Source organism: Verrucomicrobiia bacterium, from assembly GCA_026414565.1.
Lineage (GTDB): Bacteria > Verrucomicrobiota > Verrucomicrobiia > Limisphaerales > Fontisphaeraceae > Fontisphaera.
Map to the genome: position 1 here is coordinate 1 of JAOAIT010000029.1, position 57,671 is coordinate 57,671.

The 57,671-nt window shown below is 62.4% G+C and carries 42 protein-coding genes, 1 tRNA gene, 1 pseudogene and 1 CRISPR repeat array (1 of these 45 running past the window's edge); of the genes and pseudogenes, 16 read left to right on the forward strand and 28 right to left on the reverse strand.

Features of this window, described 5'->3' with window-relative positions; genetic code table 11:
• The 5 genes from N3J91_07370 to N3J91_07390 all read right to left on the reverse strand — a co-directional run.
• The coding region (locus tag N3J91_07370) for a tyrosine-type recombinase/integrase (protein MCX8156249.1) at positions 1–1,271 on the reverse strand (1,271 nt) is incomplete at its 3' end.
• A gap of 100 nt (positions 1,272–1,371) precedes the next feature.
• A tRNA-Thr gene (locus N3J91_07375) sits at positions 1,372–1,446 on the reverse strand.
• Positions 1,447–1,517: 71 nt separating this feature from the next.
• On the reverse strand, positions 1,518–2,300 hold the full coding sequence (locus N3J91_07380; protein MCX8156250.1) for a hypothetical protein: 783 nt from the start codon (positions 2,298–2,300) through the stop codon (positions 1,518–1,520).
• A gap of 16 nt (positions 2,301–2,316) precedes the next feature.
• On the reverse strand, positions 2,317–2,931 hold the full coding sequence (gene thpR / locus N3J91_07385) for an RNA 2',3'-cyclic phosphodiesterase (protein ID MCX8156251.1): 615 nt from the start codon (positions 2,929–2,931) through the stop codon (positions 2,317–2,319).
• Between the two features lie 3 nt (positions 2,932–2,934).
• The gene (locus N3J91_07390; protein MCX8156252.1) at positions 2,935–3,879 is read right to left on the reverse strand and encodes an aldo/keto reductase; all 945 of its coding nucleotides are present in this window, start codon (positions 3,877–3,879) and stop codon (positions 2,935–2,937) included.
• 192 nt (positions 3,880–4,071) lie between these two features.
• Between N3J91_07390 and N3J91_07395 the strand changes: the two genes are divergently transcribed.
• Together N3J91_07395 and N3J91_07400 are read left to right on the forward strand one after the other, a co-directional pair.
• Entirely contained in the window at positions 4,072–7,158 is a 3,087-nt protein-coding gene (locus N3J91_07395) for a non-lysosomal glucosylceramidase (protein MCX8156253.1), read from the forward strand.
• A 125-nt stretch (positions 7,159–7,283) separates the two neighbouring features.
• The gene (locus N3J91_07400; protein ID MCX8156254.1) at positions 7,284–10,067 is read left to right on the forward strand and encodes a DUF5703 domain-containing protein; all 2,784 of its coding nucleotides are present in this window, start codon (positions 7,284–7,286) and stop codon (positions 10,065–10,067) included.
• Positions 10,068–10,142: 75 nt separating this feature from the next.
• Here the strand turns inward: N3J91_07400 and N3J91_07405 are convergent, their stop codons facing one another.
• From N3J91_07405 to N3J91_07425, 5 genes are read right to left on the reverse strand one after another with little or no spacing between them, the layout of a single operon-like run.
• Positions 10,143–11,264 carry an N-acetyltransferase gene (locus N3J91_07405; GenBank protein MCX8156255.1) on the reverse strand — a complete coding sequence of 374 codons (1,122 nt, stop codon included), beginning with the start codon at positions 11,262–11,264 and terminating at the stop codon, positions 10,143–10,145.
• A 48-nt stretch (positions 11,265–11,312) separates the two neighbouring features.
• Positions 11,313–12,503: a DUF4340 domain-containing protein gene (locus tag N3J91_07410; GenBank protein MCX8156256.1), complete on the reverse strand. Its 1,191-nt coding sequence runs from the start codon at positions 12,501–12,503 to the stop codon at positions 11,313–11,315.
• The gene (locus N3J91_07415; GenBank protein ID MCX8156257.1) at positions 12,500–14,395 is read right to left on the reverse strand and encodes a Gldg family protein; all 1,896 of its coding nucleotides are present in this window, start codon (positions 14,393–14,395) and stop codon (positions 12,500–12,502) included. The genes N3J91_07410 and N3J91_07415 overlap by 4 nt, the downstream gene beginning before the upstream one ends.
• 19 nt (positions 14,396–14,414) lie before the next feature.
• Positions 14,415–15,173 (reverse strand): ABC transporter permease, encoded by a 759-nt coding sequence (locus N3J91_07420; protein ID MCX8156258.1) that lies wholly within the window; start codon positions 15,171–15,173, stop codon positions 14,415–14,417.
• A 22-nt stretch (positions 15,174–15,195) separates the two neighbouring features.
• On the reverse strand, positions 15,196–16,173 hold the full coding sequence (locus tag N3J91_07425; GenBank protein MCX8156259.1) for an ATP-binding cassette domain-containing protein: 978 nt from the start codon (positions 16,171–16,173) through the stop codon (positions 15,196–15,198).
• Positions 16,174–16,424: 251 nt separating this feature from the next.
• Between N3J91_07425 and N3J91_07430 the strand changes: the two genes are divergently transcribed.
• On the forward strand, positions 16,425–17,864 hold the full coding sequence (locus N3J91_07430) for a sodium:proton antiporter (GenBank protein MCX8156260.1): 1,440 nt from the start codon (positions 16,425–16,427) through the stop codon (positions 17,862–17,864).
• 96 nt (positions 17,865–17,960) lie between these two features.
• Here N3J91_07430 and N3J91_07435 read toward each other — a convergent pair whose 3' ends face one another.
• The 6 genes from N3J91_07435 to N3J91_07460 all read right to left on the reverse strand — a co-directional run bounded on the left by N3J91_07435 (position 17,961) and on the right by N3J91_07460 (position 23,760).
• Complete coding sequence (locus N3J91_07435; protein ID MCX8156261.1) at positions 17,961–18,224, reverse strand: cation transporter; 264 nt, start codon at positions 18,222–18,224, stop codon at positions 17,961–17,963.
• Between the two features lie 225 nt (positions 18,225–18,449).
• Complete coding sequence (locus N3J91_07440; protein MCX8156262.1) at positions 18,450–19,679, reverse strand: methyltransferase; 1,230 nt, start codon at positions 19,677–19,679, stop codon at positions 18,450–18,452.
• Between the two features lie 72 nt (positions 19,680–19,751).
• Positions 19,752–21,086, reverse strand: a complete 1,335-nt coding sequence (locus N3J91_07445) for a VCBS repeat-containing protein (protein MCX8156263.1) — start codon at positions 21,084–21,086, stop codon at positions 19,752–19,754.
• A 56-nt stretch (positions 21,087–21,142) separates the two neighbouring features.
• Entirely contained in the window at positions 21,143–21,922 is a 780-nt protein-coding gene (gene panB / locus N3J91_07450; GenBank protein ID MCX8156264.1) for a 3-methyl-2-oxobutanoate hydroxymethyltransferase, read from the reverse strand.
• A complete protein-coding gene (gene rfaE1, locus N3J91_07455) occupies positions 21,919–22,947 on the reverse strand; it encodes a D-glycero-beta-D-manno-heptose-7-phosphate kinase (protein ID MCX8156265.1) in 1,029 nt (342 codons plus the stop codon). Before rfaE1 ends, panB begins: the two co-directional genes overlap by 4 nt.
• A gap of 27 nt (positions 22,948–22,974) precedes the next feature.
• Positions 22,975–23,760 carry a thiazole synthase gene (locus N3J91_07460; protein ID MCX8156266.1) on the reverse strand — a complete coding sequence of 262 codons (786 nt, stop codon included), beginning with the start codon at positions 23,758–23,760 and terminating at the stop codon, positions 22,975–22,977.
• A gap of 121 nt (positions 23,761–23,881) precedes the next feature.
• Here N3J91_07460 and N3J91_07465 point away from each other — a divergent pair, with 121 nt between their 5' ends.
• A complete protein-coding gene (locus N3J91_07465; GenBank protein MCX8156267.1) occupies positions 23,882–24,748 on the forward strand; it encodes a hypothetical protein in 867 nt (288 codons plus the stop codon).
• On the opposite strand, the gene N3J91_07470 is transcribed toward N3J91_07465, so the two are convergent.
• The 3 genes from N3J91_07470 to N3J91_07480 form a co-directional block, all read right to left on the reverse strand.
• A complete protein-coding gene (locus N3J91_07470; protein ID MCX8156268.1) occupies positions 24,742–25,176 on the reverse strand; it encodes a cyclic nucleotide-binding domain-containing protein in 435 nt (144 codons plus the stop codon). The two genes, N3J91_07465 and N3J91_07470, sit on opposite strands and share 7 nt — an antisense overlap.
• Before the next feature lie 112 nt (positions 25,177–25,288).
• Positions 25,289–27,508 carry a response regulator gene (locus N3J91_07475; protein ID MCX8156269.1) on the reverse strand — a complete coding sequence of 740 codons (2,220 nt, stop codon included), beginning with the start codon at positions 27,506–27,508 and terminating at the stop codon, positions 25,289–25,291.
• A gap of 123 nt (positions 27,509–27,631) precedes the next feature.
• Positions 27,632–29,782 (reverse strand): CHASE2 domain-containing protein, encoded by a 2,151-nt coding sequence (locus tag N3J91_07480; protein MCX8156270.1) that lies wholly within the window; start codon positions 29,780–29,782, stop codon positions 27,632–27,634.
• A gap of 297 nt (positions 29,783–30,079) precedes the next feature.
• Here N3J91_07480 and N3J91_07485 point away from each other — a divergent pair, with 297 nt between their 5' ends.
• Positions 30,080–30,472: a DUF3568 domain-containing protein gene (locus tag N3J91_07485; GenBank protein ID MCX8156271.1), complete on the forward strand. Its 393-nt coding sequence runs from the start codon at positions 30,080–30,082 to the stop codon at positions 30,470–30,472.
• Here the strand turns inward: N3J91_07485 and N3J91_07490 are convergent.
• Entirely contained in the window at positions 30,465–31,604 is a 1,140-nt protein-coding gene (locus N3J91_07490; protein ID MCX8156272.1) for an ATP-binding protein, read from the reverse strand. The genes N3J91_07485 and N3J91_07490 overlap by 8 nt on opposite strands.
• Position 31,605: 1 nt before the next feature.
• On the reverse strand, positions 31,606–32,943 hold the full coding sequence (locus N3J91_07495; GenBank protein ID MCX8156273.1) for an ATP-binding protein: 1,338 nt from the start codon (positions 32,941–32,943) through the stop codon (positions 31,606–31,608).
• Here N3J91_07495 and N3J91_07500 point away from each other — a divergent pair.
• Positions 32,871–33,029, forward strand: a pseudogene (locus tag N3J91_07500) (response regulator). The gene N3J91_07495 and the pseudogene N3J91_07500 sit on opposite strands and share 73 nt — an antisense overlap.
• Before the next feature lie 587 nt (positions 33,030–33,616).
• Here the strand turns inward: N3J91_07500 and N3J91_07505 are convergent.
• The 6 genes from N3J91_07505 to N3J91_07530 all read right to left on the reverse strand — a co-directional run bounded on the left by N3J91_07505 (position 33,617) and on the right by N3J91_07530 (position 41,364).
• Complete coding sequence (locus tag N3J91_07505; protein MCX8156274.1) at positions 33,617–34,207, reverse strand: hypothetical protein; 591 nt, start codon at positions 34,205–34,207, stop codon at positions 33,617–33,619.
• Positions 34,208–34,326: 119 nt separating this feature from the next.
• A complete protein-coding gene (locus N3J91_07510) occupies positions 34,327–35,292 on the reverse strand; it encodes a hypothetical protein (GenBank protein ID MCX8156275.1) in 966 nt (321 codons plus the stop codon).
• Between the two features lie 55 nt (positions 35,293–35,347).
• Positions 35,348–36,820 carry a hypothetical protein gene (locus N3J91_07515; protein MCX8156276.1) on the reverse strand — a complete coding sequence of 491 codons (1,473 nt, stop codon included), beginning with the start codon at positions 36,818–36,820 and terminating at the stop codon, positions 35,348–35,350.
• A 57-nt stretch (positions 36,821–36,877) separates the two neighbouring features.
• Entirely contained in the window at positions 36,878–39,271 is a 2,394-nt protein-coding gene (locus N3J91_07520; GenBank protein MCX8156277.1) for an MMPL family transporter, read from the reverse strand.
• Positions 39,268–39,759 (reverse strand): hypothetical protein, encoded by a 492-nt coding sequence (locus tag N3J91_07525; GenBank protein ID MCX8156278.1) that lies wholly within the window; start codon positions 39,757–39,759, stop codon positions 39,268–39,270. The genes N3J91_07520 and N3J91_07525 overlap by 4 nt, the downstream gene beginning before the upstream one ends.
• A gap of 45 nt (positions 39,760–39,804) precedes the next feature.
• Positions 39,805–41,364, reverse strand: coding sequence for a GntP family permease (locus tag N3J91_07530; GenBank protein ID MCX8156279.1), 1,560 nt, complete (start codon positions 41,362–41,364; stop codon positions 39,805–39,807).
• A gap of 417 nt (positions 41,365–41,781) precedes the next feature.
• Here N3J91_07530 and cas10 point away from each other — a divergent pair, with 417 nt between their 5' ends.
• From cas10 to N3J91_07575, 9 genes are all read left to right on the forward strand, one after another.
• The gene (cas10, locus tag N3J91_07535; protein MCX8156280.1) at positions 41,782–44,844 is read left to right on the forward strand and encodes a type III-B CRISPR-associated protein Cas10/Cmr2; all 3,063 of its coding nucleotides are present in this window, start codon (positions 41,782–41,784) and stop codon (positions 44,842–44,844) included.
• A gap of 2 nt (positions 44,845–44,846) precedes the next feature.
• Complete coding sequence (locus N3J91_07540; GenBank protein ID MCX8156281.1) at positions 44,847–46,268, forward strand: hypothetical protein; 1,422 nt, start codon at positions 44,847–44,849, stop codon at positions 46,266–46,268.
• Positions 46,269–46,299: 31 nt separating this feature from the next.
• A complete protein-coding gene (gene cmr4, locus N3J91_07545) occupies positions 46,300–47,247 on the forward strand; it encodes a type III-B CRISPR module RAMP protein Cmr4 (GenBank protein ID MCX8156282.1) in 948 nt (315 codons plus the stop codon).
• Positions 47,248–47,295: 48 nt separating this feature from the next.
• On the forward strand, positions 47,296–47,646 hold the full coding sequence (gene cmr5, locus N3J91_07550; GenBank protein ID MCX8156283.1) for a type III-B CRISPR module-associated protein Cmr5: 351 nt from the start codon (positions 47,296–47,298) through the stop codon (positions 47,644–47,646).
• Positions 47,647–47,728: 82 nt separating this feature from the next.
• Complete coding sequence (gene cmr6 / locus N3J91_07555; GenBank protein MCX8156284.1) at positions 47,729–49,180, forward strand: type III-B CRISPR module RAMP protein Cmr6; 1,452 nt, start codon at positions 47,729–47,731, stop codon at positions 49,178–49,180.
• Positions 49,177–50,046: a type III-B CRISPR module RAMP protein Cmr1 gene (cmr1, locus tag N3J91_07560; protein ID MCX8156285.1), complete on the forward strand. Its 870-nt coding sequence runs from the start codon at positions 49,177–49,179 to the stop codon at positions 50,044–50,046. Before cmr6 ends, cmr1 begins: the two co-directional genes overlap by 4 nt.
• A gap of 69 nt (positions 50,047–50,115) precedes the next feature.
• A complete protein-coding gene (locus tag N3J91_07565) occupies positions 50,116–51,945 on the forward strand; it encodes a hypothetical protein (GenBank protein MCX8156286.1) in 1,830 nt (609 codons plus the stop codon).
• Positions 51,942–52,577, forward strand: a complete 636-nt coding sequence (locus tag N3J91_07570; protein MCX8156287.1) for an NUDIX domain-containing protein — start codon at positions 51,942–51,944, stop codon at positions 52,575–52,577. The genes N3J91_07565 and N3J91_07570 overlap by 4 nt, the downstream gene beginning before the upstream one ends.
• Positions 52,574–53,776 (forward strand): hypothetical protein, encoded by a 1,203-nt coding sequence (locus N3J91_07575; protein ID MCX8156288.1) that lies wholly within the window; start codon positions 52,574–52,576, stop codon positions 53,774–53,776. Before N3J91_07570 ends, N3J91_07575 begins: the two co-directional genes overlap by 4 nt.
• A gap of 409 nt (positions 53,777–54,185) precedes the next feature.
• Positions 54,186–55,815: a CRISPR direct-repeat array (repeat unit 37 nt; unit sequence GTCGGGAATGCGGTGAACGCCGAAAGGCAATGGAGAC).
• A gap of 119 nt (positions 55,816–55,934) precedes the next feature.
• Here N3J91_07575 and N3J91_07580 read toward each other — a convergent pair.
• The gene (locus tag N3J91_07580) at positions 55,935–56,684 is read right to left on the reverse strand and encodes a DUF1559 domain-containing protein (protein ID MCX8156289.1); all 750 of its coding nucleotides are present in this window, start codon (positions 56,682–56,684) and stop codon (positions 55,935–55,937) included.
• Positions 56,685–56,812: 128 nt separating this feature from the next.
• Between N3J91_07580 and N3J91_07585 the strand changes: the two genes are divergently transcribed.
• On the forward strand, positions 56,813–57,671 hold the 5' portion of the coding sequence (locus N3J91_07585) for a glycosyltransferase (GenBank protein ID MCX8156290.1). 236 nt of this gene lie beyond the right edge of the window; the window shows 859 of its 1,095 coding nt (coding positions 1–859); it begins with the start codon at positions 56,813–56,815; its stop codon lies beyond the right edge, outside the window.

A 57,671-nucleotide genomic window follows, 5' to 3' on the forward strand; every position in this document is an offset into this window, starting at 1 on the left:
CCAGCGTTGGCGGTTAACGGGGCGGGGACAATGTTGGCGGGGGCCTCGGGCCGCAGCGCAAAATAAGCCTTGGCCTCGCGGGCTTCCACCAGCTCGTGATAATGCTTGAAAATGACGGCGGCGCTGTTGCCCGCCTCCAGGGCCACTTGGGCCACGTTTTGCACGTCGGCCAGGCGGTAGGAAATAAAACTGTGGCGCAGCGCATTGGGTTTCCACTTGACGCCCGCGGCTTTGGCGGTGGCCACTTGCGCGTCATAAAACTGGTCACCGGTGCCCGGCCAGATCGGCCCCGACGGGCGGGCGTGCGGGGCCAGCCACGCCGCCAGGGCCGGAAGCACCGGCACCACGCGGCGGCTGCCGGTCTTGGCCTTGCCCGCCGCCACCTTGATTACGCCGCGGCCCAGGTCAACGTCCTGCCAGTCCAGCCGCAAAATCTCCGCCGTCCGCAGGCCCGCAAACGCCCCCAGGGCCAGCGCAGGCACAAACGCCGCCGGGGCGTGCTGCAACAACCGCGCCAGCTCGCCGGGCCGGAAGATTTGCGTTTCCGCCGGCTTGACTTGGGGCCGCTCCGTTTCCGCCGCCGGATTGCTGCCCTTGGCGATGTAGCCGCGCCGCTCGCAATACGCAAAGAAGCCATGCAAAACGGTGCGGTAATTCTTGCGGGTTTGCTCGCGCACCGGCAGGGCGTCCAGCCAGCGTTGCAGCATGGGGGCCGTCACGCTGGACGTATCCACCTTGAACGCCCCGGCAAAACGCCCCAGGCGGCTGCGCAGATCGGCCACGTGCCGCGGGCTGCGGCCCTTCTCGGCCTTGGTCGTGATGTACTCGTGCACGGCCTGGGCCACCGGCACGGGGGCCATGCGGTCGGGCCGGTGCCGCAGATAAAAGCGCACCGCCTCCATCACGCGGTTGCCCCCCAGCGCCTTGACGGCATCGGCAAAGGTGGCGGCAGCCACTTCCAGAGGGACACCGCTGGGCCGCAATAATTCCACGGCGCGGCCATAGGCGGCGGCATCAGCGGCGGCCAGGGCGGCGGCTTGAACGTCTCCCGCCGCCAGTTGCCGGGCCAGCCGGGCCGCTGCCTCCACCGCCTCGGTCTCGTCGGCAAACGACCGCAGCCGCCGCTTGCCGGTGCTGTAGTCGGCCACTTGATAAATGACCGCTCCCTGGATGGTGGTGCGGTAGATTTTGACGGTAACACTGCCCAAGCTGACTTCCTTGGGCCAGCCCCGGGACACCCGGACACCCGCCACCAACTTGACAGTATTCACGACAGAAAGGGGTAATTTCGTGTCAAGTTTTTGTCAAGTAAATTGACAACGGGGGCTTTTTTGAGGGTTGGGAAACTTTTGTAAGTCCTTGATTATCAAGTGGAGCCAGCGGTCGGATTTGAACCGACGACCGGCGGTTTACAAAACCGCTGCTCTGCCGCTGAGCTACGCTGGCATGGCCTGCCCTTGCGGGCAGGGTTTAATATCGTGTTTTTCGTGCCGGCGGCAAGTGATTTTCGCCGGGGATCAGATGTGTTGGTCCACGATTTCGCGGACGCGGTCGAGGGTGGCTTCGAGGCGTCCGCGGGTGCCGAGGCGGTAGATGGGGGCCTCGACGCGGATGGGCGGCAGGGCGAGATAGGCGGCTTTGAGGCGGGGGGGCAGGTCCGCCAGCACGGTGTATTGGCGGGGGAGGGTGTTATCGATTTCCCACCATTTGCCGCCGGGCTGGGATTTATCGAGGATCAGGACGAGGGAAAGGCGGGCTTCTTTGCGTCCGCCGGCGAGGGGGTTGAGCATTTTTTTGCCGGTGATGGGGCTGAAATAGGTGACGAAGCCCATGCGGCCGGTGACGCGCATGGTATCGCGTTCCACGAGCATGAGGTCGTCGTCCATGACGAAGTTGCCGAGGGCCTGGCTGAGGGTGCTTTTGCCGGCGTGGGAGGGGCCCACGAGGAGGATGCCTTCGTTTTTGCGGGAGGAGACGAGCAGGCCGGTGCCGTGCACGATGTGGGAGGTGCGGGAGTGGTAGGTGGCCAGGAGGCAAACAAGCTGGCGGATGATGTGGCTGCCAATTTGCTGGCGGTAGTAGAGGATGTGACGGAAGTCTTCGTCCACCACCGCGCGGCGGGCGCGGCCCTGGCGGAGGGTGATGGTGAGGTCGGCTTCTTTGCCTGGATCGAAGTAGTCGTAGGGACTCAGGACATTGCGGTTGTGGGCGTCATGCAGGCGGGGGTCGAGCATCAGGGTGACGTGGCGTCCGCAAGCTTGCACGTGAAACACCTCCATGACTTCGGCGGGATGGCTCATAGACACTTCCCTGGATTCAGGTTGGCGCGCCCGGGGGCAGGCTCAAGGGCCAGGTGGTGAGGCATTCATGGCGGGCGCCTTCGCGGCTGAGGGTGCTGCGCATGAGTTGCACCCGATCGGCCCGCCAGGTGACGGGGGTTGCCGGCGGCTGTTGTGCGGCTGCCTGCACGAGGTCCGAGCGCTCGCGGGGCGTCAAGGATTTGATGCGCCCCAGGGTGATGTGGGCGGAAAATTTCTCGGGTGCCGTATCCTTCTCCGCAAAATCGGCCGTGGCGGCGGCCACCGCCTGTTGCAGGGCATGGAGCGGGTTGAGCTGGCCTTGCAGCCCCACCCAAACGACGCGGGGATGGTGGGCATGGGGGAAAAAGCCGGGGGCATGCAGTTGCATTTCCAGAGCGGCGTGGCCGGAGCAGGCGGATTGGAGCCGGGTTTGCAAGGCGGGCACGCGGGCGGCAGGCACTTCGCCGAGGAATCGCAGCGTGAGATGGAATTGATGGGGGGGCGTCCAACGGACGTGAGCCTGGGGCACGGCGCGCCTGAGGGCGGCCTGCAGGTCGGCGACGGCGGCGATCACGCGCTGCGGCAGAGGGATCGCCACGAATAGACGCCAAGTCTCCTCAGGTTCCGGCATGGGTCAGGGCAGGCGCTCGCGGCGTGCGGCGGTGAAGAGGCGGTACCACTCCTCACGGGAAAGGTGCAACTCGGTGGCACGGACTGCTTCGCGAATGCGGTCGGGGCGGATGGAGCCGATGATGGGGACGATGCCCGCCGGATGCCGCAACAGCCAGGCCAGGGCAATCACGATGCGGCTGACGCCGTGGGCGCGGGCCAGGTCGTCCACCACGGCCAGGATGGGGGCGGGCTGGTAGGCCTGCTGCGCGGGCAGGAGGCGATGCGCGCCATCGCCGAGCAATCCGCCGGCCAGCGGACTCCAGGCCAGGGGGGTGATGCGCTCCGCCTGGCATTGGTCAAGGGTGCCATCTTCCAACGGGGCGAGGCGGGCGAGGCTGATTTCCACCTGATTCACGACGAGGGGGAAGGGGCATACTTTTTGGAGAGCGGCCAGTTGGGCGGGGCTGAAGTTGCTCACGCCAAAGGCGCGCACTTTGCCTTGTTGTTTCAACTGGGCGAAGGCGGCGGTGACCTCTTCGAAGTCGGCCAGGTAATCGGGGCGGTGCAGTTGGTAGAGATCGAGGGTTTCCACGCCCAGGCGGCGCAAGGATTGTTCGCAAGACCAGACGATGTGCTGGCGGGAAAAGTCGTAACGGTAGGGGGCTGCCGGCTCGGGATCGCCGGCTTTGCGGATGCCGCATTTGGAGGCGATGATCACGCGGTCGCGCATGCCGCTGACTTCTTTCAACACCTGGCCAAAAATGCTCTCGGCCTCGCCATCGCAGTAAATATCGGCGTGATCAAAGAGGGTGTAACCGGCCTCGTAGGCGGCCAGGACGGCCTGGCGTCCGGCGGCGCGGCTATCGGGAGTGACCTCGGAAGGATTCCAAGTGCCGGCCAGACGCCAGCAGCCATAGGCCAGGCGGCTGCCGAGCAACGGTGAAGTACCCAATTGGATGTTTTGCATGGGCGATGTTTACCGCAGAGGTGGAGCCGGCGCAATTTGGAAATCGGGGCGGCTTGCCGTGGCGGTGCCGGCATGATAATTAACTGGGGCATCCCTATGGCATCAACACCGGAGAGCGGGCGGGCATTTGAAGCGGCAAGGCAAGGATGGACCCGGCGGCACTTTTTACGCTGCACGGCCGGGGTTGCGGGCGTGGCCGCGGTGGTGCCGTGGCAGGCCATGGCGGGGCCTTTCACGCGGCCGGATTTTGAGAAACTGGTGCCCGCTGATAAAAAATTATCACCTGAATGGGTGCGGTCGCTTTTCGAGCGGGGGACGCGCACGGTGTATCGGGGGGCGGAGCTGGAGAAGATCGGGATGCCGATTGGCGGGTTGTGCGCCGGGCAGGTCTATCTGGGAGGGGACGGGCGCCTGTGGCATTGGGATATTTTCAATCAGGCCATTGGCACCGGCGCGGAGCATTACGCGCGGCCTCTGCGTCCGCAATCGCCGCTGGAGCAGGGCTTTGCCTTGCTGGTGACGAGTGGGGGGCAGACGCAGGTGCGGCGGCTGGACAACGGCGGCTGGCGGGAGATTGAGTTTACGGGCGAATACCCCATCGGCCAGGTGACCTACCGCGATGCCGAGGCGCCGGTGATGGTGCAACTGGAGGCGTTCAGCCCGTTTATTCCATTGAACGTGGAGGAATCTTCCCTTCCGGCGACGGTGATGCGCTTTACGGTGGTTAATCGCACGCGCCAGCGGGTGGAGGCCGAGCTGGCGGGTTGGCTGGAAAATGCCGTGGGATTGTATAGCGCGCCACGTCATCGGCTGCAGCGGCGCAACCGCATCGTGCGCCGGCCGGGATTGCTGGCGCTGGTCTGCAGCGCAGAAGCAGCCCCTGAAGCCGCGGCAGCGCAACGGCCGGACCTGGTGTTTGATGATTTTGAGCGGGAGACACATGAGGGGTGGACGGTGGGCGGGACCGCTTTCGGCCCGGGGCCGGTAAGCCAGGCGCAGGTGCCGGAGTACCAGGGCAAGCTGGGTTTTCATGGCCAGCGCGGCATCAATTCCCACGCGGCCGCCCCGGCCAATGATGTGGGGGGACGGGATGCGCACAAGGGCACGCTGACGAGCCGCGCCTTTGTGATTGAGCGCAACTATATCCACTTTCTCATTGGCGGCGGGGCCCACGCCGGGCGCACCTGCCTGAATCTGCTGGTGGATGGGCAAGTGGTGTTGTCGGCCACCGGTCATGCCGGCAATGATTTGCGCCTGAAATGGTGGGATGTGCGGCCGTGGCTGGGACGGCCGGCGCGCCTGCAAATCGTGGACGACGAATCGGGGCCGTGGGGCAACGTGGGGGTGGATTATATTGTTTTCAGCGACGCGCCGCCCCCGCCCCCGGGGCCGCTGGAGGAGGCGCCTGATTATGGCACGATGGCCCTGGCGTTGCTGCCGCCGGACGGCGCGGGAAAAATGCCGGCGGGGGATCGCGGCAACGCCGTGCTGCCCGAGCCCGGCGTGCCGGCGGGTTTGTTTACCGCCCCTGCCCCGATGGCGGAGGCGGTGCGGCCGGCGGAGCAGAAGTTGTGGGGCGCCCTGACACGGCGGCTTACCCTGGCGGCGGGGGCTTCGGCCACGGTGACCTTTGTCATAAGCTGGCATTTCCCGAATCTGAAGATGGATCGGCTGCCGCCGGGGCGATATTATGGGCGGCGATTCCGCTCGGCGCTGGCCGTGGCGGAGCACGTGGCGGCCCACTTTGGCGCGTTACATGCCCAAACCCGGTTGTGGCATGACACGTGGTATGACTCGACGCTGCCCTACTGGTTTTTGGACCGCACTTTTCTGAACATTTCCACCCTGGCCACCTCCACCTGCCATCGGTTGGGCAACGGCCGGTTCTGGGGATGGGAGGGCGTGGGCTGCTGTCATGGCACATGCACGCATGTGTGGAATTATGCCCAGGCCGTGGCCCGGCTTTTCCCGGAGCTGGAGCGCGACACGCGGGAGCGGGTGGACTTTGGGCTGGCGTTGCAAAAGGACGGCGCCATTTTCTTCCGGGCCGAGCATAATAATTATCCGGCGGTGGATGGGCAGGCGGGGACGATTCTGCGCGCCCTGCGCGAGCATCAGATGGGCGCCGATGACGGCTGGTTGCGGCGGAACTGGCCGGGCATCAAACGCGCCACCCAGTGGCTCATCCGCAAGGACGAGGACGGCGACGGCTTGATTACCTCCAATCAGCACAACACCCTGGATACGGATTGGTACGGGGCGGTGGCGTGGCTCAGCGGCGTGTATCTGGCCGCCCTGCGGGCGGCGGAGGCAATGGCCGGCGAGGTGGGCGATGAGGCTTTTGCGCGGGAATGCCGGGAGATTTTTGAGCGGGGGCGGAGAAACCTTGTGAGCCGTCTGTTTGATGGCGAGTACTTCATCAACCAACCGGATCCCCAACATCTGGACGCCATCAATTCCGGGAGCGGCTGTCACATTGATCAGGTGCTGGGACAGAGCTGGGCCTGGCAGATGGGGCTGGGCCGGGTGCTTCCGGAGGCGGAGACCCGCAGCGCGTTGCGCGCGCTCTGGCGCTACAACTTCACGCCGGATGTCGGCCCCTACCGCGAGGTGTATCGTCCGGGCCGCTGGTACGCCATGCCGGGCGAAGGGGGGCTGTTGATGTGCACCTTTCCGCGCACCGACTGGGATTATCCCCAGGCCCGCGGCAAAGGGGCCGAATGGGCGGCCGGGTATTTCAACGAGTGCATGAACGGTTTTGAGTATCAGGTGGCCGGGCACATGCTGGCCGAGGGGATGGTGATGGAAGGCCTGGCCATCACGCGCATGATCCATGATCGCTACCATCCGCTGCGGCGCAATCCGTGGAATGAGGTGGAGTGCGGCGATCATTATGCGCGCTCGATGGCCAGTTACGGCGTATTTCTGATGGCCGCCGGTTACGAGCACCATGGGCCGCGCGGCCACCTGGGCTTTTCTCCGCGTCTCACCCCCGAGCATTTCAAGAGTGCCTTCACCACGGCCGAGGGGTGGGGCACGTACGCGCAGCAACAGGAGGGCGGGAATATGCGGGCGGAAGTGGCCTTGAAATGGGGGCGTTTGCGGCTGGCCTCGCTGAAACTCGCCCCTAAAGCCCGGCCGGCGCGCGTGCGGGTCATGCTGGGACAACAAGGGGTGGCGGCAGGGGTGGATTATGTCGAGGGCGCCCTGCTCCTGCGCTTCTCCCCTGCCCTGACTTTGAAGGCGGGTGAGACGCTGCAGGTGGTGCTGGAAGGCTGAGCCGCGCAAGACGCTTGCGCGCGGCGCTGATTCATCTGGTCTGGCGCTGGGCAGGAGCGGGTGGGCGGCGGGCATGGATGCACCGTTTCGTTGCCTTTTCAAAGGGTGTTCGTCATGCTTGCCGCATGAAGTCTGCATTGGCCCTTTTGACGCTGGCCCTCATTGTTCCCGCCTCAGCGGAGGATTGGTTGGCGCCTTACTGCGTCGTGTGGGACTCGCCCAGCACCAATCATCACGGGTCCATGCCTCTGGGCAACGGCGAAGTGGCGGCCAACGCCTGGGTTACCGCCGCCGGGGAGTTGCACCTCTATTTGGCCCGGACGGATGCCTGGGATGACTACGGCCGGCTGGTCAAGGTGGGCAAGGTGCGGCTGCGCATCACGCCCAACCCGTTTGCTCCCGGCACGGCCTTCCGCCAAACCTTGAATCTGCGCGACGCCACGCTGCGGGTGGAGGCAGGCGAGGGGGCGACGCGCAGCCAGCTTCGCGTATGGGTGGATGCGCATCATCCGGTGGTGCACGTGACCCTGGAAAGCCAAACGCCGCGGGAGGTGGCCGTGCTGGCCGAGTTGTGGCGCACGCAGGCGATGGAGGTGGCCACCACGGAGATCAGCGATGTGCTCATGAATCGCAAAGATGCGGCGGGGCGGCAGGAGCGGATGCTGATTGAGCCGGACGTGGTGTTGGAAAACCACCCCGACGGGATGGGGTGGTATCACCACAACCGCAAGTCGGTCGGGCCGGCCTTGATGGCTGAGATTCAGGGGCTGAAAGATTTTCCGCAGCCGGATCCCTTGTTGCACCGCACCTTCGGCGCCCTGGTGGTGAGTCCCACGGCGCAACGGCTGAATGATGGGCAGCTTCGCGCACCCCCTGCGGAGAAGCATCGTTTCAGCCTGTTCGTCACCGCCCGGCATCCCGCCACACCAGCGGAATGGCTGGCCGACACGGAAGCCGCCATTCGGCGGTTTGCAGCCGCTCCCTTTGCCGCCCGCCGGGCCGCTCATGAAGCGTGGTGGAATGAGTTTTGGGAGCGGAGTTGGATCCGTGCCAGCCAAAGCGCTGGCGCTACGACGGCCGCCACGCCGCTGGCCCCCACCAACCGGCATCCGCTGCGCGTGGGGTGGGATTCGGGCGGCGGCAACCGTTACCGGGGTGAACTGGGCCGGGTCAGTGTATTGCGCGCAGCTTTGGATGACGGGGCCATTGCGGCCCTGGCCGCGACGGGGCCGCAACAGCCGCTGCCGGCGGGCATGCCGGCGCTTTTCACCGCCACGCAGGCCGTGCTACAGGCCGTGGCCGGCTCCGATGCCTGGAACTGGCCGGCCAGTTTTACGGTGGAAGCGTGGGTGCGGCCCGAGAAACTGCCTGGGGGTGGCGCGCGCGTGCTGGACAAGCTCACCGCCGGCCAGCGGGACGGCTTTTTGTTGGATACGTACCCCGGCAACAGCCTGCGGTTCATTGTGGGCGAGCATGAACTGACGCGTGCCCAGGCGGTGCCCGCCGGGCAGTGGACGCATATTGCCGGGGTGGCGGATGCCGTGGCCGGGGGGTGCCGGCTTTATGTCAACGGGCGGCTGGTGGCCAGCGATGCGGGCGCCATCCTCAAAGATGAAGCGGCCTACGTCAGCCAGATGTATCATTTGCAGCGCTTCATCACCGCCTGCGCGGGGCGCGGCCATTACCCCATCAAATTCAACGGGTCGCTCTTCACCGTGCCGCCCGGCCCGACGGAACAGGATCCCGACTACCGCCGCTGGGGGCCCGGGTATTGGTGGCAAAACACGCGGCTGCCTTATTTGTCGCTGTGCACGTCCGGGGATTTTGATTTGCTGCAGCCGCTGTTCCGCATGTATGCCCAGGAGCTGTTGCCCCTGTGCAAGTACCGCACGCAGCGCTACTGCGGCCATGCGGGGGCGTTTTATCCCGAGTGCCTCATGTTCTGGGGCGCCATTTTCAGCGAGACCTACGGCTGGACGCCCTTTGAACAACGCCGGGACAAGCTGCAGGAAAGCGGCTGGCACAAGTACGAGTGGCTGTGCGGCCTGGAGGTGGGCTGGATGTTGATGGATTACTACGAGCACACGCTGGACCGCAAATTTTTGGAGAATACCGTGCTGCCGTTGGTGCGGGAGGTGCTCACGTTCTTTGACCGGCATTATCCCACCAACGCCGCCGGCCAACTGGTGATGGCCCCCTCCCAGGCGGCGGAAACGTGGTGGCGTTGCACCAACGCCGTGACCGAACTTTCCGGCTGCATCGCGCTCACCGAACGGATGCTGGCGTTGCCGGCGGGTCTGGCGCCGGCCGCGGACCGCCGTTTCTGGCAACAATTTCGCGCCAAGCTGCCGCCCATTCCGACGCGGGAAATCCGGGGGCGGAAAGCTCTCGCGCCGGCCGAATTTTTCGCCGACAAACGCAACGTGGAGAATCCCGAGTTGTATCCCGTGTTTCCCTTCCGACTGTTTGCGTTTAATCGTCCGAATGCGGACTGGGCGGTGGCCGCGCTGGAACACCGCGAGGACAAGGGGCATTTTGGCTGGCGGCAGGATGACATTTTCATGGCTTATCTGGGACTGACCGAGGATGCCCGCAAGGGCCTCGTGGCCCGGGCCCGGCGCTGGGATCGCAACGAGCGTTTTCCGGCCTTTTGGGGGCCGAATTATGATTGGACGCCCGATCAGGATCATGGAGGCGTTCTCATGAAAACATTGCAGGCGATGCTGCTGCAAAGCGATGGCCCCCGCATTTACCTCTTCCCGGCCTGGCCCAAGGCCTGGAATGTGGACTTCAAACTGCACGCGCCCCAACAAACGATCCTGACAGGGACGTACCGCGAGGGCCGGCTAACCTCCCTGCAGGTGATGCCTGCGCGGCGCAAGGCCGAGGTGACAATTATGACTCCTTGAGCGGGTTTGCGTGCGGGTTTTAATGCCCCCACGATGAACCGGTTTTGGCCATCAGCCTCGGCAATCTCTGGGGCCTTAACATTCCCGGCTGTACACGCGATAGACTTTGTACACTTCGCCCCCGAAGAGTTCGATGACGCGCTTGACGGGCTCGTTGTCCTCCAGCACCCACGAGGCCTCGACATGCCGGAAACCGGCGCGGAAACCGGTACGCAGGCCGTGGCACAACATGGCCGCCTCCACGCCGCGGCCGCGGTATTTCTTTTTCACCCCCAGCGTGATGACGCGGACGATGTCGGTGGTTTTCCAGTGCAGCAGATACGGCAGGGCCTTGAACAGACCGGGAGACAACAGCCGGCCGCCCAGAGGCAGGAAGGCCTGGTTGTAGTCCGGGGAGGCCAGCAGGAAGCCCACGGTTTCCTGCGGCGTTTCCATCAGGTAGGCCAGCCCCTCAAAGAGGAGGGGCTTCAGGCGTTTGGCCATGAATTGAATTTCCGCCGGGGTCATGGGGACGAAACCCCAGTTGGCCTCCCAGGCCTCGTTGTACACCTCGGTGACCTTGCGAATGTCCTCCGCGAGTGTCTTTTTGCGGATGGGACGGAGGCACATGTCAGGCTCGCGTTTGGCAAACTTGGCGGCGATGCGTTCGAAGCGCTCCATGGGCGTGTTGGCCAGGTCAAAGAAAAAGGCCAACAAGTCTTTGGCCTTGGAAAAACCGGCCTGCTCGATCAGCCGCGGATAGTACGGCGGATTGTACGTCATCATGAAGACGGGCGGGCGGTCGAACCCCTGCACCAGGAGGCCGCACTCGTCATTGGTGCTGGGGTTCATGGGGCCGAGGAGGCGCCGGGCGTTCTGCTGGCGGGCCCAGGCTGTGGCCGCCTCGAAGAGCGCGCCGCTCACGGAGGGGTCGTTCACGCATTCAAAAAAACCCCAAAAGGCCGCGGGGTCTTTTTGAAACTGCACGTAATGCTCATCATAAATGGCAGCCACGCGCCCCACGGGCCGGCCGTCCCGCTCCGCCAGCCACAACTGCATCCGGGCATGTTGGAAAAAAGGGTTGTCATCCGAGAAGAGCTGCCGCTGGTCCAACAGCAAGGGGGCCACCCAGTGGGGGTCGCCCCGGTAAATGGGGTAAGCGGCCTGGAGAAAGCGGTGGATGTCCCCGGCCGTTCTTGCCAGCGGGATGATTTTCATGGGCATAAAAAATCGGGCAGACCCCGCCGGTCTGCCCGTGCGGTGCCATTAATTGGTGGCCGCTGCGGGGGGCGCATTGGTGGCGCCGCCGTTGGATTCGGGGGCCTTGATGACGAGCATTTCATGCCGCGGCTTGATTAACGGCTCCACCGACCACTTGGAGATCAGGTAGTCCCATTTCTCAAATTGTTTTTCCTTTTCGTACTTGTCCTGCAACTTTTTGAGGTTGTCTTTGAACTCCTTATCCAGGCGCTCCTTGTCCTCCGGCTTTTCGTCCTTGCCGGGCGCGCGCTCTTTTTGGGCCGGGGTATAGGCCACGGCGAAGCTCATGGGGTAGTTGTTGCCGTCGGCGGTCGGTTTGCCAAACTTCAAGGTGTAGGTGAAGCCGTCAAAGGTTTCCATGATGACGGTTTGCGGGTCATTCAAACCGGTTTCCTCCGGTTTGGCCCCTTTCTCCAGCACATCAGCGAAAGAGGGAAAGGCCAGGGAAGAAGCGGCGCTGGAGGCCTTGACGGTGTCCAGGGTTTCATTGGTGGCCAGATTGCTCATCTTCCACTCGGCGGTTTCATTGTCGCGCGCGATTTTCCAGGAATGGCTGGCGTTGGTGGAGACGAAGGAGATGGCCTTGACCTTCTCCACCTTGAAAAACTCGCGGTCCAGCCAGGACTCCGGCTTGGGCTCGACGTTGCTGAAGACCTCCTTGACGAGGCACACGCTGGCGAGGTCGCCGGCGATCATCAAGTACCGTCCCTCCGGCCATTCGCCGCCGCCCATGGGGCCGGCGCCGGGGTTTTTGCGCAGGTACTTTTTGCCCAGCAACAAAGTGGAGAGCAGCTTGCCGTCCTTGTTTTTGAACTCCACCCGCGTGGCGGCGTTGGTGCCTTTGTCGGGGTCCAGCAATTCAAAGCGGCCAAGCTGGCTCTGGCCCACCTCGATGGGGTCGCCGGGTTTCAGATCGGCCAGCTTGCGCAGGAAATCGGAGATCTCGGAGAAACTGGCCGGGAAATTGGCCCGTTGGCGCACCACCCAGCGGCCCTCCGCCTTGGCCAGCACCAATTCATTGGTGCCGGCGCGGATGCGGATTTCGGCAATGTCATTGACCGGGAAGTTGGGGAGATAGGCCTCCCGGGTGCGGGTGGAGGCCTTCCATTGGTTTTGATTGGACCGATACAAAGCCCAGCCGGCCACCCCGAGGATCAGGCCGGCGATTACGAGGAGGAGAAGTTGTTTGCGATTCATTTGGCAGCAGTGCGTTTACGATTGACCAAAGCGTAACCCAGACCAAAGAGGGTCACCACCAGCGGCATGGCGCCGAGGTTGATGACCTTCAGGCGCGTCTCCAGGGCTTCCTCTTCGCGGCGCAGCGCCTTGCTCAGCTCCTTGATGCGCCGGTTGGTTTCCGCCTGCGCCTTGCGGTATTTCTCCAGCTCGGCCTTCTGCTCCGGCGAGAGGACGAAGCGCTGGTTGGCGTCTTTTTGGGCCTGCAATTCGTTGAGCTTGCGCTGGATTTCCTGGCGCTCCTGCTCAAACTTTTGCAGTTGCCCCTGCAAATCCCGCGCCGCCCGCGCGCGCATCTCGCGGATGACGGTGAAGTTGCGGGACTTGGTAGCGCGGCTGCGGGAGTTGATGAGCGCGCTGTCGCCGGTGAACAGCTCCAGCGCGTTTTGCAGGAAGGAAAGGTTGCCGCTGTAGATCATCACGATCTTCTGATTGCCGATGGGCTGGACCTGGGCGTAGAAGGTCTCGTGCAGCAGGTCGGCGTCGGCCACCAGAATGACACTGGTCGGCTCCTTGCTTTCCTTGAGAAACTCGGGCTCCTTCTCGTCCTTTTTCTTTTCCTTGTCGTCGTCCTTTTTCTCCTCGTCGGCGGAGTCCTTGGGTTTGCCGTTGGGGAAGGCGGTCTTGAACTTGCCGCTGAGCCGCACCGCCAGGGCCATTTGTTTGTCGCCCGGTTTGAATTCCTTGGCCGCGCCGTCGGGCGACATTTCCACCAGGAAACGGTCCACGAAACCCGCCTCTGGGGAGCTTTGCATGAGCACATCCATTTTAAGCCCCTCCACTGGCGTGCCGCTGAAAGCCCCCGGCCAGCCAAACATGACGTTGTCGAGTTGGGCGCAAATGATCTCATCCTGCTTGAGGTACTCGGGGGTGAGCGAGGGGACGAAGAGCTGAAACTCGGGCGGCACGCCCGGGTTGCGCAGGCGGCGATCGGCCAGCACCCGGTTGTTCTCGAAGGTCAGCCCCCAGGCGGGCAACAACTTGTCCAGGGTGGAGCCGCCCTGGCCGCCGCCCATCATGGGGTTGCGCCGGCCCTCCGTCCAGGCATAAGGATCAAGGAAGGCGATGAGGCGTCCGCCGCGCATGAGGAATTGGTCAATGGCGAACTGGGTTTTTTCGGAGATGTTTTTGGGGTGATGGACGATCAAGACCTTGATGTCGTCGTCAATCTTGTCCACGTCCATCTGCACCTGCTTGAGGTTGAAGTCGCGCTGCAGCTCGGACACAAACAGCCAGGGCTCCTGCCCGCGCTGGCCCATTTGCATCATGAAGGGATTCATTTGCATGCCAAACACCGGGAGGCTGCTCATCAGGCCGATGGTGGGGCGCTCGGGATTGAGGACCTGGGCGATGGCGCGCGAGATGTCATACTCCAGAAACTTCTCCCGCTCCACGGCCAGGAAGGGAATGGAGGTCTTGGCGTCGAGGTAGGTGAAGGACAGGCCCAGATAGACGGAGTTGGCCAGATCAATCTGGCGCGGCGTCACATTGTCCATCGCGGCGAAGTCCTCGGCATCCGTGTCCGGCTGGGGATTGAGCTTTTCGATTTCAATCTTGCCGCCACTGACCTTGCGGTACTCGGCCAGGAGGTCTTCCACGCGCCGGGCGTAATTGGCCCAGGCCACCGGCATGGCCGGGTCATCCTGGGTGCAGTAGAAGCGGATTTTCAACTTGCCATCCAGCTTGGACAGGATGGAGAGCGTCCCGTCCGAAAGCGTGTAAAGCTTTTCGGCGGTCAGGTCCACGCGCATGCGCGGCAGGCCGGCGATGAGGTTGACGGCCACGACGATGCCGAACATGATGAGCACGCCCAGCGTGCTGTACAACAAGGTTTCCAGATTCCGGTTTTTCATGGGCGAAGGAGGCAAAAGGTTAATGACCCGAGCGCAGGCTGCGAATAATCACCCCCGTGGTGAAGAGGCAGAAGCCCATCACCGACAGGAAATACACCAGATCCCGCAAGTCCAGCACGCCTTTTTGGAAGCCGTCAAAGTGGGTCATGATGCTGGTGGAGGCGATCAAGGAAATCAACCCCGCGGGCACATTCCACGATTTCAACAGCTCGGTGACCGGCGGGAAACCGGCCAGGATGAGCAGCAGGATGATGACGATGGAGAGGATGAAACTGACCACCTGATTGCGCGTCAGGGCGGAGGTCATGGTGCTGATGGACAGGCAGGCACCGGCCATGAGGAGGCTGCCGATGTAGCTGCACACAATGACGCCGTTGTCCGGATCGCCGAGGTAGTTCACGGTGACCCAGACTGGAAAAGTGAGCGCCAGGGTCACGGCCAGGAAGAGCCAGGCGGCGAGAAACTTGCCCACAATCGCCTGCCAGGCGGTGACCGGCATGGTCAGGAGCAATTCCATGGTGCCCAGGCGGCGTTCCTCGGCCCACAAGCCCATGCCCACCGCCGGGACCAGGACCAGGAACAGCCACGGGTGCCACATGAAAAAGGCCACCAACGAGGCCTGGTCCCGCTGGAAAAACCCGCCCACCATGAAGGTGAAGAATCCCGCCAGCAGCAGGAAAATGACGATGAACACATACGCCACGGGCGAATTGAAATAACTGCCCAACTGGCGTTTGCCGATGCACTTGATGTTGTGTAAGGCTTCGAGAAGATTCATAGCTCCCTCTTTCCCCGTGGTTTCAAGCCCTGGCCGTGGCGTTGGCCGGGGCGGTGTCCGGCATGGTAATGCTGCGGAAGACCTCATCCAGCCGGCCTTCCTCGGTGTGCAGCTCGTCAAACTTCCATTGCTGGCCGGTTAAGATCTCCGCCACCTGCCGCGCCAGGTCGCCATTTTTGGCCGCCGGATCGTGCGGGTACACCCGCATGAGGGCGCAGCCGTTTTCCTCCTTCACCACAGCAGCGCGCCGCGCCAGAGCCGCCTGGCCCAGCAGGCTGGCGGCCTGTGGCGCAGGGACGCCGTAGATGCGGACTGTGACAGCGCCGGCCATTTCGGACCGGGCCTTCAGTTCGGCGGGCGTGCCGTTGGCCACGATCTGGCCGCGGTCAATGATGATGGCCCGGGTGCAGGCGGCCTCGACCTCCTCCAGAATGTGGGTGGAAAAGACGATGGCCTTGGTTTCCCCCATGCGGCGGATCAGCGTGCGGACCTCATGTTTCTGGTTGGGGTCGAGGCCGTCAGTTGGTTCATCCAGAATCAGGACGGGGGGATCGTGGATGATGGATTGGGCAAAGCAGGTGCGATGCCGGTAACCCTTGGAGAGGGTGTCCACACTCTGATGCAAGACCGACTCCAGGAAACAGGTCTCCACGACTTTATGAATGGCCTTGCGCAGGGCATCGCCGGAGAAACCGCGCAATTCCCCGGCAAATTTGAGGAAGCTGTACACCGTCATGTCGGTGTAGGCGGGGGCGGTTTCCGGCAGGTAGCCGATCAGTTTTTTGGCCGCGATTGGGTCATTTACAATGTCATGGCCGCCGACCGTGACGGAGCCTTCGGTGGGCGGGATGAAGCCCGTGATCATGCGCATGGTGGTGGATTTGCCCGCGCCGTTGGGGCCGAGAAAACCCAGCACCTCGCCTTTCTCCACCGTGAACGAGACCCCGTTCACGGCGCGTTTGGCGCCGAACGTTTTGACCAAATTGTTGACTTTTATCATGTTCGCCTTGGTTCGGCCGGCGGGTCCGCCGGCGTTCATTTAAAACCCCATCGGGTGTGGACCCTGAAGTCCCCGGGGCCACTGACTGGCACCATGTTATACATGGCCTGTCAAGGCTCTCGCAGCATTAGACACACAAACGGGCGTTTGTTCAAAAAATTTTTTCGGCCGCCCGCCGCCGGGCCTGCGCTGGGGCACGGACGGGCACAAACGCATTGACCCTGGGCGGCAAACCCGTTTAGGTAACGCGCATGTTGTTTGCGGCGAATTACGATCCCAGCCCGTGGATGATCCTGCCGTTTGTGGTGTTGCTGGCCACCATTGCGCTGGCCCCGCTGGCCTGTCCGCAATGGTGGCTGCGGCATTATCCCAAGGTGGCGCTGTCCCTGGGCACTCTGACGCTGATTTACTATTGGTGGGGCCTGGGAGGGGAGGCCCGGCACACCGTGGCGCACACGGCCCATGAATATGTCAGTTTCATCGCGCTGATTGGCAGCTTGTTTGTGGTGTCCGGCGGCATCCATATCCAGGTCAAAGGGGAGAGCACCCCGCTGGCCAATACGGTCTTTCTGGCGATCGGCGCCGTGCTGGCCAACTTCCTGGGCACCACGGGCGCCTCCATGCTGCTGATCCGGCCGTGGCTGCGCATGAACAAGTACCGCATCACCAAACATCATGTGGTGTTTTTCATTTTTATTGTGTCCAATGTGGGCGGGTGCCTTACTCCCATTGGGGATCCCCCGTTGTTTCTCGGATATCTCAAAGGCATTCCGTTCTGGTGGGTCCTGCAACACTGCTGGCTCATCTGGCTGGCGGGCGTGGGCCTGCTGCTGCTGATTTTTTACCTTTTGGACCGTCACAATTACCGCCGCGCCCCGCAAACCGTGCGCGAGCAACTGGCGGAGCCGGCGGATCACTGGCGGCTGGAGGGGCTGGGGAATCTGTTCTTCCTGGCGGTCATTCTAGGCGCCGTGTTCATCAATCATCCGGTGTTCCTGCGCGAAGCGCTGATGGTGGCGGCGGCGGCCGGCTCCTACTTCACGACGCGGCGCGCCATTCATCAGGCCAATCACTTCAATTTTCATCCCATCCAGGAAGTGGCCATTCTATTCATCGGCATTTTTGCCACCATGATGCCCGCGCTGGATTATCTGCAAAACAACGCCGCGCGCCTGGGCACGCCCACGCCCACCTTATACTATTGGGGATGCGGCTTTCTCTCGAGCGTGCTCGACAACGCCCCCACCTATCTCAATTTTCTAAGCGCCTGCCAAGGCAGCTTTGGCTCGCCGGAGCTGGTGCAGGCCGCGCGGGAGGCCCTGGCCGCCGGACCCGCGCTGGATCCCCGGACCTTGAGCGGTCCCCATGCCGAAGCCATACGCCACATGCTGGCAGGACTAGAGGCGATGCACGTCCCGGCCACCGCCCGGCGCGGGCTGAGCCGCGAGCACCTTCAAATTGCCCTGCTGCTGGGCAATCCCGAGCTGGTACGCCTGCTGGTGGCCATCAGTGTGGGCGCCGTGTTTTTCGGGGCCTGCACGTATATTGGCAACGGCCCCAACTTCATGGTGAAGTCCATTGCCGAGCATCAGAAAGTGCACGTGCCCAGTTTCATTGAGTACGTGTACCGCTTCACGCTGCCCTTCCTGCTGCCGGTGCTGGTCATCGTGTGGTTGATATTCTTCCGCTGAATGACCGGCCGCCACGGGGCGCCGTCCCCGCAAAATGCAATAACCCCCGAGCCTTGTCGGCCCGGAGGTTATTGGCTGGCCTAAAATGAAAGCGGGTTAATTCACCACCTTGAAGCCGGCCTTTTTGATGGCCGTGGCAATTTCCTTCTTGCTGGTCTGTTTTTCGTCGAAGGTGACTTCCGCCTTGCCCAATTCCACCTTCCTGGCGGTCACGCCCTTGACCTTCGCCAAGGCGGCGTCCACCTTGGCCACGCAGCCATGCGGGCAGGACATGCCTTCGATTTTAAGATTCACCGTCTCGGCCTGGGCAGCCACCGCCGCCAGCACCGTCACCGCAGCCAGAGCAATCCATTTACGCATAATTTTCTGTAATTCGTGTTTTTAATGATGTTGATTAGTTAGACAGCGGACTAAAAATGGCACAAGTCGGTGCAAGCGCAAGGGGCGGCAGGAATTTTTTTAGCCGGGGATTGGGGTGTGAACCCACAGGTCCGCCTCTGGTCGTGGCGATGAGGCGGAAGTGCGGGCTTACCCCAGATTTAAGCGGGGGCCATCGGCTTCACCCCCCCCGGGCCGCCGTCCGGATCAGTCCTGCCGGGCGGCTTCATACATGGCCACGATGTTTTGCGGGGGAACATCGGCCAGGATGTTGTGCACCTGCTGGAAGACGTAGCCGCCGCCGGGCCGCCAGATGTCGAGCAGGCGGCGGACATGGTCCTTGACCTGGGCCGGCGAGCCGTGGGCCATGATTTCGCGGGTATCGCAGCCGCCGCCCCAGAAAGTGACGCGGGCGCCGAAGTCGCGCTTAAGCTCCGCCGGGTCCATGCCGCGGCAGGAGATTTGCACGGGGTTGATGGCTTCCATGCCCGCCTCGATGAGGCCGTCGAGCAGCTCGCGCACGCCGCCGCAGCAGTGCAACATGATGCGCACGTGCGGGGCCAGCTCCTTCACCCGGCGCCACATCAGGCGCTGGCGGGGCTGGAAAAACTCGCGGTACATGGCGGGAGAGATTTGCGGGCCGCGCTGCATGCCCAGGTCATCGCCAAACAGGATGATGTCAATGTATGGCCCCACGGCGCCGAGGAAACGCTCGAGATTGGCCAGGTGGAGGGCCACCAGGCGGTCCAGGAATTCGTGCGCCCGCTCCGGCTGGCCGGCCAGGAGCAGGAAAAAATTATCGTTGCGGTAGAGGAACTGGCCGGTTTCGAGCAGGTTGCCGCCGAATAAACCGATGATGGCGCGGTCGGTTTGCGCACGCAGGCGCCGGGCGCCCTCGGCCAGAACCGCCGGGCCGTCGGGGCCGGCCGCCAGCGGGCCGGGCGGAGATTTCATGGCCATCCACATGCTTTCCTCGAAGGCGGCATCGAGGTGGTCAAGGTCATCGGCCTCGGCAAAGGGATAGTGGACCTGCTCGAAGTAAAGGCAGCCCTCGGGCATGCGGGCCAGCAGGTTGCCGCGGGCGGAGCGCACCACCCATTCGCCGTTTTGTTTTTCCGGTCTGACCCAGGCCGGGATCAGGCAGGGCGTGCCATCGGGCAGGGTCCATTCGCGCCAATGGTGGTCCTCGAGGGCGAAGGCGCGGCCCAGCTCGATGGTGTCCACGTGAAAGAGCTGCAGCACGTCCTCATCCACGATGGCGAGCTGCTGCACCGCATCATAGACGCGGATGGGGCGCTGCGGGAGGCCGAGGTACTGGCGCAAGTGGGCATAGGCGATGGCCGCGATGCCGGAGGAGCGGTGTCCCGACAGGTCAATGGGGACGCGGCCGGTCTCCCGATGATCCAGCGCGGCGAGCACACGTTCACGTGAGGTCATGGCGCCATGACAAGGCATGGGCCGAGGCCGGTCAAGCCTGTTTGCGGCCGCGCGGTGGGGGGCGAGGGCGGGTTATTTGGCCAGCGGTTTGGGCTGGGCGGCCTGCCATTCGGCGGCGCTGACTTTACGCACTTGATGCAGGAAGACAAAGGTGCCCTTTTTGTTGCCCACGACGACATCCGGCCACTTGTCGCCATTGAGGTCGCCGGGGGTCACCTGGGTGCCCACGCCCGAGTCGTTGTCAATGAGGTAGGGGATGAAGTCCACGGTTTTGTCCTTATTGCGCACGGTCTTGAACCAATAGAGCACCGCCGGGGCGTTGGGGTCGGTGTCGCCGGTGGGGCCGTGGGCCCAGAAGCGTTTGCCGGTGAGCACGTCCAGCACTCCATCCCGATCCATGTCCACCAGCTCGATGGCGTGGGGCTGGGTGAAGAGCACCCCGTATTTGTTGTCCTCGGGCTTCTTGTTCATGATGACGTGCTTCTTGAACTTGATTTCGCCGTTTTCGCGATATTGCTCATACCAGGCCAGGCCGTGGTTGTGCGGGTCGAGGCAGGTGAACACGTCGTTCAAGCCGTCGCCGTTGAAGTCATACACCCACATCTGCGCGGCGCCCGGCCCGGGGGCAAAGGGCACGGGATGGAAAGTCCACACGGGGTCCCCCTCGCGGGAGGCCGGCTGTTCCCACCAGCCGTTTTGTTCCAGCAAATCTTTGCGGCCGTCGCCGTTGACATCCCCAAACCCGATGCCGTGGGTGTAACGGTGCCAGCGCTTGTCGGGCGGGGACACGGGATGAAAAGTGGCGGGCTGTTTGGGGTCGGCCCAGTTGATGGTGGCGTAGCCGAGCTGGCCGGGCTGGTTGGGCTTGCTGGAGTTGCAGATGATCTCCGGTTTGCCGTCGCCGGTGAGATCGCCAAACATGGGCGATTCATTGTCGAGGACATCCAGCAGTTTATACTTCGCCCAATGGCCCTGCCCCTGATTGCGCGGGTTTTCGTACCAATAAACCTCCTTGCCGGGGAAGCCGTAGATGATGATGTCCATCCAGCCGTCGCCGTTCAAATCGTAGGTGTAGGTAAGGAAATTGTCCGAGTAGTCGTTTTCATTGCTTAACGCGCCTTTATAACCGGCGATGGTGGCCTCCGTGCCGTCAGCTTTTTTTATTTTGGAGGTCTTGTCGGCCGGGCGGTAGGCGGTGCGGGTTTTGAAGTCCGGCCCGGCGTACCAGAACGGGCCGGACACGACGTCCATGTGGCCATCCTTGTTGAAATCCCCGAAGTGCGCGCCTTCGGACCAGAACTCATCCGTGAGGCGGATTTTTTGGAAGGTGTGCAGGGTGTAATCAGCGGCCAGGGCCGGCAAGGCTAACGCGCCGGTGGCGAGCAAGGCAAATGCGGTGTAATGCATGCCTAATTAGTGACCCGGATTAGGCCGGCGGTCAAGCGCGCCCTCTTGATTGCGCCTCAGGCCGGGCGGTGGCCCGGCAGGGTCTGCATCCAACGCTGGACGGCCTGTTGGATGGCCTCAGCACATTGGGCCTGGGGCGTCACAAAGCGCGGCCTGAACCAGGGGAACAAACCCACCAAATCATGAATGACCAGAATCTGCCCATCGCAATCCGGGCCGCTGCCAATGCCGATGGTGGGAATGCGGAGGGCGCGGGTGATTTCCGCCGCCACGGGGGGCGTGACCAGTTCCAGCACCACGGCAAAAGCGCCTGCCGCCTCCAGTGCCCGGGCATCGGCCAGGAGCGCGGCGGCCTCCTCGGGTTTTCTGCCTTTGACGCGATAGCCGCCCTCTTCTTGGACGTGCTGGGGCAACATGCCCAGATGCCCCAAAAAAGGAATGCCGGCCTGCACGATGGCTTGCACTTGAGGCAGGATGGCGCGTCCACCCTCGGCTTTGACGTATTCGGCGCCCGCGGCGCCCAATCGTCGGGCGCTGGCCACCGCCTGCTCAGGGGTGGTGTAGGTGCCAATCGGCAAATCGGCCCCCAACAGCGCGCGCGGCTGTGCCCGCGCACAGGCGCGCACGTGGTGCTCCATGTCCGCCAGCGTGACGTGGGTGGTATCGGGATGGCCCAAGACCACCATGCCCAGGGAATCGCCCACCAGGAGAAAAGGCACACCCGCCTCGTCCAACAGGCGGGTCATGGGGTAATCGTACGTGGTGAGAAAGGGGATGGGTTGCCGCCCTTTGCGCGCCTGGCAATCGGCGACGGTTACTTTGGAGGCCGCATTCATGGACGGGAATGGCTGAAACTGGCGAGCAATTCCGCCGGCGTGACGGCCGCCGTGCCCACCTTGCCCACCACCACCCCCGCGGCGTGATTGGAGAAAATGGCGGCTTCTTCCGGGGACGCTCCGAGGGCGATCGCGAGGGTGAAGGAGGCGATGACCGTGTCGCCCGCGCCGGAGACATCGAAGACCTCGCGCGCCACGGTGGGAATGTGCAGGGGCGGCTGCTCGCGGCGGCACAACAGCATGCCCTGCTCGCCCAGGGTGACGAGCAACAAGGCCGGTTGCAGGCGGGTCAACAAATCCCCCGCCGCCTGCAACAAAAGTTTGTCCTGCATGGGCGGCAGTCCCCGAGCGCCATCGGGCAGGCCGGCCAGCTCGAAAGTTTCCTTGCGGTTGGGGGTGATGAGCGAAAGCCGGCTCAGGTCCAGGCGGTGGACCGGCTTGGGGTCCAGGCTCAACCAAATGCCCCGTTCGCGACAGAGGCGCTTCAGTTCGTCGAGCAGGGGCTGGGTAACGACCCCTTTGCCGTAATCCCCCACAATGACGGCATCCGCCCCGTCCAGCCGCTGGCGCAGCAGGTCGAGGAGCCGCTGGGTGGCGGCGCCGCCCAGATCGCCGCGCGTTTCCCGATCCACCCGCACCACCTGCTGCTGGTGGGCGATGATGCGCGTCTTGATGCTGGTGTGGCGGTCCCGCAAGGTGAGCAGGCCGCGGGTATCCACGCCGTCGGCCGCCAGCAAATCCTGGAGTTGGCGGCCGGCGGCGTCGTGTCCCACCACGCCCACCACGGCGGCCTGCGCGCCGAGGGTGGTGAGGTTGCGCGCCACGTTGGCGGCGCCGCCGGGCATGAAACTCTCGCGCACAAACTCCAGCACGGGCACGGGGGCTTCGGGCGAGATGCGATTCACCTGGCCCCAAACAAACTGGTCGAGCATCAAGTCGCCCACCACCAGCAGGCGCCGTTGTCCGGCACGTTTCAGCCAACGGTGGACGCGTTCACGGGAAAGCTGAAGGGCTGTTTTTTTCATGGGAAATGACCCCAACCGCAAGGTGTTTCAACCCAGGAAACCGGTCAAGGGACTGGTGGCGCTGGCCACGGGCTGGCGCTCGGCCAGCCCCACCTCATACGCCGCGCGCCCCGCCTCCACGGCAGCCCGGAAGGCCTGGGCCATGCGGACCGGATCGCTGGCAATGGCGATGGCCGTATTCACCAAGACGGCGTCCGCGCCCAATTCCATGGCCTCGGCCGCGTGGCTGGGGGCGCCCAAGCCGGCATCCACCACCACCGGCACGGTGGCCTGCTCGATGATGATGCGCACCTGATCGCGGGTCAGGACCCCTTGATTGGAGCCGATGGGCGAGCCCAACGGCATGACCGTGGCCGCGCCGGCCTCCTGCAGCCGCTTGGCCAGCACGGGGTCCGCGTTGATGTAGGGCAGCACGGTGAAACCTTCTTTCACCAGTAGTTCGGTGGCCGCCAGGGTTTCGATGGGATCCGGCAGCAAGTAGCGCGGGTCCGGATGAATCTCGAGTTTGACCCATTTGGGGAGTCCGGCGGCGGCGGCGAGCCGGGCCAGGCGCACGGCCTCGGCGGCGTTCAACGCGCCGCTGGTGTTGGGGAGGATCAGATAGCGCTGCGGATCGATAAAATCCAAAATATTGGCGAAGGGATCATGCCGTCCGCTGAGATCGGCCCGCCGCAGGGCCACGGTCACAATCTCCGCGCCGCTCGCCTCCAGCGCCGCACGCATCAGCTCGGGCGAAGCAAACTTGCCGGTGCCCAACAAGAGCCGCGAGCGAAACGTCCGCCCCGCCACCACCCATGGACGATTTTCCAACATCATCAACGCAAAGCTACCCCCTTCCCGCCGCGCCGTCCAGCCACAGAATGACTGGCGCGGGCGGTGGGAAATTAGTTTGAAATCGGGCGGCCAACCTTATTGAATCGCGTGCCGGGATCGCATGGCCTACCTGGATCTATTGCTGAATCTGATTGCCTGGTTGTTGTGGGCAAGCTGGCGCACGGCCCGTTTGAGCGCGGCGCCGGCGCCCTTGAGCTTGGCCGCCACCGTCCGCCCGGCTGATCAGGTCGCCCAGCGGCGGTGGGTTTATCCGGTGCTGCTGGCCGGGCTGCTGGTGCTGCGCGGCCTGTTCTATTCCCAACTGGGAGAAGCCCTGGACTGGACGCCCAAAATCTCGCTGGGCGTGCTGGTGATCAGTTTCAAGTGTGAAACGGTGGGACGGTATTTGCTCTTCTCGCTCACCAGTTTCGCGCATTTCTTTTTCGTGGTGTATTTCGGGCTGCTGCTGCTTTCGGCGGTGCAGGGACAGCCGGCGGAAATCTCACCGCCGCAGCGGTTTTTGCGGCAACTGGTGGGGCGCCCCGCCCGCTGGCCCGGCGTGCTGCAAGCCCTGCTTCCGCTGGTGCTCGCCATGGCCGGATGGCCGCTGTTGCAACTTTATTTCCAATCACTGGACTACCTGCCGGAAGCGCCGCCGTCCCAGCTCTGGAAGGATGCCCTGGGATTTGGCGTGGTGGTGCTGCTGGCGTGGAAATACCTGCTGCTGGGTTTGTTTGCCCTCCATCTGATCAATCTCTACGTCTATTTGGGGCCGGGAAGTTTCTGGCCCTTTGTCTCGCAGAGCGCCCGGGTGTTGCTGCGGCCCCTGCGCTGGATGCGGCTGGGCAAGCTGGATCTTTCACCGCTGGCCGGCATGGCGGTGGTGCTGGCCGTCTGCTGGCCCATTGAGCGCTGGCCCGAATGGTGGAAAGTATCCCCTGCCCCGCCACCGGCGCAGAACCGGCCCGCTCCGCCACGTCTTCAATAGGGGGGGCCGCCGCCCTGCAGGCTTTCGGCCTGGATGCGCGCCACCTGTTCTTTCAGCTCGGCAAAGCGGGCATCCAACAAGGCCAGCCGCCGGGCCAGGAGGCGGGCCAGCTCCCAGGCGATTTCCGGGGTGTGGCTGAGCGCTTCGTCGGCCTGCTCGATACGCAACAGGGTGCAGGCTTCCACGGTGCGGACGGTGGCATTTTGGTAGCAGCGCAACAGTAGCGACAACTCGCCAAACACTGCCCCGCGATCGGCCACCAGACACAAAGGCATGTCGTTTTTGACAATTTCCACCCGCCCCGCCAGCAACACATAAAGCACCCCCAAACGCTCCCCCTGACGCAGGAGGACTGTGCCTGGCGGGACCTGAATTTCCGCTGGCGGCGGGTCCAGGGCACGCAACAGACTTTCAAGACGCTGGGACACAAAGGCCATCCGCACCGGGCGCTGGAGGGTGCTAATGGAGGAAATATAGCACGCTTTAAGCCTCCCTCAACCTGGAGACAAGCGGATGCTGGGAGCGGGGAGGGGGCGGCCCTCAAACGGCGGCCGGGGTGGTTTGGGAGCGCACGATTTCGAGAATGGCGCGGCGCAGGGCCTCCAGTTGAAAGGGTTTGCCCAGGTGATGATTGCCCACGGATTTCAGGAAGGCCCGCGTCTCCTCGTTCACCGTGTCGCCCGTCAGGAAGAGAATGCGGCCGGCCAAAGCCGGGTTCTGCTGGCGCACGGCGGCGTAGAACTGGCGGCCGTCCATTTCCGGCATGCGGATATCGGAGAGAATCAAATCGAAGTGCCGTTTTTGCAGCAGCTCCAGGGCCTGTGCCGGCACGGTGCATCCGACCGTGCGGCAGCCCAGGATGGAAAGCATTTCCGAAACCATCTCCGTGATGGTGGGTTCATCATCCAAAACCAGAATGTCCAGCGCCAGGTCCTGCGCCAACGGCGGCGTAGCCGGGGACGGCACCGGCGCCGTTTTCAAGGGTTCGGGCGCGGGAGCGGTTCGGATGGGCAGCTCGACAACAAAACGCGCGCCTTCCGTGCCCGGGCGCTGATGATACAGGCGGCCGTTGTGCTCTGAGATAATGCTCAAGGCAATGGACAAGCCCAGCCCCGTGCCGGCGCCCACCTGTTTGGTGGTGAAAAACGGTTCAAAGATTTTGCTTTCCAAATGCGGGGGTACGCCGGGGCCGTTGTCCTCCACTTCCACCAGCACCCGCTCCTCAACCCGGCGGGTGGTGACCGTCAACAAGCCGGCCCGGTCCCGGCCGGACATGGCTTGCACGGCGTTGTTGACGAGGATGACCAGCACCTGCTGGATCTGATCCGGGTCGGCCAGGGTGGGCGGCAGGTGCGGATCAAAATGCGTCTGCACCTGCACCCCGGCCACGCGCACGGCAAACATGCGCAGGTCAAGCACGCGCTGGGCCACCTCATTCAAGTTCACCAGTTCCCGCTGCGGGGGGCGCTCGCGGGCAAAGGCCAGAAAGTTCTGGACAAGCTTGGCGGCGCGGTTGCTTTCATGCGCCACTTTTTCCAGGTCGGCCCGGACGGCTGGCGACAGCTCGCGATGCTGCAAGACCAGTTCCAGGTAGCCTTTCACCACCGCCAACGGGTTGTTCAGCTCGTGCGCGATGCCGGAAATCATCTGGCCCAGCGCGGCCAGCTTTTCGGTCTGGCGCAACTGGTGCTCGAGCTGGGCGCGCTCGGTCAATTCGTGCAAGAAGAGCTGGACTGCCGGCCGGCCGTCGTATTCGACGGGGGTGGCGGTCACCTCCACCGGCGCAATGTCCTGATTTAACCGCCGCAAGGGCAGCGGGTGGAGGGTGGCCAGCCATTCGGCCGCGGTCATTCCCGCCGGCGGCTGGCCGGGACAAAACGTCAGCAGCGAGCGGCCGGTCAGCTCCCGGGGGCTGCCGGCTCCGATCAAACGCGCGGCTGCCTGATTGACCTCCAGCATTTCGAGGTCTTCGGGCCGGGCAATGATGATGGGCTGGCCGGCGTTCTCAAACAGCTTGCGATAGCGCTCCTCCGTGGCCGAGACCTTGCTGCGCAGCTCCTCTTTTTCCTCCGCCTGTTTGGACAAGTTCAGAAATGCCAGATGATGGGTGTGGCGGGCCTCCTCCAGGACCAGCACAATCATGCTTACCGCGATGAAGAGTTGCAGGACGGTGGCAATGAGGAAGGCCGCGCCAAAAAGCTCGGGCTGGTAATAAAGAAAGGGAAAGCCCACATGAAACAGGCCCCATAAACCAAAGCCCACCGCCAGGAGGCCCGCGCCCACGTAGGGGCGCCGCCGCCGATAGGCCAGGAAACAATAGCCCACGCGCAGGCTGGCCAGGGCAATCAAACCAAAGATCGGCAGCCGCACCTGGAGGGGATTTTCCAGTTGATAGGCGCCGTAATAACTCCAGACAAACAAAAAGCCAAAAAAAAGCGCCGCCAGCGACTGCCGCACGCGCTGCCCCAGGAAACGCAGTCCGCCCCAAAATAAAAACAAGGCCGTGGCACTAATGCACCATTGCTTGATCATGGTGATCCAGGCCTCCCGGTCCTCGTGGCCCACGGCCAGGTTCAAGGTGAGCCACAGGGCATAAAACATCCAACCTGCCGCCCAAATGGTGAAATAACGCCTGCGGGTAAAATGATTCAGATAGAAAAACAGCCCCACCAGCACCCAGACGCTCAGCAAGGACACGGCCAGCGCCTGTTTGATGTATTGACCGGGGATGAGCAGGTCAAAACCAATTTCGTACGACATAGGGCGGCTGCATACTAATGAGGAACAACGCTCCGCGGCCAGCCCAAAAAATGCAGCCGGAAAATGTCATCCGGCAATTCCCGGGCAGGCCGGGGCGGGGACGCGGGTTATTGGTTGCGCCCCTTACTTTTCGTGCAAAATAATCTGCCCCTGCCAGTCCGGCGGCGGGGGCTGGGCCTGGAATTCATGAATGCGCTCCAGATAATACAGCGAGGGCCCATCCTCCGGTTTGAGGGTCAAGACGTGGCGAAAGGCGGCCTCGGCCTCAGCCCAACGCTGCTGGGCGAAAAGCTGCCAGGCGGCCGCAAACGCCTCGCGCCACGGGCGGCTGCCTTCGGCTACCTCCGGCAACCCGACAACTTCATAGACAAACTGCAAATGGGTGACGCCCTTGAAGCGAAACAAGCCCACCGGCCGGAAAATGATCTGATCTCCCACCGCCTGGCGGATGGCCTGCGTGGCCAGCACGCCGGTGCCCACCATCTTGTTCATGCCCTCCAGCCGCGAGGCGATGTTGACGCAATCGCCCACGGCCGTGTAGTCGAACCGTTGCGAGCTGCCGATGTTGCCGACACTCGCCTCCCCCAGATTCAGGCCCACACGGGTGCGCATCACCGGCCCGGTGCGCTGTTGGTCATGCGCCGCCAGGCGGCCATGCAGCAGGAGCGCCGAGACACATGCCCGCCGCGCATGATCCTCCTGGGGAAACGGCGCATTCCAGATGGCAAAAATGGCGTCGCCGATCAGCTTGACCACCGTGCCCTCCGTCTCGTGCACGCAGCCCAGGGTCAGCTCATAGTAGGCATTGAGCTGGTCGGCCAGCTCGTCGGGCGAGAGATTTTCGGAAAGCCTGGAATACGCCTCGATGTCGCTGAACATGATGCTGATGACCTGCTTGCGCGTGCCGGGCTTGAGCAGCTCCGGGTTTTTGAGGATCTGCTCCACCCGCCCCGGCGAGAGCTGCTTGACCAGGGTTTCCCGCAACAGAGCGCGCTCCTGCTCCAGCAATTTCTGCTCCGCTTCCAGGCGTTGTTTTTCCGCCTTCTCGGTGCGCGCCTCGGCCTCGGCCAGCAATTTCTCAAAGTACAACCGCACGGAATTAAACAACACTGACCACAAGGTGGCGGTGAAGACCTGCACCGGCGGGATCAGCCAGGCAAACCAGATTGCCGCCTTCCCATGCAGGGCAATGGCAGCGCCCACTTCCACGGTCACCACCCCCAGCGCCACCGGCACCGCCCGCGTTGGCCGCAGCATGGCCAGTCCAAAGCCGGTCAGGGCGCCAAACACGATGAGCAGGCCCAACTGGAGCGAATCGGGGATGGCCACCATCCAGTTCTTCCGCATGAGATTGCAGAAGGCCGTGGCCTGGATTTCGGTGCCGGGGGAAAAGGAGCGAAGCTGGACCTCGGCATCGTGCTGGCCGGAGGCGGCCTCCAGATAGCGGGGCCAGGGATTGCGAAATTCATCCTTGCCCTCACCGGTCATGCCGGTGCTCTGGCGGGCGCCGATGAAGACCACCTTGTCTTTGAACAAGCCAGGGGGAGTGTCCCCCCGGTACACCGTAAAGTAACTTTCGGAGCGCAACGTCAGCGGCGGGCCAAAGTAATTGACATAGCGGGTGCGGTGGTGCGGCGGATCCACGTATCCCAAGACTTGGGCCGCGGCCTGACAAAGGGAGGGAAACGGCTCACCTCCGTAGTCCACCGCCTCAGGAAACAACCGGATGGTATAATCCGCGGACACCGTGGTGTAAGAGTGCCCCACGGCCGCCACGGCTTTGGCCACCCGCTCGTAGATCGGCAGGATTCGCCACGCCACCGCCCCTTCCATTTCCAGGCGGCCATACTCGGCGGCCACCACCACCTTCCCATGCCGCCGCATGGCTTCCGTCAGGCGCGCGTCCCATTCTTCCGCCATGCGGGGGTCCGCCAGGAAATTGCTGGCCGGGCTGCTGAACACCACGTCAAACACGATCGCGCGCGCTCCCTGGCGGGTCAGGCGCTCAATCAGCTCGGCATGCAAGAGGCGGCTCCACGGCCGGCTGGGGTCCTGGTCCAGCTCCGCATGGGAGTAGTCATCCATGTAGATGATCACCACCTCCTCCGGCACCACCGGGGTGCGATAACGGAATGGCCAGTCGAAACTGGCGTTGATCAGCGGCTTGCCCAAGGCGGAAAGGAAGAGTGCCACGCCCGTCAGGACCGCCAGGATTGCCCCCATGAACCCGCCAAAGGAGCGTGCCTGCGCCACCCGCTGACGAAAGGGATTCATGCCATGCGTGTGCCGAAGGCGAGTATAGCACCCCCCTACCGCCGGGGGAAGGTTAATGACGGATGATACCAGAACCATGCAGCGGGGAATCATCCTGCCCGGTGGGCGGCCCGATGCCGGGGTGCTCGAAGTACGGCCTCCGCCCCCGCGCCCCTGAAGCCTGAATGGGGATAAAAAGGGCGGGAGCGAAGGGGGTTAAGTCTGGCTCGCAGCAATCGTCAGATTTGCCTTTGACCCCTATTCCTAGGGCTTTTTGGGGCTTGACGCCTCAAGCCGTTGTGGTTTTATGCCGTAGTTATGAAAATGCATAGTTGGGTCATTGGTTTGCTTTGCGGGGTGCTCCTGGCGGGCGCGACCGGTTGCGTCAAGACGGTGGACGGCCGCACCAAGGCGGCAGTGCCGTTTGGCCGGGACAAGATTGAGGGCCGCTACGAGCGGACGGTGGCGCAGGTGTTTGAAGCCGCCAAGGGCGTTCTGGCCAGGCTGGGAACGTTAAACAGCGAGGACACCATCAACAAAACGCTGGTGGCGAAGGTGGATACGCGCAACGTGTGGGTGAAGGTGCGGGAGGTGGACACGCGGATTACCAGTGTCACCGTGCAGGTGCGGACCCGGGGCGGGGCTGGCGACATCGAGCTGGCCGCGCAGATTGAAAAGGAGATCGCGCTGACGCTGGTCAACCTCAAGTAACCTTGACCACCTGAGCGGCGGTCTCGGCCGGTTTTTCGGGCAGAACAAACCAGAAGGTGCTGCCCCGGCCGACGTCGCTTTCGACATCAATGGTGCCGCCGTGGGCCTCCACGGCCAGCTTGCAAAAGGCCAGGCCCAAGCCTACACCCAGGCTGCGCTGCTCCGAGCGGGCCTGGCTGAATTTTTCAAAAATCTTTTTGTGCTGCTCCTTCGGGATGCCGGGTCCGTTGTCCACGACTTTGACTTTGACCGCCTGAGGCAGGCGCTCGAACTGGACGAGGATTTTGCCGTCGTCCCCGGTGTATTTGATGGCGTTGCCTACGAGGTTGGCCAACACGCGGCGGGTGAGGTCAATGTCGCAAATCACCGTGATGGGCGAGTTGGGGCGCTCCACGTCAATGGTGCGGCTGCCCAACAACGCCTCCAGGGGTTGAATGGCGGCCCGGGCCAGGTCGTACACGTTGCACGGATTCATCCGCAAGGGCATCTGGCCGGCCTCCAGGCGGCTGATATCGAGCAGCGAGATCACCATGTCCAGCAGGAGATTGGTGTTGCGCTCCACCTTGTTGAGAAAATTGGCTTCGCGCTCATCGAGTTTGTTCTTTGCGGAGGCCTTGAGCAGTTGCGCAAACCCCAGCACGCTGCCCAGGGAGGAGCGCATGTCATGCACGATCATGTGGGTCAGATTGTCGCGCAGCGCCTCCAGTTCCTTGAGCTGCTCAAAACTTTGCTGGAGCTGATCGTAGAGTTTGCGCGTGTAAATGGCGTTGCGCACCCGGAGCCGCAAATCCTGGGCGTCAATGGGCTTGGTCAGGTAATCATTGGCGCCCGCCTCAATGCCCTTCAGGCGCTCCTTGCGTTCGGTCAGCGCCGTGACCAGCAGCACCGGGATGGCGGCGGTGGCAGGATCGGCTTTCAACCGCCGGCACACCTCATAACCGTCCATCTCCGGCATCATCACGTCGAGGAGGATGACATCGGGCCGTTCGGACAACGCCTTGGCCTGGCCCTCGGCGCCGCTGGAGGCAAAGATGAGCTGGTGCCCCTCATTCTTGAGCAGCGCCTCCATCGTGGCGCACACATACGAGTCATCGTCCACGATCAACACTTTTCCGTTTAATGGCATAGCCATATCAAGTTCCCTGAACCGTCACACTTGCGGCGGCGCGGTGCCGCTCTGTCGGCAGCGCGTTTTGCACGGCCTGCACCAGCATGGCGGCGCATAACGGGCGCTCCACCAACGCCGCCGCCCCCGCCTCCAGACACCGCTCGCGTTCGCCGGGCAAAACCAGCGAGGACACCGCCACCATGCCCAGCCCGCGCAAGCGGGGATTGGCCTGGATGTGCTTCATCAGCGCGTAGCCGTTCATGCCGGCAAGCTGCAGGTCCACCACCAGCGCATCCGGTTTTTCCTCTGCCGCCCGCTCGAGGGCCTCGGCTCCCTGTCGCGCCACCCAGACGGTGGCGCCTGCGTCGGCCAGGATTTTTTGGGCGGTGGCCAGGGAGCGCTCATGGTCATCCACCAGCAACACGGCCACGCCCTCCAGAGGCGCGCCGGCCACCCCCGCCCCGCCGGCGCCGGCCGGCGTCCAGGGCAGGCGGACCGTAAAGGTGGAGCCCAGCCCCGGCGTGCTGGCCACGCTCACGCTGCCGCCGTGCAAATCGGTCAGCCGGTACACCAGCGACAGGCCCAGCCCGGTGCCGGAAAACTGGCGTGCCAGGCCGTCGTGCAACTGGACAAACGGCTGAAACAAACGGTCCATGTTTTCCGGCGCGATGCCAATGCCGGTATCGCGCACGACAAACGCCACCGCCTGGCGCTCCGGTTCCGCCACGGTTTCCAACGAAACTTTCCCCCGCTCGGGAGTGAACTTCACGGCGTTGGTCAGCAGATTGACCAGCACTTGCTTGAGGATGTTTTCATCCGCCTCGAGCATGGGGACGCGGGGATCACACTGATGGCTGATCTGCATGTGCTTCTGCCGGGCCGGCTGGATGACGAAATGCAGGCAATCCTGACAGAGGGCCTGCAAGGCCACCATCTCCGGGTGGACCTCCAAACGGCCCGCGCCGGCCTTCGAGAGCGTCAAGATGTCGGTCATCATGGCGAGCAGTTGGCGGCCGGCTTTTTCAATCATCTGCAGGTAGCTCATCTGGTCTTCATTGACCGGCCCCATGACGCCCTCCTGCAAGGCCTGGGCCATGCCCAGCACCGTGTTCAAGGGCGTGCGCAGCTCATGGCTCATGTTCGCCAGAAACTGATCGCTCAACCGCGCCGCGCGCGACAACTCCGCGTTGGCCAGCCCGCAGGCGGCCGTGACCTGGGCCAGCCGCTCGTTCAGGGCCTCCTGCTGCTGTTGCAAACTCCGCACCTGGCACCACGACTGCCAGCCCTGCGCCGCGAGCGCCGCCAACTGGCGCGCGGCCGGCAGCGCCGCCTGCAAGGCTTCCGCCTCCGGCCCGCCGGCCACCAGCAGGGCCAGGGGGCGCGAGTCGGCATGCAGCCACACCGCCACCAGCAGGCCCTGCCACCCCGGCGCGGCCAGCGGGCGGAGCGCCTCCATCCCCGGCTGCTGACTGTCGCTTGAAGGAGATACGCCCACCCAGCAACGCCACGGGCCGCGAAGCCCCGGCCAGCCTTCCAGGCCGCGCCAGGACCATTCGGCGGGCGCGGTGGCGGCATCAACGGCGGGATGGACGGCCGTCAAAGTCAAATGATTGCCCCCCCTGGCCGCCCGCTCGTAAAGCCGCACTCCCTTCACCCCGGACAGGGCGGAGAAGGTGCGCGCCACGGCGGCACCGTAGGAATGAGCTGAAGACGCCCCCACCATCGCCAGAAAATCTCCGGCGGCTTTCAATAAAAAGTCCTGGCCTCCGCCCTGTGGTGCAGGTGGTCGTAAAGCATCGGACTCGTGTTGTGTCTCGGACATCAATCACGCGCCTGCTCCGGCTGCCAGCCATGCCTTCCATTGGGAGGCCTTCGGAGCAAAGCAAACTTCCTTTACCGCAAATCCCCCCCTTATGGCCAGACCAAATTGGCGGGGGGCACCGCCGGGGGACGCTGCCAAGGTATAACAAGCCGCTTTCTCCGCCGCTGAGCCGGGGGCTGTTCGGGGATAGGTTTCCGGGTCGGACGCGCCCGGTTTACTCGACTTTTTCCATGGTGCGATACCGGAATTGCGCCCCCCAGATCATGCAATCATACACCTCCTGAATGTCCACGCCGATGGCCGCGAAGTTGTCCCGAGACTTCTCCAGGGCCTGCTGGAAATCCTCGTAGGCTTTCCTGGCAGCAAGCATTAATCCTGCCTCCACCAAATCCTGCTCATGCTCATACTTATAAATATAAAGCAATGCCAGCTCCAACTTACTGAAATTAATGGGGATATCAATTACTTTGCTCCAAGGGGGCTGGCGCCTGATCCGGGTGCACTGCCGGCCAGAGATCAATCTGTTCTCCTCAAACTCGAACAGGATGGGATCGCCGCGCGGCGGGGCCTTGAGCCAGTAAAAAAACAGATCGGCCAGCATCCGAAACTGGCCGTCTATGTAGCCTTTGGCGGGGACCAGCGTCGTGGCGCCGCCCAAATCCAGGTGAAGGTACGCTCCATCAAAACTGATGACCACTTCGTCCCGTTCAAAGCGGGTGGCGGTGCGGTGTAACAAGTCCATCGCGGCCAGAAATTGGGCGCGCGGCAATTCGAGATATTCGCGGCGCATAGGCAGGTGCTCCATTCCATTTTTGCTGCTGTCGGTCTGACCTCAGGATGCCACAAAGTGGCCTGGAAAGCCAGTCTAAAAACACGCCGCCACAGCCCTTGCCCCGCCAGTCTCCGTTGTGAAAAAGAGGGGTCTTAGCGGGGCGCCACGCCCGTGTCTGGATGTTCGCGTACCACCCGCCACGCCGTCTGTTGAATGATCCGGGCCAGCTCCGGCGCAATGCGCCCGTATGGCTCGGTGGGCAGGCCTTCGGGGGATTGTTTGAACAAGGTGGCGAAATAGGTGCAGGCCACGGCATAGCTGCCCGGCTCGTTCAAGTGAATGCCATCTTTATAGAACTGGTAGATGCTGGTCCACCCCGGCACTTTGCCGGCCTTCATTTGTTGATGCAGGTCGGCCAGCACCTGCCCCACCGGCACCAATAAAACCGGCCGTTTCAAGTCGGGCGTCAGCCGCCGCACTTCGCGTAAAAGCGTCTCGAAATAGTCCCGGGTTTCGTTGGTCAGGTCCCATGCGCCGGAGTATTTGGCCTCCCATCGTACGGTGTAATCATCCACCTTGGACAAATCATTGCCGCTGCCGGGCCGGGTGGGATCGTAATCATTTTTGTCGAAGGGGATGCCCTTGCCCTGCTGGGTCACGCGCGGCCAGCGGGCATAGATATAAACTTGCACTTCAGGGTTTTTGGCGGCCGCCATGCGCGCCCATTTGGCGATCAAGGCCGCATCTCCCAGGTCCTCCCCGTCCTTGTTCCTGCTGTGCAGATGACGGTCGAAAGGCTGCAAGGAAATGGCGTCCCACGCGTAATCCGTCAGCGCCTGCTGCCAGCCCCCAAAGGGCGCCTCGCGAAATCCGTCGTTGGGATGGGTGTACAACCACTCCAGGGGCGCCCCGGGGATCATGTGCCGCCCCCAGGTGACGGTGATGCCCCGCGTGGCCGCGAGCCGGGCCAACGGCCCGTAGCGGATGGTATCGGTCACACTGTTGCCGATGTAATACACACGGAAGGTTTTAGCGGGCTCGGCCGCGGCAAGGGTTGCAGCCAACAGGAGGGCAGGCGAGCCCGCCAGAAACCATTTTGCAAACCAGGATTGGATCATAAGCGTTTGGGTACGGTTAAAAAACCAGCCTTGTCACAAGGGAGGGTGGAAGCCTTCACGGGCCGGAGGAAGGCGGGCGGGGAGTTTCCTGGCCCGGCGTTCTGGGTTTGCTCTTGAACTTGATCAGCCCGAAGAACAGCGAGGTTTTCTTGGCTTCCGGGGTCGCCTCCTGCCGGTAGAAATTCCACAAAAAGGATTGGGAGCTGGCCTGGGTGACCGCGTTGCTCTCGGCCCGCCACAGGCTCCATACCGGCGAGTAATTGCGCTGCACGCCCTTGTTCTGCGGCAGGAAAGGCTCCAGCACCGAGAGCACCTGCAACCGCTCGCTGCCATCCTGTTCTTTGCGGTGGGTGAACAGCGGCCACAAGGAAGTCTGCCGGCGGTATTCCCTGGTGTCCGTGTTTTTTTCGACGGCATCGGAGTACAAGAAATAGAACACACGCAGCCGCTCGCGATCCAGCGGTTCGCTGCGCACGCGCCGGTACTGCCGCAGGGGCCAGAGCACTGTTTCGCTTTCCAGGGTGGCGGTCTGGCCGTGACTGTAAAGGGGGAAGACGCGATTCATGGTCTTGCCTTCGCCGCGCGCAAAGGTGACCAGCGGCCAGGGCGCGCTCCATTCGCGATAACCGCGGGCGCGATCCTCGGTGTAGGAGAAGCTGAACGGCCAGAGGATGCCGGTGCTTTCCCGCTGGGGGCCGCGCTCGAAGCTGTAGAGGGGAATCAAGGCCTGCGTGTGGTGTTCATTGTCGGTGCCGCGGCCGGTGATCTGATCATGGAAGAAAGGCCACAGGACAAACCACTTCTCATGCCCCGGCACAATTTCCAACTCGTCAAAGCGGTTGGTGCGCTGGAAGGGCTGGCGCACTTCGTGCCCAACCAACGGCCAGACCTGCCAGCCCCGCAGGCTCAACCCGCGCCGCACATGGATCAGGGGCAGCAGGTAGTTATCCGTTACCACGTCCCGTTTGCGCGTCTGCACATAGGCCGGAAACATCACCCACCGCACCTCATCCCGCAGCAGGCGGTTGTACAAGTGGCCGTAGAAAGGCATCAGCCCCCAGTAACGATTGGTGGGCACGTCCGAGGATTGATAAAAGAAGAGGGGAAACAGCGTGAAGCGGCGCCGCGTTTCGTCATCGCCTGTCTGTCCGCCCGCCAGGGAGAAGAGTTGAAAGAACTGCCAGCGCCACTCGGAGCCGAAACGGTCATAAGTCAGCAGGGGGTAGAGCAAATCATATTCCACCGCTTCCACTTCCGGATCGCGATTCCGCTGGTAGGAAAAGAGCGGCGGCAGGGCCACCAGTTGCGAGGTCTCCCAGTCGCGCTGCAAATAGAGCGGGCCCAACACCTCCCATTCCCAGCCCGAGGCCAGGGTCAGGCGGTGTTTGTCATACAAAAAACCGTGATGAACCGCGTTGGTCTCGGCCCCGCCAGCGCCGGCCATCGTCAGCCAGGCCAGCAACAGTCCCGCCAGCCATCCGCGGAGGGAGTGCCGGACATGATGGATGCTTTTTCCACGGCTTGCCATGTGCCGGCGCCGATACTTTCCCACCCCTGCCCCAGCGTCAAGCCAATCAACCCAGGTTCAAGGCCGGCCAGCAGGCTGGCGACTCCAACTTTCCCAGGCCGGCAGGAAGACGAGGGCGGTTATTAGACAGGCCGTCACCCCGGTGGCGGTGATTTGGCCCAGACTGGCCACGCCGGCGTTGGAGGAGAAGCCCAGCGAGCCAAAGGCCGCCACGGTGGTTGCGCCGGCCAGGAGCAGCGCCCGGCCCACGGCCTGATGCGTGGCCCTCCAATCGCCACCGTGGCGCTGCAATCCCAGCAGCAGATGCAGACAATAATCCACGCCCAATCCCAAAATCAGCGGCAGGGCCATCAAGTTCATCATATTCCACGGCCAGCCTGCCACCCGCATCCAGGCCAGGAGGAGCAGCAAGCTGAACAACAAGGCGGCCAGGCTCAGCACCAGTTCGCGCCAGGACCGAAAGGCGAGCCCCAACGCGAGCAGCACCATTCCCCCGATGGCGGCCAGCAGCCAGGGCAGTTCCCGCGTCATCAGCGCGGCCAGCCGCCCGCCCATCCATTCCCAGTTGGTCACGTACATTTCCACCGGCGTGGAAGCCGGCGCGTGGAAGTTCAAATCGTCAGGCGTGGCCGCGTCCGTCGGATGAATCACGCCCAATAACACGCGCCGGCCTTCGTGGAAGGCGTAGCAACGATCCCGCAGCCAGAGGACGGCCGCCGGCAAGGCGGCAGGCGCGGTGTCGCCCGCTCCGGCCCAGTAGTCGAGCACTTGGAGGGTCAATGCCAGGGCATTGGTGGTGAAGCCGGTTTGAGCGGCGGCGGACAGCAATGCCTCGCGGTGGGCTGCCAAAGGCAGCAAGGTGTGCGTGTTGGTCGAGCGCCAGGGGGCATCCATCACCAGCTCCAGCGGGAGATTCATGCCGCGGATGACCCCCCGCGCAGCCAGGGCATCCCCCTGGCGGCGTAGGGCCTGAGCCGCCTCGTACAACTCTGTGGCCGAGGTGGCCTGGAGCAGCAGCAGCAAAGGCTCGTGGCCGGCGCTGGTGGCCTGTTTGAACTCATTCCAAACCGCGTAGGCGGGGCTGTGTTTGGGACGCAGGGCCTCGGTGGTGCGTTGAAAGGGGGGTGGTCCAGCAGATATCAAAACCAGCGCGCATAAGCACCCCAGGATTGCCGAGGCCCATAACCGCACCGGGGCCCGGGAGACTCGCGGCGCCGACGGCACTGCGGATGGCGAAGGAGGCGATTTGGCCGCGACCAGCGCCCGCTGCAGGGGCGGCAGGTAAAGGCAGGTTATCAGCACCGCCGCCAGCGCGATGCCCATGGCCACGAGCGTTCCCAGTTGGCCGAGGCCCGGCAGGCCGCTGAAGTTGAGCAGCAGAAAGGCCCCGGCCGTCGTGGCTGCCGACCAGAAAATGGCCGCACGCGTTCGCCGCTGAACTTCCTCGACTGGCAGGCCGGGATGGGTGCGCGCCTCCTGCAAGAGCACAATGGCGTAATCGGCGGCCAGCCCCATGAGGATGGCGGCGAAGCCGAGGCTCACCACGTTCATGCTGCCGAACAGCCAGCCCCCCAGCCCCAGGGTCAAAACAAAGTTAAGCACCAGCAGGGCAATCAGCCACAGCAAGGGGCGCCAGGCGCGATGAACTGCAAAGAAGAGGGCGCCGATGATGGCCAGCGTCCCCAGCGCTGGCCCGGCCAGATCGCGCTCCATGCCCCCGCCAATTTCCGCCATGAAAGCCGGGCGGCCGGTGAATCCGATCTCCAGCGCGGTCGGCGGGTCGTGGGCTTGACGCCAAGCATGAATGAGCGCCTGCATTTGATTCAGCCAGGCGCGGCACTCGCAATAACCGCGCAGCGGCACGCGGGCCTTCACCCACACAAAACGCGAGCGCCCGTCCGGCGATTGAAAGCCCGCCGCACCGGCGGACTCCTCACCTAAAACCGGCACGGCTGCCTCGAGGAGGTGTGACAGCTCCAGCGGATCGTAACTCAGTCGCGCCAGCTCGGAGGGAGTCAAGGACGTGGCGAGCCGCTCGCGGGCCGCGGCCAGGCGGGCCGGCAAAGCGTCGGGTGCCAGCTCTGCGCGCAAACGCTCCACGCGCTCCGGCGGGGCGTGCAACCAGGCCTCCGCCACCAGGGCCGCCAGGGCGGAGGGGGCTTCCTCCAGCGGCGGCTGCCACCACGCGCTGGCCACCTGCGAGGTCTGCTGCCGCAGGTGCAGCGCCAGCGCGCGCGCGGCGTCGGTGGCCTCCTCCTCCGTGGCGGCGCGCACGCGCACGATCAGCTCGTCGGCCGCGGCGAAATGGCGTTGGTGCAGTTGCAGCCCCCGCACCGCCGGCTCCTGCGCGGGCAGGGTGTTGAGCACGTCGGCATCCCAGCGCAGACGGGTCCAGCCGGCCACGGCCAGCAGCGCTACCACCAAACCCGCAATCAACCCGGCCCGCTTCATGGAGGCGAAAACAAGGTCAAGGTCTCGCCGGTGTTTCGATGGCGCAAGCGCACCGCCGGGGGCGGGCCCGGCAGTTTTTCGACAACAAGGGGCGGCGGCACCGGCGCGCCCGCCAGGGCCTCGGGCACCCACAACATCAAATCATCTGGCGAAGGCGCGCCACGCCCGCTTTTGCTGCGGCGTTGGGGTTGATACTCGATTTGCCACTGGCCGGGCGCACGCCAAGCGGTGACGGTGGGAAAGGGCACCTTGGCAAAATGGAGCAAGGCCCGGCCATCGGCGTGAGAGGTCAGCCACAGTTCGCCGGCGATTTCCGGCGCGTCCCTGCCCGCCGGCCGCCAGAGGGCGGGGCAATACTGCGTGCGCCAGCCCGGCTGGGTGGTGTCCACCACCGGGATGGGGGGCGCCGTGCGACAGGCCAGCAGGCCGCCCAAGGCCAGCGCCAGGAGCCCCCAAAGCCAGCGCGCGCTGTTGAGGATTGGAGTCATGCAAGGGGGTCACGCACCGCGGGCGGGCGCCGGTGCGCTGGCGGTTCAGGTGGCCACTGCCAGCGCCTTGGGCGCAAACGGCAACACTTTGGCCAGCAGCCAGACCAGCAGCAGGCCCGCCACGGCAATGACGGTGGACATGACCGTCCAGGATTTCAGCGTCTCGGTCTCTGTCATCCCGCTCAGGCGGCTGACCACCCAGAAGCCGCTGTCGTTCATCCAGGAGGTGGAGAGCGCGCCAAACCCGATGGCACAGAAAATGTAGAGCGGATGAAACGGCAGCGGCGGGTTGGTGGCCGGATCCATCATCGGATACACCATGGCCGAGGCGGTCAACATGGCCACGGTGGCGGAGCCTTGCGCCACGCGGATCACCCACGCCACCAGCCACGCCAGGAAAATTAGATTCACATTCTTGCCGGCCACCAGCTCCTTGACGGCATCGCCCACGCCGGCGTTCTTCAACATCAACCCGTACGCGCCGCCCGCGCTGGTGATCAGAATGATCACGCCTGCGGTGAGCATGGGGGCGGCCAGCCGTTGCTCGATGTCGCGGAAACCAAAGCGGCGCTGCCATGCCAGAATGGCCAGCGCAATGATGGCTCCCAGGCCGAGCGCCACGTTGCGGTTGCCGATGAACTCGGCCCATTGTTGGGCCTGGGCAAAACGCTCCGCCCCCAGCCACGCCACCAGGCGGGGGAAACTGCCGCCCGCCACCTCGAAAAAGGAGGCCCCGCTGATCAGCGCGATGGGCAGAATCACGGGCATCACCGCCAGCCAGAAGGGCGGCAGCTCGGATTCCGGTTTGGCCACAATGGCCTCCAGCTCCGCCAGCGGCGCATCGGGGGTTTCGCGCAGCGGCACTTCCATCCGGCCGTTGATCCACCGGGCCACCGCCCACCCCACGACCGCCGGAAGGAGGCCAATCAACACCCCCGCCACAATGGACATGCCCACGTCCACCTTCAAATTGTCCACCATGGCCAGCGGCCCTGGGTGCGGCACGGTCAACGAATGCGTCACCATGCCGCCGCTGCAAATCGCCATGACGTAGAGCAGGTAATCCTTGCCCGTGCGCAGCCGGAGCGCCTTGGCCAGGGGCACCATGAGCATGAACATGGTGTCGAAAAAGATGGGAATGGAGAGAAAATAGGTGGCGCCCAGCAGCGCCAGACTGACATGGCGCTCGCCAAACAAGGCCAGAAACCGCCGCACCACCTTGTCCGCCGCCCCGCTTTCCATGAGGCACATGCCGATGATGCTGGCCAGGCCGATGACGATGGCGATTTTGCCCGCCGTATTGCCAAACTCACGCGTCGTTAATTCCACGGCCGCCACCCAGTGGCTTGGCGGTGGTTTCGCCGGTTTAGCGCCCTCGGTGGCCGCCGTGGCGGGCAGGGGCGGCGGCTCCCCCCGGGGCCGGGCGCCGGGGAGCCGCTCGGCCAGCAACCCGGCCGTCATGGCCGCGGCAATCAACGCCAGAAACGGATGCACCCGCAACCGGGTGATCAACACAATGATCACCCCCACTGAAATGCCCAGCACCGCCAAAGGCCACAAGCCCGGCGCCGGCGCCGCCGTTGTTTGCGCAAGTAAAACCGTCATGGAACGCCGCTACTGGTACCGGAAAAAGCCCCCCGCGGCAAAAGAAATGTTGCCCCGCCCCGGCCGCCCTGCCGCCGGCCATTCATTCACGCTGCGAGACTTTGGTTTGTTTTATGCGGCTTCGCCCGCCGGACGGCGCCGAGGGAACAGTGACTGCGGATGTCACCCCCGGCCGCTTAAGATGGGGGGCATGACAACGATGCTGCATGCAGGCTGGAGCGGTTCAGCAGATTTTAATTGCGTTGGTTCTTTCCCCCGGCTACACCATATTGCACACCACCATGCGGGAGCAGGCACAGGTACATTCAAACGGGATGTCAGCGAATGTTCGGGAATTTTTTTTGCCTACGCTTTTCCCCCATATTGTCCCCAAGTATGAAACATAAACAAAGTTAAACCAAGCCAGACTTGCCGACCATGAACCACAACGCCCAACCTCCCATCCCCGGCCCCGACTTCTGGAAACGCAAACTTGCCGCCTATCTCCACGATCCGCCAGAGAAGGCTTATAACTTTGGACCGAATCATATAGAGCGCGCAGAGATACATGCGGCAAGCTTTGGTGTGGCAGAATTGTGGAGAAACATGGCAGGCAACTCCGATTGGACGGCCGCTGCCGCAGATCGTTTTGTTTTTCCACATGGTAACAATTTAAGAGAAAACATCGGAGAAGACGCATCCCCTTGCTTTATCCACCCGATGTCCGGTCGCGCAGAAAAGCCCGCCCTTGTTCAAGCTAATTTTCCCTCCGAGGAACAGGCTCAGCAATGGCTGGCTGAGATTCGCCAGGATTGGACAAGCGACGATGCAGCGGTCAATTTCTTGCGCACCTGGCGCAAATGGTCGGCTTGCGCTGCGGAACATCATGGCGGGCAGAATGCAGGGGCCAAGTTTCTTCCTTATCTACCTGCCGACACCCGCGTTTGCGACGGCACCATCTGGCATCATTGTGCCATTGTGAGCGCCTTGGAAGCCACCCGTATAGACGAAAACAACTTAAAAAGCGGTTTGGCTCCCGCCTTTTTCCTGTTTCAAGTCAGCCCGGTGCAGGAGTTCATCGCCCAGGCGCGCAGCACACGGGACCTCTGGAGCGGAAGTTACTTGCTCTCCTGGCTGACAATGCATGCCATCAAGGCAGTGGCTGACAGATTTGGCCCCGATGCCATCATTTTCCCCAGCCTTAAAGGTCAGCCGCTTTATGACTACCTGGAGCGTCGCTTAGGAGTCATGCCCGAGACAAGCAACGTGCTTGTCCCCGGCATTCCGAATCGCTTTCTAGCTGTCGTGCGGGCGGATTTCGATGGCAATCTCGCCGCCCAAGCCTTCAATGATGAGTGGAAGAGAATTGCCGAAAATTGCCTGCATTGGCTTGGAGATAGGCAGGTACACCTGCCTGAAGGCCTATTCCGCGCACAAGTTGAACACTACTGGCACATCGCCTGGCAGCTCTGGCCCTGGCAAGGCGTGAAGGAGGCTTTGAAGAACTTAGGGAAACTACCTCTCGGTAAGAGTAATCCTATTCATCTGGCAAAAATCATCGCTGAAAATATTCCTGCTCAGCACCGGGACAACCGCTGCTACCGCGACGATCAACTCGATCCCGGCTGGGCCTGGAGTGCGCATTACCAGCTCTGTCAGCACGCGCTGGATGCCCGCCGGTCGCTGCGGGAATTCATGGGCCTCCCTACCAACCCTCAGGCCCGCCCCGGGCATCGCGATGCCCTAAGCGGAAAAGAAGAGGCTGTGTTGTCGAGCGATGCTATTGAAAACCTGCAAAACGCCGAGGTTTCAGCTCTTTTCCGGCATGCCGACCCGCTGGGAGCCGCCAACGTGATTAAGCGTGTCTGGCATAAAGCCTATCTGGCCCGGCTACAGGAGATCAACGGTGGAAGATATCCCTGCTCATTATCTCGCGCCTGCAAGAGTTTTGATTCTGTGCCCTCCGTGGCTGCGGGACAATGGTTGTACAACCTCAAACAACGCCTCGAGGACAATGCAGAGCTTCGAGCGGACCTAGTTGCCTTATCGAGTAATCTACATCAAGTCGCCGACAATCTGAAAGGAGTCAGCGTTGGCAGCCCCATCGAGCGCGATGACAGTTGGCAAGTTTTAAAATGGCTGGAGGCTACCGAGGTGGAAATTTTCACCGATCGCTTTTGGCAAAACCATCGAGGAGCCATCCAAGGCAATGAACATATCCAGGCGGCTGCTCAGCAGGTCCACACCTTGAAACAAAAACATAAACTGGAGGAACCGCCTGCCTATTACGCGGTACTGGCATTGGACGGAGACCAAATTGGCAAATGGCTGAGTGGAGAGAAGTCGCCTTCGGTAGAAAAGGTGATTAGTCCAAGGGCCGCCGCATATTTTGCCCAACAAATGCCCGGAACCATGACGCCGGAGGAGCAAGAGGCATTCAATCAAGCAGCCACAGAGATAGCCATGCCGGAGGGATGGCAAGGCGCGTGGCCGCCACAAACTGTGCAGGAGTGGATTCGAGCATGGTTGGCGTCACCGCGGCCCATCAGTCCGTCCTGGCACCTTCAGTTCAGCGAAGCGCTGGCCAACTTTGGCCTTTACGCCGCTCGCCGGATTGTCGAAGAGGTGCATCATGGCCAGCTCATTTACGCAGGAGGTGATGATGTCCTGGCCATGTTGCCGGCCGATGAAGCAGTCCAGTGCGCCAAGAATCTGCGTGCTGCCTTCCAAGGCAGGCGGCAGGACATGACACCCAGGTGTCAAGAACTTTTCCGTGAAAATACCCCTGAGGGTTTTTTATGGCTCGAAAGACCCGGCAAAAACGATCCGTCGTGGCCCTTGTTGGTGCCCGGCCCACGCATGACCGTCTCAGTCGGCCTAGCCATAGGGCACGTCAAGGAGCCGCTGCAGGACATGATTGCCGAAGCGCAAAAGGCCGAGAAACGCGCCAAGTCGGCTCCCGAGCGGGAAGTATTTGATCATCATGATACCCCCCCAGCACCAAAATGGAAAGCCGCGGAAGGATGGGATCGCGATGCCTTGGCCGTCACGCTCTACAAGCGCAGCGGCGAAACCATCCGTTGGGGCGCCAAGTTTGGTTCACCAGCCTTCCCCCTCTTGGAATACTTTCAGACGCATTTCCGAGACAACCCGCTTGACGCTGACACCCCACCTCCCATCAGCGGGCGCTTCCCCTATCGTCTGGCAGAGCTGCTGGAGCGTTACGGACTGCACACCAATACGGACACTCTTCGGGACATTGCCGCAAAGGAAGTGGCCTATGTCATCAGCAGGCAAACGACAGAAGACGCAAACGGCGCTGCCCATGGCGCGTTTAACCGGGCCACACTCCAGGAACTTTGCATGAATTACCTGGAACATTTGGCCGAGTTTTCCTGGCGCCGCCCTAGGGAGCAGCAAGCCGCGTTGGTCCCCCGCCCCATTGGTGAGTTTGTTAACCTGTTTTTGATTGAAACCTTCATCCGCCGACAGGCAGACTAACTATGAAAACTTACACCCTCATCCCCAAAGACCTGTTGTTCTTCCGTGACGGTCGCCCCATGGAAACCAGCGGGGGCCACGGTGCCCGCTGGCCGGAGCCGTCCATCATCTTTAATGCTCTGCATGCTGCGCTGTGGCGGGCCTTTCCCCAGCCGCAACCTTGGGAGCACCTGCATGATTTTGGCCGAAGCAGTTTCCGCCCGCGCAATGGCAACAACCAACGCTTCGGGTCGCTCACCACAGCGGGCCTTTTCCCCGTTTGGAAAGACCAGCGCTGGCTTTTCCCGGCACCCGCCGATGTCGTGCCCTCCGACCCAAATGACAAAGTGGGCTGGCTCTTGTATCCGCAGGAGAAAGGCCATACCAATCTACCAGCAGAATTTCTATCTTACACGGTGGGCAGTTATGCCAAACCTTCCAAGGACTTTATTCCCCCCTGGTGGACGGTTGCTGCCTGGCAGGCCTACTTGGAGGGCAACAAACCCGCCCCAGATACCCTGTTTCACAACGAGGACCTGTTTGCCGGAGAATGGACGACGGGCATTGGCATTGACCCCCGGACGCAAACCCAGGACGGAGAACATATTTACAGCGCCGAATATCTGCGTCTTCGCCCCGAAGTCCGCTGTGGTTTTATTGCCAGCCTGCTGATGAAACAAAATGCACCCCAAACAAAACCAGAGGCCGCCCAAGCCAGCCCGCTGGAATGCATCCAAAATTTGTTTTGTCATAACGACACCATCATTGTGGGCGGCCAGCAACGTCCCTGCAAAGTGGAGGCTTTTGAGCAAAACGGTGATGGTCTTCCGTTACCGAAAGGCAGACAAGAAAAGTTTAATGAATCCAATGGAAAAGTGCTCCTTAAATGGGTAATGCTGACTCCCGCCATCTGGCCGGAAATTAGGAAAGACTCCGCCCGCAACATAGCGGCTCATCCTGGTGGCTGGCTGCCCAATTGGGTGTGCCCCACCACGGGCAAAGTTTTTTTGAAAGCAGGGCCTTTGGATCGCCAGCCTGGTGAATCCAGGGACAATTGGCGTAGGCGTGTCCGCCAAGCTGACTCTATCAACGCCCGGCTCGTTGCTGCAGTTGTCCCCAAGCCTATCACGGTTACTGGCTGGACAGAACGCTTGCATCTCTTGCAAGCAGAACCCCATTGGAACCAAAACGGGCGGGGGCACGGCCCGCGGCCCACCCATCTCGCGGTTCCTGCGGGGGCGGTTTATTATTTCGAGGCCGACTCAGCCGAAGACGCGGAGAAGCTGGCCGCGGCCCTGAACTGGCACGGCGGGGGCGATTACACCCGCATTAAGAACCGCCGGAGCACCCTGCTGGGCGAGCAAGGATTTGGCCTGGGGGTTTGCGGCACCTGGACCTTTTACCCTTTTTCCAAAGCCAACGTCAGCGAACATCGGCAGAAGTGACCTTTGACCCGGCAACCCTTAAATTACCCCTATGAGCGAAAACAACCCTAACGTAACCAACACCGGCAACAACCCCAACCAACAAAACAAACCTATGGAAGAAAAAATCCTCTACCTCTTCACCCGCACTCCCCTGCACGTGGGGGCCGGCGCCAGTGTCGGCGCGATTGACCAGCCCATCATCCGCGAACGCCACACCGGGTTTCCCATCATCCCGGCCACCAGCCTCAAGGGCACTTTCGCCGATGAATGGAATGAATCCCAGCCGGGCAGCAAAGTCGAACGCAGCGACGAAGGCAAATGGCTCTTTGGTGAGACCGATGCCAACAATGCCGCCGCCGGGGCTATTCAGTTCACTGAAGCCAAACTTCTGGCCTTCCCTATTCGCTCCGCCAAGGGCAGCTTTGCGTGGATCACCTGCCCCCTCATCCTGCGCCGGGCCGTGCGGGATGGCGCGCTCAAGGTGGAGCTTCAGGGATTAAGATCCCCCACCGATGAGAAGGCTTTATATGATGGGGGTAACGGCTCCCCCATTGATTTGGGCGGCAAGATCGTGCTGGAGGAATACACCTTTACCCAAGGCGGCGCGCTGCCCAATGGCCTTGCCGATGCCATGGCCAAGCTCATCTCCGACCCTGTCTGGGCCGAAGTCGCCTCCCGCCTCATTATTCTCAGCGACGGCATGATGAGCTTTTTCGTCCAAAACGCCTGCGAAATTGCCCAGCACGTCCGCATTGACGATGCCACCGGCACCGCCGCCACCGGCGCGCTGTTCAATCAGGAAAACGTCCCCAGCGAAACCTTGTTTTACTCTGTCGTTCACTTTCTCCAGAGCCGCGTCCGGGCTGGCAACTACGCCGGCAAAACCGCTGCGGACGCCGCGCAAGCCTTTGGGGCAAAACTCGGAGCTCAAAAGGTCTTCCAGTTTGGCGGGGATGCCTCCACGGGCCTGGGCTATTGCACGTTGAAACTTGCCTGAGACCCTTTAATAAAGTAACCCAGTCAACCCTTAAACCTGTCTTGAACCATGAAAAACCTCGAGCAAATCCGCGCTGCCAACGCACTTGAGCCGGCCAAAGATTTGGACCGCTCGGCCGTCAATAAACTTCCGGCCATGATCCTGGCCAACGGCCTGCTGGCCACGGCGGCCTTCTGCAACGCCGAGGGTAGCGGCGACAACCGCGGCCACATGAAGAAAGCCCTGGAGGCGACTGCCAAACACCTGATTCAACGCGGCTTCCTGAGCAACGGCGCCGGCAATGTAATCAACATGATTGGAGAACTAAGCGAAAAAGATTCGCACCAACTTCAAGTGATCACTGCCGAAGCCCTGGCCTACATCGCCTACTTGAAACGTTTTGCCCCCAAGAGAGATTAAAAGCTGATGAGTGCCCAGGTTCCCAGCCTAGTCTGCGCCGCCAAAAAAATACCGAACCACGAGGTGACTTATGCCTATCCCCATGCCATCCGATACGGCCGCTGTTCTGGGCCAGCAAGCTGAGAAATGCCAAAGCCGTTCGCTCTTCTGCGATCGTTTTGCCGATCCAGCGGCTAGAGAGCAAGCACGCAAGCACTGGTTTTCTCAGCTCATTCGGAAAAACCCAGAGGCAATAAGCCTGCAAGCCCGACAGGACTTTCTTGCCGCAATCAAGACCAGCCCCACAAACCTCCTCTACGCCCAGCTTCAGGCCCGACTCATGGTGAACATGGCCGGGGGCGTCATGGAAAACGCCGGCCTCTGTCTCGACCGCTTTGGCATGCCCTACATCCCCGGCAGCGCCGTCAAAGGCTGTGCCCGGCGCGCCGCTCTGGCCGCCCTTCATGATTGGCCGAGTTCAAACCAAAAGCCCGGCAATGACCATCCCCTGGCGAGTGCCTACGATTCTTCCTTTGCTTCCCCGGCGCAAATGCTCGCCACCGTCGCCCTGGTGTTTGGCTGGTGCGAACAAGATTGGAAGCAAGATTCCGACTTCGGCTGGGCCTGCCCGGATGAACAAACCCGCCGGGATGCAGCCGAATTACTCGCGGGAAAGCTTAACCAGAAAATTGAAGAAAAACAAAAACAAACCCCATGGAAGGTTCTGCCCAACTTCGCCGGTCTCATCTCCTTCCTGCCTGCTTACGCGGTGGACTTGGGAAGAACTGGGGTAATTGATGGTCTGCCCCACCCTGTCCCCTCTCCGGGCAAGCTCGAGCTGGATGTCGTCACCTGCCATCACCCCGAATACTATTCCGGCAAGAAACCAATTGCCACCGATACCGAGGACCCCAACCCCGTTGTCTTTCCCGCCGTGGCGCCCGGGCACGTTTTTGCCTTTGCCCTGCTCCCCCTGCCCCGCGCCGGCCGCTCCCTGGCCCAAATCCAGTGGGATCAAACCCAGCTTAAACTCCTGGAAATCGCCAGAAACTGGCTCGCCGCCGGCCTTGCCGTCTTCGGCCTCGGCGCCAAAACCAACGCCGGCTATGGGTGGTTTGACACCAGCAGCAACATTCAAACCATTGCCTCGAATGCCCTGGTCGAGGCCGAGAAACACCGTCAAGAACAAACTCGCATACGACAAGAGGCGGAAAGGCACGAAGCCGCTCAAGCAGAGCAACAGCGCAGAGCTGCCGAAATTAAGGCCGCCACCGCAAACATGACACCTGAACAGAAATTGGATTACCAAATTGCCCACCTAACCCAAGAACAATTTCGAGGTTGGCTAAACAGTTTTCTGAAACGTAATGAGGAAGAGCAAAAGGCCATCGTCAGAGCATTGCGCCTGCCTCCTGAGGACAAAGCGTCGCGCCGAAGCTTCTGGGAAGATTTAAAGAACAAAGCGAGCAAAGGCGGTGATTCCGCCCGCGTCAAGGAAGCCATACATAAATTAAGTAAAAAAATGTACCCAGGCAAAGAAAGTAAAATGCCATGAAAACCCAACTCTACCACATCGAATTCCTCACCCCTTGCTTCGGAGCCGGAGCAGATCAGACCAAAGCTGAATTGCGCCCCTCTGAAATTCGCGGCCAGCTCCGCTGGTGGTTCCGCGCCCTGGGCGGTACCCTCCAACAAGAACGCAAAGCCTTTGGTGGCGTTCACCAAGACCAGCCCGTTTCAAGCAAATTACTTGTCCGCGTTCACCAGCAGCCTCAAGGAGAGAAAAATGACTGGACCTCTAGAATTGAAAGACAAGGTGTTGGGCCTGAGACGTACCTGCTTGGATTCTTTTGCGGAAAAACCGGACGCCTGAACGCTACTGGAGCCCTGCCGCCCGGCAGCAAGGCGGTCATAGAGATTCTCTTTAAGGAAACGCCTTCCGAATTGCTCGAACTCGCCTTGGAAGCATTTTTTTCAATGGGAGCTTTGGGCTTCCGCATCACCCGGTGTGCCGGAGCGCTTTGTAGTGAGGAATATAAACTCAACGAGCAAGGTTGGAGTAAACTCAGTGAAAAACTCACTGCCAAAGGATTCCAAGTGACCTTAATCGGCAAACCATTCAATAACTGGGTTGATCTTATCACACATGCTGGCACTCTATTGAAAAATGGACTCCGAGGCCGTAATGGCTTGGGCATCAGCGCTGGCGCTGGAGGCACAAGGCCCAACGCGCTTGGCTCAGCCAAACCCCGCCAAGCCAGCGTGCTCCACCTGCGGCCTGTCCGTATAGATAATCAGCTCCGCCTGGCATTGATCGAGGCCCCGCATGGACGCATCCTCGGCCCGCCAGCACTTCGAGCCCACAATAATCGCGGTTCCATCATTGCCCTAGCCCGAGAGCGCAAAATCATACAACGATGAATACCGCCCTCGAACTGTACGATGTTATGAAACAAGATTCTCATCTCCAGCCGTTTCCTTGATTACCGTATGGCCAAGCCTACCTTGTTTATTTCGCTGGGGAAGAGTCAGGCGATTGTGCCCGAGGCTTACTTGGTTCATGGGACCAAGTTTGCCTCGGTGCGTGTCATTACCACCAAAAACACCGGCGTTGAGCTCATCACCTCGTTCTTTGCTCAGTGCGCGCCCGGCGTGGCTCTGGAGATCAGCCGGGTCGCCGGGTTTGACGGTTTGACCGATGCGGAGGATCATTTCCTTTTTGAAGAGGTCCTGTATCGCTGGATTCTGCATGCCCAGGTCCCTCCGCCGGAGCGGTATGTTTGTCTGGCGGGCGGCTTCAAAACCATGTCCGCCGCCATGCAAAAAGCGGCCGCGGTGCTTGGGGCCCAAGATGTCTTCCATGTCATTGCCGATGACCGCAACGGGCCCCTTCCCGAGACCCTGGAGCAAATCCAAGAGGCCGTTCAAAAGAAGCGCATTTACTGCATTTCCCTGGGACCGGAAGGCGGCTGGCCCCAGTTTCGCCAGTTCCGGCCCGAGGATTATCCCCTGATCGTTGCCCGGCAGGCGGGCCAAGAACGCTGGCTTGAGGTGGGGGACAAGAGATTCCGCACTCATCTGCGGGAAATCGTTGAGCGCAGCCACAACATCGCCAACGCCTGGGACAACCTGCCCCAACTTCCCTTTGCCCGGCTGGCCACCTGGCCCCGGGAGGCCCTGGGCTGGCTGGGTCAACCCCTCGATCCGGAGCACGATGCAGCGTGGATCGGAAAATTGCCGAAGGTCGAACTCCATTGCCATCTGGGCGGCTTTGCCACCGGCGGTGAACTATTGCAAGAAGTCCGCAAGCGCGCGGAAAATGGCCGCCAACTTCCTGCTTTGAAAGCCCTGAAGCTGCCCCGTGGCTGGCCCCTGCCGCCGGATACGATCCCGCTGGTTAAGTACATGAAACTGGGTAACAACAGCGGCACCCAGCTTCTGAAAGATTCCGGCTGCCTCCGCGCCCAGTGTGAGCTCCTTTACCAGCATCTGCGCAGTCAGAACATCCTCTACGCCGAAATCCGCTGCTCCCCCGCCAATTATGCCGCGTCCGGCTGCTCCCCCTGGCAGGTGCTATGCGCCATCCGCCAGACTTTCCAGGACTGCATGGAGCAATGGCCCGGCTGTCATGTCAACCTTATCCTCATCGCCACCCGGCGCCAGGGGGGCGACTTCCGCGCAGCCATCTCCCGGCATCTGGCCCTGGCCATCACCGCCGCCGAACATTGGAGGGCAGAAGACCAATGCCGCGTCGTCGGCGTGGACCTGGCCGGTTACGAAGCCGCCGACACTCGCGCCCATTATTTCCGCGAGGAATTTATTGGCATCCATCGCTGCGGCCTGGCCATCACGGTGCATGCGGGTGAAAATGACGAAGCCGAGGGCATCTGGCGGGCCGTGTTTGATCTCAACGCCCGCCGCCTGGGGCACGCCCTGCATCTCACCGAGTCCCCGGAGCTGATGCGCTCCGTCGCGGCCCGCGGCATCGGCATCGAAATGTGCCCCTACGCCAACTACCAAATCCACCCTTACCAAATCCCCGGTCTTCGCGGGCAGGGGAACCAGCGCCGGGAAACCTATCCGTTGCGCAAGTACCTGGAACAGGGCATCCGCGTCACCGTCAACACCGACAACCCCGGGATTTCCGCCGCCGACCTTACCCAAAATCTGCTGCTTGCCGGACGCCTCTGTCCCGAACTGACCCGGCTGGACATTCTCAAACTTCAGCGCCACGCCCTTGAGGCGGCCTTCATCAGCCCGGGCCAGCGGCAGGAGTTGGCGCGCAAATTTGAAGAGGAACTCTCTCCACGCCTGCCATGACGATCGTCTCTGAGGAACTTGTGCTCTGCACGGCCGTGGCGGATCTGCCCACTGCCTGGCTGCCCATCGCGGGCGCCGTGGCCATGGACGAAGCCACCCTCTACCAACACCTTGACCCTCTGCCCCCCCATTGGCTGCCTCGTTCCCAAGCCGAGCAAAACACCCGCTACAAACAATGGATTCCCTACCTGCTCCTGCTGAATCCCCGCAAGCAAATCGCCGCCTACGCCCGCCAAGGCGCCGAAACCCGCCTCCACGGCCGCTGCTCCGTGGGCATTGGCGGCCACATCAACCCCGGCGATGCGCCGGAAACCGAGGGCCCCTTTGCCTGGCGCGACACCATTCACAACTGCCTGCGCCGCGAATTGAACGAGGAATTCCCCGCCGCCCTCCCGGGGCGCACGCGCTTTCTGGGCCTCATCCATGAGTCCCTCACCCCGGTGGGGCAGGTCCACCTCGGCCTTGTGTTTCTGCATCAGCTTTTCCACCAACCCGGCCCCGCCGGCCCGGAACTGCAAAACCTCCAATGGCTCGCGCCCGCCACCGTTGGACGCCTGCCCGCAGAGAACGGCACGCAGTTTGAACTGTGGTCCCAGCTTGCCCTGCAACTGTTGCCTCCTGTCCTGCCATGATCCTGCTCTCCCTAGCCTCCAAACAAATCTGGCCTCACATCCTCCTGGCGGCCCACCTCAAGCCCGAGCGCCTGTTTCTCCTCCACAGCCAGGACAAAATCGAATCCCAAGGCCCCGCGCAGCGCCTGAAGCGCCTGCTCGACCAATCCGCCCTGGTGCCCCCCGGCCACACGCGCCTGGAACCTGTTTCCGACACCGATTTCCACGAGGTGGAACAACAACTGGATCAACTGCAGCTTCGCCATCAGCTTCAACTTTCCGACTGCGTCCTCAATTTCACCGGCGGCAACAAACTGATGGCCACCGCGGCTTTCCGCTGGGCCGCCCGCCGGGGCCTGCGCGCCTGCTACCTGGAACGCCGCCATCGGCTCACCTGGTTCGCGCCCCGTGATGGAGACATCCACACTGAAACCGAAGTGCTCGACCCCCACCTTACCGACACTCTCGATCCCCTGGCCCTGCTCCGGTGCCACCTGGAGGCCTCCGAAATCCAGAACAAGGGCCATACCCTCTCCCTCAACCGCCAGGGCCAGGAATGCGGCCTTCCCAAATTCCTTAAACTCATTCAAAACGGACACGATCCCAACGCGTTTTTGCAGCCCATCACCACCCAGGCCAGGGACGGTGACCGTTTGGAGCTCTCCACCGCGGCCATTCTTCTAAAACTTGGCGTCCACGCCGTGCAGCGCGGTCTTCGCCTCAAAGTCAAATCCGTCTCCAAAGTCAGCACCAGCCAGCCCCATCTGGAAATTGATCTCCTCTTCAATTGGGGCGGCCGCCTTTGGTTGGTGGACTGCAAGGATCGCCGCGCCCCGGAAGACTTTGTCCACAAGCTCCGGAAGGAATTGCGCTCCCCCTTGTCAGAAAGCGCCCACCATCTTTTGAACCGCATCGCCAGCGAGCTGAGTATCAGCCAGACCAAAGTCCTCAAAGAAGACCTGCTGGCCATCCACGAAATTGACGGCCTCCTGGGGCAGATACTTTGTATCCGCAAAGCTCCGCTCCCCCCCGAAGTCGAACAATACGCCAAACACAACCACATCACTGTGATCTACAAGAATGAACTGGCGATCAAACTCCCCGAATTGATCAACCCCCCGCCGCCTGAACCTTCCGCCCCCGCTGCTTCCCCGGTCTGTGGAGCGGCGCTGCAAACCGCGGACGGGATGCCCCCCGCTGACCCCGCCATGCAAACTTGAGGCGACCGCCGTAATAACGGCAAACCATGAGCTTCACCCAACATCAATGCGGGCCTTGGCGAAACACGGCAAGGCACGGCCTGCGCCAGCAGTCCGCCCGTTTCCCTGGCCCCCACCAGCCAACCCCTTGCTCCATCGGCCACTTCCGAATCAGTCCCACCCCCAACCACGCCACGGCTTGGGGCATTTTGTTGCGTGCCACCCTCCAAAAAAATTTCAGGTCAGGAGCTGAAAACGCTGAAAAAGGGGGGGCTCCTGACCTAAGTCATAAACTACTGATGACAAACAAGATACGCAATATTGAGAAAATCTTTAATGATAAAGAAGCAGGCAATATGCCAACACAAAAATGGCCTCCTGACCTGGAAAACACTTGCGCAGTTGCGGCAGAATGGGTTACAAAGGCAGAGTCGGGAATGCGGTGAACGCCGAAAGGCAATGGAGACTTGCGGCTATCCGTGACGGTATTGGACAAAACCTGTCGGGAATGCGGTGAACGCCGAAAGGCAATGGAGACACGATGACGGGCAGGCTGAACCATACTGCTATCATAGTCGGGAATGCGGTGAACGCCGAAAGGCAATGGAGACCGATTCCGTCCACGTTGCCGTTCACGATGCCGTTGTTGTTGTCGGGAATGCGGTGAACGCCGAAAGGCAATGGAGACCCAATCTTTTCCGACAAGCCAACCTTGGCCTTTTCCGTCGGGAATGCGGTGAACGCCGAAAGGCAATGGAGACAAGAGAAAAGACAAGTGCCGGCTTGGGGCATCCGCTTACCCCGTCGGGAATGCGGTGAACGCCGAAAGGCAATGGAGACCCGTGTAGTCCGGTGTGGCCTTAAGCCTTGGCCTCAGCCTCGTCGGGAATGCGGTGAACGCCGAAAGGCAATGGAGACTCGCATTGGCGACGGGAGGCTTCTAATTTGTCCTTTGCCCGTCGGGAATGCGGTGAACGCCGAAAGGCAATGGAGACGACGTGCCCAACCGCGTAATAGTCGGGCGAAAATTGCATCCGTCGGGAATGCGGTGAACGCCGAAAGGCAATGGAGACCCAATTTTTGCAAAAAGTTGGCCAACATACGGCAAGCGGGTCGGGAATGCGGTGAACGCCGAAAGGCAATGGAGACGTAACGCGCCCGACCGGCTTGCCCTCGCCATCGAGCAGGGTCGGGAATGCGGTGAACGCCGAAAGGCAATGGAGACCGGGGCGACCGCGCCCGGCCCCGGCCCCGGCCCCCGCCGGTCGGGAATGCGGTGAACGCCGAAAGGCAATGGAGACGGGCCTCTCGCCACGAATAGGTAACGCGCCCGACCGGCTTGGCGGGAATGCGGTGAACGCCGAAAGGCAATGGAGACCTGGCAGGAGGAATTCCCATTTCCTCCACCAGCCTATCGGGTCGGGAATGCGGTGAACGCCGAAAGGCAATGGAGACATGCGGGCCACAGGTTTGACACTGAATCGCCGGAAATAGTCGGGAATGCGGTGAACGCCGAAAGGCAATGGAGACACCACCAAATCCGGCACGTCACTGGCCGCAAGGACTTTGTCGGGAATGCGGTGAACGCCGAAAGGCAATGGAGACCCATCAGCCGAAATTGTAATTTCGACGGCATAAGGCGCAGTCGGGAATGCGGTGAACGCCGAAAGGCAATGGAGACCCATGTTTTGGCTGGGCAGCATCGTCCATGCCAAACGTGCGTCGGGAATGCGGTGAACGCCGAAAGGCAATGGAGACTTTGCGCTCGCGATGCGAGATGTTTTTAACCTCCCCGTGGGGTCGGGAATGCGGTGAACGCCGAAAGGCAATGGAGACTAGGTTTGCACGTTGTGGGGGGGTACCCATAGCTCCCGTCGGGAATGCGGTGAACGCCGAAAGGCAATGGAGACTTCCGCTCAATAAAGTGACCATTCGGCAACCTCAACGGTCGGGAATGCGGTGAACGCCGAAAGGCAATGGAGACATACAGCTTCACGAAGGTTCTGGTTTCGCTGAAGGATAGGTCGGGAATGCGGTGAACGCCGAAAGGCAAGGGAAGGGTGTGGACGGTGGGGGGCTGTCCGTGAGCCGGTGGTGCGGTTAAAAGTTTCCCGGGAAGGGGTTTTGGGCGGCGGGAGGGGGGAAGCGGCTTATGGGGAAGCGGTGGGGGAGGGGTTGGCTAGCGGGGCATTTGGATGTGGTTGGCGGGGCGGGTGCCGGCCGGGGTGCGCACTTCGCCGGAGGTGAGGAGGCGGTAGGCTGTCGCCATCATGGGGGGCAGTTCGGTGTTTTTGGGGCTTTGCACGCTGCCGTCGGAGATGGCGATGGCGCCGCGCTCGCGGTGGATGCTGGTGCTCCAGTGGATGGGGAGATTGCCCCGGCCGAGATCAATGGCGGGCACGCCGGGGTTGGGGTACACGCTGGTGCAGGGGTCGGGCACGCCGCCGCTGAGGTGGCGGTCGCCAGCCACGAGGGTGAGGGCCAGTTGTTCAAAGGAGTCCAGCCCGAGGAAATAGCTCATGGCCTTGCCGCGGTTGGCGGGGTTGGCGAAGCCGAAGGTGTCGGCGGACCAGTCCACGGCCACGGCGGTGGTTTCGGAGTCGCTGGGGCAGACGAGGATTTTGGGGGTGCCGAGTTCGTTGGAGGCGCAGAGCACGTTGCGCCAGATTTCCGCCGCGCGGGGGCCGTAGGTGCCGCCTTCATCGCGGCGGAGAAACCAGGGGTATTTGCCGTCATGATCGAGGGCGAAGAGGCGGAAGGCGAGGCTGACCTGGCGCAGGTTGCTGATGCATTGGACACGCCGCGCGCGCTCGCGGGCGGAGCCGAGCACCGGCAGGAGCAGCGCCAGGAGGATGGCAATGATGGCCACCACCAACAGCAGCTCCACCAGGGTGAAGCCGCGCGGACATTGCAAGCGGCGCCGGTGCATGTGCGATTTAATTTACGCCAGTCCGGGCCGTCTGCCAACCGGGTAATCGCGCAAAAAAACTGACAAATTGCCGGCCGGGCTTATAATGCCGCCGTGCAATTCTGACCGGCATCAAAATCCGAGATCCGATGTCCCTGGCGTTGACGTACGCGCTGGCCGACCAGCATTTTGAGCGCACCAAATCGGTGGGCATTCTCAATGTGTCGCTGGGGCTGTTGCGGGGCCTGCTGCGGCAGGCGGAGGTGGGGCGGTTGACGCTGCTGGCGAATCCTTCCCTGCCCCTGCCCTCGCCGGTGCCGCCGGGGTTTGAGGCGCGGGTTTACAGGATGCCGCTGCGCGGCCGGCTGGGCCGGTTGTGGTGGGATCAGTGGGGCGTGTACACCGCCGCCCGGCGGGCGGGCCACCCCTGGCTGGTGCTGCCGAAGGGTTTTGCGTCTTTTTTGCGGCCCTGCCCGGTGCGGCTGGCGGCGTATGTGCACGACACCATTCCCTTGTATTACCGGGCGCATCATCCCCGGGCTTATCCGCGGGGCGAGGGGTGGTATTTCAGCCGGTGTTTTCGGGCGACGCTGCGGCAGGCGGCGGTCATTTTCACCAACACCGAGTTCACGCGGCAATGTGTGCTGGAGGCGGCGCGGGAGCAGGGGCTGCCGGCGCCGCGGGTGGTGGTGGCGGGGATTGGTTTTGAGGAACCTGCGGCGTCATTGGGGCATGCGGAAAACCGCATTCTCTGCCTGGCGGGGCCGTGGCCGCACAAGCTCACGGCCCAGGCGGTGGACTTTTTGGAGCGCTGGCGGGTGCAGGAGGATTTTCGCGGCTCGCTGGAGGTGGTGGGGCGTCTGCCGCGGGGCGTGGCGCTGCCGTCGGCGGCGGCCTGGCATGGGCATGAGCGGCTGCCGGAGGCGGTGTTTCGGGATTTGCTGCGGCGTTCGCGGATTCTGGTTTATTTCAGTGAGATGGAAGGGTTCGGGATGCCGCCGGTGGAGG

What these genes read in the sequence shown, in the direction of transcription:
- cmr1 (MCX8156285.1), top strand. Translation starts at nt 49,177, where the DNA reads ATGAAAACCCAACTCTACCACATCGAATTCCTCACCCCTTGCTTCGGA.
- N3J91_07530 (MCX8156279.1), bottom strand. Translation starts at nt 41,364, where the DNA reads ATGACGGTTTTACTTGCGCAAACAACGGCGGCGCCGGCGCCGGGCTTG.
- N3J91_07460 (MCX8156266.1), bottom strand. Translation starts at nt 23,760, where the DNA reads ATGTTGGAAAATCGTCCATGGGTGGTGGCGGGGCGGACGTTTCGCTCG.
- rfaE1 (MCX8156265.1), bottom strand. Translation starts at nt 22,947, where the DNA reads ATGAAAAAAACAGCCCTTCAGCTTTCCCGTGAACGCGTCCACCGTTGG.
- N3J91_07485 (MCX8156271.1), top strand. Translation starts at nt 30,080, where the DNA reads ATGAAAATGCATAGTTGGGTCATTGGTTTGCTTTGCGGGGTGCTCCTG.
- cas10 (MCX8156280.1), top strand. Translation starts at nt 41,782, where the DNA reads ATGAACCACAACGCCCAACCTCCCATCCCCGGCCCCGACTTCTGGAAA.
- N3J91_07425 (MCX8156259.1), bottom strand. Translation starts at nt 16,173, where the DNA reads ATGATAAAAGTCAACAATTTGGTCAAAACGTTCGGCGCCAAACGCGCC.
- N3J91_07570 (MCX8156287.1), top strand. Translation starts at nt 51,942, where the DNA reads ATGACGATCGTCTCTGAGGAACTTGTGCTCTGCACGGCCGTGGCGGAT.
- thpR (MCX8156251.1), bottom strand. Translation starts at nt 2,931, where the DNA reads ATGCCGGAACCTGAGGAGACTTGGCGTCTATTCGTGGCGATCCCTCTG.
- N3J91_07490 (MCX8156272.1), bottom strand. Translation starts at nt 31,604, where the DNA reads ATGGCTATGCCATTAAACGGAAAAGTGTTGATCGTGGACGATGACTCG.
- N3J91_07430 (MCX8156260.1), top strand. Translation starts at nt 16,425, where the DNA reads ATGTTGTTTGCGGCGAATTACGATCCCAGCCCGTGGATGATCCTGCCG.
- cmr4 (MCX8156282.1), top strand. Translation starts at nt 46,300, where the DNA reads ATGAGCGAAAACAACCCTAACGTAACCAACACCGGCAACAACCCCAAC.
- N3J91_07565 (MCX8156286.1), top strand. Translation starts at nt 50,116, where the DNA reads ATGGCCAAGCCTACCTTGTTTATTTCGCTGGGGAAGAGTCAGGCGATT.
- N3J91_07515 (MCX8156276.1), bottom strand. Translation starts at nt 36,820, where the DNA reads ATGGCAAGCCGTGGAAAAAGCATCCATCATGTCCGGCACTCCCTCCGC.
- N3J91_07475 (MCX8156269.1), bottom strand. Translation starts at nt 27,508, where the DNA reads ATGTCGTACGAAATTGGTTTTGACCTGCTCATCCCCGGTCAATACATC.
- N3J91_07435 (MCX8156261.1), bottom strand. Translation starts at nt 18,224, where the DNA reads ATGCGTAAATGGATTGCTCTGGCTGCGGTGACGGTGCTGGCGGCGGTG.
- N3J91_07480 (MCX8156270.1), bottom strand. Translation starts at nt 29,782, where the DNA reads ATGAATCCCTTTCGTCAGCGGGTGGCGCAGGCACGCTCCTTTGGCGGG.
- cmr5 (MCX8156283.1), top strand. Translation starts at nt 47,296, where the DNA reads ATGAAAAACCTCGAGCAAATCCGCGCTGCCAACGCACTTGAGCCGGCC.
- N3J91_07505 (MCX8156274.1), bottom strand. Translation starts at nt 34,207, where the DNA reads ATGGAGCACCTGCCTATGCGCCGCGAATATCTCGAATTGCCGCGCGCC.
- N3J91_07415 (MCX8156257.1), bottom strand. Translation starts at nt 14,395, where the DNA reads ATGAAAAACCGGAATCTGGAAACCTTGTTGTACAGCACGCTGGGCGTG.
- N3J91_07410 (MCX8156256.1), bottom strand. Translation starts at nt 12,503, where the DNA reads ATGAATCGCAAACAACTTCTCCTCCTCGTAATCGCCGGCCTGATCCTC.
- N3J91_07540 (MCX8156281.1), top strand. Translation starts at nt 44,847, where the DNA reads ATGAAAACTTACACCCTCATCCCCAAAGACCTGTTGTTCTTCCGTGAC.
- cmr6 (MCX8156284.1), top strand. Translation starts at nt 47,729, where the DNA reads ATGCCATCCGATACGGCCGCTGTTCTGGGCCAGCAAGCTGAGAAATGC.
- panB (MCX8156264.1), bottom strand. Translation starts at nt 21,922, where the DNA reads ATGAATGCGGCCTCCAAAGTAACCGTCGCCGATTGCCAGGCGCGCAAA.
- N3J91_07390 (MCX8156252.1), bottom strand. Translation starts at nt 3,879, where the DNA reads ATGCAAAACATCCAATTGGGTACTTCACCGTTGCTCGGCAGCCGCCTG.
- N3J91_07445 (MCX8156263.1), bottom strand. Translation starts at nt 21,086, where the DNA reads ATGCATTACACCGCATTTGCCTTGCTCGCCACCGGCGCGTTAGCCTTG.
- N3J91_07380 (MCX8156250.1), bottom strand. Translation starts at nt 2,300, where the DNA reads ATGAGCCATCCCGCCGAAGTCATGGAGGTGTTTCACGTGCAAGCTTGC.
- N3J91_07575 (MCX8156288.1), top strand. Translation starts at nt 52,574, where the DNA reads ATGATCCTGCTCTCCCTAGCCTCCAAACAAATCTGGCCTCACATCCTC.
- N3J91_07420 (MCX8156258.1), bottom strand. Translation starts at nt 15,173, where the DNA reads ATGAATCTTCTCGAAGCCTTACACAACATCAAGTGCATCGGCAAACGC.
- N3J91_07440 (MCX8156262.1), bottom strand. Translation starts at nt 19,679, where the DNA reads ATGACCTCACGTGAACGTGTGCTCGCCGCGCTGGATCATCGGGAGACC.
- N3J91_07520 (MCX8156277.1), bottom strand. Translation starts at nt 39,271, where the DNA reads ATGAAGCGGGCCGGGTTGATTGCGGGTTTGGTGGTAGCGCTGCTGGCC.
- N3J91_07580 (MCX8156289.1), bottom strand. Translation starts at nt 56,684, where the DNA reads ATGCACCGGCGCCGCTTGCAATGTCCGCGCGGCTTCACCCTGGTGGAG.
- N3J91_07510 (MCX8156275.1), bottom strand. Translation starts at nt 35,292, where the DNA reads ATGATCCAATCCTGGTTTGCAAAATGGTTTCTGGCGGGCTCGCCTGCC.
- N3J91_07525 (MCX8156278.1), bottom strand. Translation starts at nt 39,759, where the DNA reads ATGACTCCAATCCTCAACAGCGCGCGCTGGCTTTGGGGGCTCCTGGCG.
- N3J91_07465 (MCX8156267.1), top strand. Translation starts at nt 23,882, where the DNA reads ATGGCCTACCTGGATCTATTGCTGAATCTGATTGCCTGGTTGTTGTGG.
- N3J91_07405 (MCX8156255.1), bottom strand. Translation starts at nt 11,264, where the DNA reads ATGAAAATCATCCCGCTGGCAAGAACGGCCGGGGACATCCACCGCTTT.
- N3J91_07400 (MCX8156254.1), top strand. Translation starts at nt 7,284, where the DNA reads ATGAAGTCTGCATTGGCCCTTTTGACGCTGGCCCTCATTGTTCCCGCC.